The organism is Confluentibacter flavum, from assembly GCF_002843175.1.
GTDB lineage: Bacteria > Bacteroidota > Bacteroidia > Flavobacteriales > Flavobacteriaceae > Confluentibacter > Confluentibacter flavum.
Genome location: NZ_PJEO01000011.1, coordinates 173015 through 214399 on the forward strand (window position 1 = coordinate 173015; position 41385 = coordinate 214399).

A 41385-nucleotide genomic window follows, 5' to 3' on the forward strand; every position below is an offset into this window, starting at 1 on the left:
TGGAGGTAATGATAGAACACAGTATTTATTGTCAGGTTCATATTTTAGTCAAGAGGGTATAGCGATAGGATCTAAGTTTACAAGAACTTCTTTAAGGATAAATTTGGATAATAAAGCGACTGATTGGTTGAAAATAGGAACTAGTTTACAGTTAACCCATATTGATGAGAATGTAAATACAACAGGTTCAAATGTTATTGCATCAGCATTATGGCAAACACCAGATATAGCAGTTAAAAATCCTGATGGTAGTTATGCTGGAGAAGAAAGTAGTGAAGGATGGATTACAAAACGTGTAAACCCAGTTGCTATTTCTCTTGTTAATAAAAATAATCCTAAAAGAAATCAGTTGTTTGGTAATCTTTATGCTGATATGACATTGACAAAGAATTTGACATTTAGAAATGAGATCTCAGCAAATGTTTTTCTTCAAACAAATAATGAATATTATCCTAAATATAAATTTGGGTTAGCTGAGAGATTAGTGAATGAGTCAAAATATAGTTATAGTCAAAACTATTTTACTGCTTTTAGGAGTTTTCTTACTTATGCTAAAGTGTTTAAAAACAAATACAATGTTAACTTGCTGTTAGGACATGAGGCACAGTTGTCTCAGTTTGAAAATGTTAATGCAGCAAGAAGAGGTTTCATTTCAGACAATGTTACCAATATAGGTAGTGGTGATGCATCAACTGCTACAAATGGTGGACAAAAAGGAGCTGGTGCGCAGGAATCTTATTTTGGGCGTCTTAATTTTATTTTAAATGATAAATATTTGTTTACAGCTAATTTGCGTGCAGATGGCTCTTCAAAATTTATATCAGATAACCGTTGGGTAAATACGTATTCTGGAGCATTTGCATGGAAGATCAATAAAGAAGGTTTCTTAAAAGATGTAAAAGGGATTAATGAGCTTAAAATAAGAGTGGGTTATGGTGAAACTAATAATCAAAATGTTAGAGAAAATGCTTATTTATCAACGCTAACGGCGTCTCCAACATCTTTGGGTAATGCACTAGTTGTGACTAATTTAGGAAACCCTGATGTTCAATGGGAAAGTACAGAATATAGTAATGTTGGAATTGATGCAAATCTTTTTAATTGGAGACTTAATCTTTCAGTTGATGTCTATAATCGTTTGACGGACGGATTGTTAATGCAAATCCCATTACCACTTTATTCTGGAACAACTACCGGGTGGTCTCCAGGAGCAATTTTTGCTCCATATGTAAATATTGGATCTGTTAGAAATAGAGGGATAGATTTTCGTATAAATTCTAAAAATATAAATACTAAAGATTTTTCTTGGAGTTCTGATTTTACCTTATCTCATAATAAAAACAAGGTATTAAAATTAAATACAGATGGAGCTTCCTTGCCTGGAACTTATGGCAATGAAGTAGTTGCTCAAACGGTAGTTGGTGGATCTATAGGTGATTTTTATGGTTACAAAGTAGATGGAGGCGTATTTGCAACCGCAAGCGATTTTGAGACGCATGCATTGCCTGCTACTAATGATGGTGTTGCATTACCAATTACGCCAAATTCTGGAGGGGTATGGTATGGAGATCTTAAATTTAAAGATTTAAATGGGGATGGTATTATTACTGAAAAAGATAGAACGTATTTAGGTTCTCCAATTCCTGTTGTTCAACTAGGTTTTGGTAATAACTTTAGTTATAAAGGTATTGATTTGAATATTTTCTTTAGTTCTAATATTGGTAATAAAGTAATAAATGCAATGAGAATTAATGGAGAAAATCCTTTAACTAATTATGGATACTTAAAAACATTAAAAGATCATGCGGTACTTGCTTTAATTGATCCAAATGGTTCGGCTTCAGATGTTAACAATGTGTATGTTACCAATCCAAACACTACCATTGTAGGGCTTAAAAATAATAATAGTAATCAAAGCCACCGTTTCTCTGATAAATATGTTGAAGATGGCTCTTTTATCAGATGTAAAAATATTACTCTAGGTTATACCTTCCCTAAAGACATACTTGATAAATTCCATTTAGATAATTTACGTGTGTATGCGAATGTAACCAATGCTTTTCTTATTACTAAATACAAAGGATTGGATCCTGAAGTGGGTTCGTGGAATCCATTACGGGCTGGAATTGATGATGGCTTTTACCCGCAAGCACGAACATTTACTTTAGGACTTAACTTGGGACTTTAATTTTAAATAAATAAACTAACGTATTATGAAAAATATAAATTTTAAATTGATTTGTGTGTTGTTTGCTGTGTTTTTTGCAGTAAGCTGCTCGAAAGATTTTCTCGAGCGACCTTCTCTATCAGAGATAAGCACTGAAAATTTTTATCAGACAAAAGAAGAACTCAGGTTAGCTACGGCGGGACTTTATGCTGGTAAAGTATGGGGAGAATACCATAATCGAGCAATCATTGCTATTGGGGATGTATTAGGCGGGAACCTTGTTCTGCCATGGGGAGGGCAAGATCTGGTAGAGCTTAACACGTTTACGCTTTCAGGAACTAACGATCGTTTAGTATCCTGTTGGAAAGGGCTATATTTTGTGGTTGGGCATTGCAATGCTACAATTAATGGTATTGAAAATGCACCAGCAACAATTGCTGAGGCAGATAAAAATGCTGCCATAGCGGAGGCAAGATTCATTCGTGCTATGGCATACTATCATCTTGTTATGACATGGGGAGAAGTGCCTATATATGAAGATTATGCGGAGTTGATATCATCTCCTTTAGTAAACAAAAATATAGTAGCAGATGGTTACCGATTTATTACTGAAGATTTAATTTTTGCTGCCGAAAATCTTCCTGAAACTGATGAAAAAGGTAGAGTTACTAGTTGGTCTGCAAAAGGTCTGTTAAGCAAAGTATATTTAACGATGGCAGGATTAGGTCAATCAGGTGGAACCCGCAATCAGGAATATTTAGACTTGGCAAAAAATTATGCAAAAGATGTAATAGAAAACAGTGGCTCTGTATTACTTCCTAGTTATAAAGATCTTTTTAAAACGCAATTCAATGATAATCCAGAATCATTATTTGCACTGCAATGGACTAGTCCCAGTGGTGGTTGGGGGGAAGGTAATATGAACTTGACAATGTCGCCAAGCAATGATATTGTCCCTCAAAAAGAGCTTGCTTTTGGAGGTCCATCACCGAGTTATGATTTGTATTTAGCGTATACTGAGCAGGATTCCATAAGACGTAAAGCGACTATTATGCTCCCTGGAGACTATTATGAAGAGTTAAACGCTGCTGAAGGTGGATATACTTGTACTTTGCCAGCGATGAAGAAACATATTATTGGTAACGAAGTAGATAATAATTTTCCTGCAATGACGACTTTAAGTTCTATAGAGCATAATTCATTACTTAGATTGGCAGATGTTTATTTGATATATGCTGAAGCTATCTTGGGTAATAATGCCTCTACAACTAATGCTGAAGCCTTATTGTATTTTAATATGGTAAGAGAGCGTGCAGGGGTTGATCCTTTAACAGAGCTTAATACTGATATTATTCTAAAAGAAAGAAGACTTGAATTTGCTTGTGAAGGACAATATTGGTATGATTTAGTAAGACTTTCTTATTATAATCCTGTAAAAGCAATTGAAGTTCTTAATACTCAAATTAGTAATGATATAAGGGTAAGATTTGATTATGATGAAGATACTGAAATAGCTACACCTAATGATCCTATAGGAATTATTACTCCGGCATCTGTTGGTACTTTTACTTTGCAATTACCTTCATTAGAAATAATTGCTAATCCAAAATTGAATGAACCTGCAGTACCATACTATTAATACTAAATAATAAAGACATGAAAAATATACTAAATAAATACATTCCTTTTTTACTGGCTTTCAGTATAACGGTAATTATTACACTATTTACGTCTTGTGATAATAATGATGATGATGTTTCAGGTTCGGGTGGTGCTCCTGTTATTACACAGATACGAAATTATGAAGCTTCACCAAATGACACGCTTGTTGATAAGATAGTTCCTGGTCAATGGATAGTAGTCCATGGGAAGAATTTAAAAAAAGCCACTGAAATAAGTTTTAATGGTAGTTCTGCTCAGTTCGATGCTGGATTGTTTTCAGATAACACAGCGGTTTTACAAGTTCCTTGGTCTGTACCTCTTAATAATCTTGATCCAGATATTGTTAATACTATACAATATGTTACCATTAGCGGAACAACTACTTTTAAATTTAATGTAGTTGGGCCGCCAGCTACCATCTATGGCAATTCGATGACATCTGCTACTATGGCAGGCGATTCGATTTATATTTATGGTGCTAATTTATATTTGATAGAAAAACTGACCCTAGCAGGTACAGATGTGTCATCATTTACAACAGTAGATGATGGTAGTTCCATCGGATTTACACTTCCGGCTATTGATGCGCCAATGCCTTGGGCTGGAGAGCTTGTTCTTGCATCTGGTATCTATCAATTTGATGTTTTAATTGTTCCAGAAATTTTTGCTGTTTCTAATGCAAATCCTTCTGGGGGCGATTTAGTACGTGTGTATGGTAAAAATTTGAATGATGTTTCAAGTTTTAGTTTTGGCGGTGCTAATATTACAGATTTTACAGAAGAACCAGATGGTTATTATGTTGAGTTTATAGCTCCTGATAGATGGAGTTACTCTAGTGGACCAGTGACCATTGTTAATAGTTATGGAACGGCTTCTACTGTGTATGGTATAAATACTCAAAATGGCGATAAAGTAGGTCTTTTAGCAAATTTTGAGTGGGGTGATTATTTTGGTTATCATTGGTGGGGAGATATTTCTTTAGCTTTTGGCCCCGTAGCCGATTTTAATGGTTCGATGGGAACAAATAATTCTATGTATATATATTTTAATACGCCTATTTTAGCCGGTGGTGAAAGTAAGTACGCCCCATTGGGTAATTCTAATACGGGTAATAAATGGATACCTGTGGCCAATCTTTCAGATCCTGTTGAAAACTGGGGGCTTCAATTTGAAATAAGTGTGGCCAACCCATGGAATGGAGGTACGCTTTATATTAGAACTGAATTTGCAGGTGATACTTTTGTAGCGCGTTATGAGCCATGGAAAATTCCTGGTTCTAATAAGACCCTTGCTTATAAAACGGATGGTTGGCAAACCGTAACGATTCCTTTATCTCAATTCAAATCAAAAGATGTCACATTAGGGGATGGTAATCCAGTTGACAGTTTAAATAAATTACTAGGCGCTACTGGTGCGAGTAGTTATAATATGACCCTTAAAAATTTCGCCTCTTCATCAACAGCAACAGGTTTTTATGCTGCTATTGACAATATTAGAGTGGTGAAAATCAAAGAATAAATCTTTCATAATAAACTTTTTAATAGCTAAAAGTAACCTGCGGGATTCAATGAAAATTGAATTTTCCGCAGGTTTTTAATCCATAAAAATTTATTAATAAAAAATAAAAAAAATGAAGTCCAAACATTTCTACAAAATTTTACTTTTACTATGTGTTATCGTAACATCGGTATCCTGTTCAAGTAGCGGTGAGGCTGAAGATCCAATACTAACGGTTTCCGCGACCGAAGTATCCTTTGAGCCAGATGGCGGAACATCTGATGTATCACTTACAACAAACGGCACATGGACTGTTTCTAATCCAGCAACATCTTGGTTGCAAATAAACAATACGAGTGGTGGTACTGGAACAGCAACAATAACAATAACATCTGGAATGAATGGTTCTCAATTGACTCGTACCGCTACAATTACAGTTACGTCAAGCAATGGACAGGCAAGACGTATAACAGTTACGCAAACGGGCAATTTTTATCCATCATATAATTTAACGCCTAAAGCACCCGACGCAACAGGAATGAGCAGTACAGCGGTAGAACTGGCGGCAAAAATGCGTATGGGAATGGGTATAAATATTGGCAATACCATGGAATCCCCGGGCGAAGGCGACTGGCAGTATGGTAATAAAATTACCGAATCATATATAAAATTTTTGAAAGCAACAGGTTTCAGTGCAATACGACTTCCTGTTGCATGGAATTGGAGTCATATAATTGATCCTGACAAAGCGAAAATTGACCCAGAATGGCTTGACAGAGTGAAAGAAGTAGTTGGGTGGTGTGTGGATAATGATATGTATGTGATGGTGAATATTCACTGGGACGGCGGCTGGCTGGAAAATAATATTACCCACGATAAGAAAGAATCTGTTAATGCGAAACAAAAAGCACTTTGGGAACAGATAGCTACAACCTTGCGTGATTTTGATGAACACGTTCTATTTGCCAGCACGAATGAACCTTGGGCTTGGGATGCCGAGATTATGGCCATACTTAATGGTTATCACGAAACATTCATCAAGGCAGTTCGCTCTACCGGAGGCAGAAACAGTAACAGGGTGCTGGTTGTGCAGGGGCCTAGTGGTAGTAGTGAATACACTTCTAAGCTGATGACTACGCTTCCTTACGACCCGGTACCTGATCGTATGATGGTTGAGGTGCATTTCTACTCGCCTTATCCATTTATAATGAACCACGATGGAGATCATGGTCCGGGCACCAAAGTGGCTTACTACTGGGGGGCTGGGAATCATTCTACTATTGAGCCGGAGCGCAACGCCACCTTTGGAGAAGAGGATGCGGTCATTGCTGAACTCGGAATGATGAAAAAGTTTGTTGATAGGGGTATCCCTGTGATATTGGGTGAATATGGAGACTATAGACGGACTGCCGACCTCGGAAGGGGTGTTCCTAAGGATACGGAGATGCACAACAAGTCTGTGGAATACTGGCTAACGTTTACGACCAAAACTATGATAGCGAATGGTTTTTTACCATTCTGGTGGGAGGTAGGTCAAGTTTTTGATAGAAAAGATAATGTGGTAAAGGATCAGGCTATGTTAGATGCCATTATCGCAGGATATAATTAATAATAGAGTGTCCATTATAGCATAAGGTTATTTCCTTCCCTGAGATTTGGTCAAACATTCGCCCAGGGAAGGATTTACCTCTTTGTTACAGTAGTTTAAGAATAATTAATCAATTTAAATTAACCCTTAGCAAGTATCCGTTTTTGGGTAAAATATAAAGCATGTTTAGAAAAAAAATATTATTAAGCACAGTCTTTGTTATCTCTTTTTTGGGATATCAAAAAGATGTAGAAGCTCAGGCTAATGTGGATAAACCGAAAGAGATTAAAGAAAACCTTGAAAAAAAATTCGCAAATGTTTCGCCGAAACTTCTCACTAATAACGCGAATCCATTATTAGATTTTATGTTTACGGCCGACCCGACAGCGGTGGAATACAACGGAAGAATGTATGTGTATGCCACGAATGATCACCAACAGTATGAGCATGTAGGAAAGGATGGTAAAAATTCATACGAGAAAATCCGCACACTGGTCATGATGTCTTCAGATGATATGGTCAACTGGACGTATCATGGCTTCATAGATACAGCAAAGCTGGCGCCATGGAATCAGAATTCTTGGGCACCTTCCATTACATCCAGACTGGAAGCGGATGGTAAGACGCACTTCTATTTGTATTACTCCAATGGCGGTGGTGGCACAGCCATGCTTACTTCCACCTCTCCTGTTGGCCCGTGGACTGATCCATTGGGAAAGAACATAGTCGACCGTTCTGTTCCCGGAGTGGATTGCGATGCTCCATTCGATCCCGGAGTTGTGATTGACGACCAAGGTACAGGCTGGCTGGCTTTTGGAGGGGGAACGCCAAAAACAGATTATATGCCGGGTATTTCCCATATCGTCAAGTTAGGAACAGATATGATCAGTTTGGCTGGCAATGTTGCTAAGATTCCCGCTCCTTATTTTTTTGAGGCCAGCGAACTTAACTTTATGAATGGAACCTGGGTTTATACCTTTAATACAAGTTGGAAAGAACGTACTGAATGGCCTTATACCAATATTGCTAAACCAACCGTATGCAACATGTCTTATATGACCAGTAAAACACCTTTAAATCCAGATAGTTGGAAGTATCGCGACAATTACTTTAAGAATGCTGGCGAGGATAACGTGGGGCCTTGGACAAACAATCACACGCACCTAATCAAGTTCAAAGAGAAATATTATCTTACTTACCATGCCATGTATTTACAGGATTATTTTGGCACTAAGGGAGGTTTTCGTAATGTAGGTATCGAAGAAATGCAGGTGGATGAAGCCAATGTAAATATCTCCATGGGCAAAGCAACTTTCGAAGGTACGTCACAACTTAGCCCATTAAATCCATTTGTTCTTCAGCAAGCAGAAACCACTGGAGGCACTTCGGGGCAAGTCCAGTTTGAAGCTGTTGGGAATGTGGGCAATATGGTTGCCAAAGGAAAAGCAGACAAACAATGTCTGATGGTTCGAGGGGCCGATTTTAGCAACCAGACTCCTAAAAAATTCGAAGCCAGGGTAAAAGGAAAAGGTAACATTGATGTGTATGTAAATAACCTTAAAGGGACTCCTCTTGTTTCGCTTACATGTGATGGGAAGGAATGGACTTCGCTCTCAAAAAAAATAAAACAGAAAATAGATAAAGCTGTAGGGAATATCTATTTTGTATTTGATGGAGAAGATTTTTTGTTTGATGAATGGAAATTCATTTATTAATTCCGTAGAATATTAATTATAAACAAAATTAGTTATATCCAGCGGGTTATTTTAAAAACTGTAGAATAAGATTAATAGAACCTTTAACAACAAATTCTGATCTATTTGTCAAGGGACTCCATCGCTTAAAGCAGGCTTATACAAAATTGATGAAAGCTTTTAGTTATTGGTTGATTATTGAAATTATGGTCTGCGGGTTGAACTTTCCCGCAAATCTTACAACAAATATATTTAAAAGAACAAACAAAATGAACTTAAAACATTCCAATAAATTTTTTTTATTGCTTATTGCGATTGTAATGGTTACTGTGTCGTGCTCAAGCAATAATAGTGAAAGCGAAGCCCCAAAGCTATTGGTTTCTGAGACCGAAGTTTCTTTCGAGCCTGAAGGAGGCACATTAGAAATAGCAATTTCAACTAATGATACATGGAAAATTACCAACTCTGCCGCTTGGTTACAATTAAACCCAACAATGGGTAATGCAGGCGAAGGTGTAATTGCTTTAACGTTAGCTATAAATGAAACGGGCGTTACGCGCTCGGTTATACTTAATGTTACGTCTGATAATGGGCAAGCTAGACGTATTACAGTGTCCCAAGGAGCCCATTTATATCCATCTTATAATGTAGCACCATTGGCTCCTGATGCAACGGGAATGGGTAGTAACGCTGTTGTAATAGCTTCCAAAATGACATTGGGATGGAACATAGGCAATACGTTCGAGGCTCCAGGTGGTGAAACAGGATGGGGCAGCCCTGTCATTACCGAAGATTTTATAAAATTTGTAAAGCAACAAGGGTTTAATACCATTAGGATTCCCTGCGCATGGGATTGGCATCATGTAGCAGACCCTGCTACTGCTAGAATAGATCCAGATTGGCTTAACAGGGTGAAGGAAGTAGTGGGTTACTGTGTTGACAATGATGTGTATGCTTTATTAAATATCCATTGGGACGGCGGTTGGCTAGATGCTAACATTAACAAGAAAATGCAAGATTCAGTTAATGCCAAGCAGAAAGCTTATTGGGAACAAATAGCCACGGCAATGCGCGATTTCGATGACCATCTGCTATTTGCAGGTAGTAATGAGCCTCCTGCACATGATGCTGAGGAGATGGAAGTGTTGCTTTCCTACCACCAAACGTTTGTAGATGCAGTGCGGTCAACGGGTGGCAGGAACAGCTATCGGACACTTGTCGTACAGGGACCATCAACAGATATAGATAATACCTATAACCTCATGAATACGCTTCCTACGGATGAGATACCAGGCCGAATGATGGTCGAAGTACATTATTATACTCCTTTTCAGTTCTGTCTGATGGATGGCGATGCAAGTTGGGGTAGCATGTTCTATTACTGGGGAGAAGGTAACCACTCTATTATTGAACCTGGTCGCAAAGCCACATGGGGAGAGGAAGATGCTGTTGATGAGTACTTTGGAAAAATGAAGACGAAGTTTGTAGACAAAGGGTTTCCAGTGATCATGGGCGAGTATGGAGCCTACAGACGAGACAATAGCCAAAATGTTCCTCAAGATCTGGAAGCTCACAATAACTCAGTGGATCATTGGATAACATATGTTACCAGACAGGCATTAGCCAATGGTATGATACCATACTGGTGGGATACGGGCGGCGCTTTAGATAGAAGCAATAATACAGTTAAAGACCAGCGAACAATTGATGCCCTTATAACTGTAGTTGCTAATTAAAACATATTAACACGTTGGATACTAGAATTAAGACTAGTTACACAACGGGTTATTTTGATAAATTATAGAATTCAGTCCAGTTATCAATGGGAAAATTGCTTAATGCAGGGTATTATAGACGCTATGACTAAATAAAAATACGGTTTTGCAGAGGTATCATGCATTGGAACTATTCAGGATTGAATTTAAAAAACCTGTGACTTTTGGGAGTCACAGATTTACTTAAAAGCAGGGAATCTCAATGAAACCAAAGTTTTTAAACTTAATATTTATTAATCTAAAAAAATAAACAAAAAATGAGAATTAAACATTTATATAAAATTTTACTTTTACTATATGTTATTGTAACATCAGTATCCTGCTCAAGTAGCGGTGAGGGTGAAGATCCAACACTAACGGTTTCTGTAACCGAAGTTTCCTTTGAGCCAGATGGCGGAACATCTGATGTATCACTTACAACAAACGGCACATGGACTGTTTCAAATCCAGCAACATCTTGGTTGCAAATAAACAATACAAGTGGTGGTAGTGGAACAGCAACAATAACATTAACATCTGGAATGAATGGTTCTCAATTGACTCGTACCGCTACAATTACGGTTACGTCAAGCAATGGGCAGGCAAGACGTATAACAGTGACACAAACTGGTAATTTATATCCTTCATACAATTTATCGCCAAAAACTCCCGATGCCACAGGAATGAGTAGTAATGCCGTTGAACTGGCAGCAAAAATGCATATGGGAATAAATTTTGGCAATACCATGGTATCCCCAATCGAAGGTGAGTGGAACAGTAAAATTACCTTATCGTATGTGCAATTTTTAAAACAATTAGGTTTCAATGCTGTACGGCTTCCTGTTGGCTGGGTTTGGGGTCATTTAAGCGATCCAGATAAAATGAAGATTGACCCTGTGTGGCTTGAGCGTGTGAAGGAAGTGGTTGGATGGTGCGTGGACAATGATATGTATGTGATACTGAATGCTCACGCGGATCTTGGCTGGCTGGAAGATAATGTTAATGCAGCTGAGAAAGACTTGGTTAACGCTAAACAAAAGGCGCTTTGGGAGCAGATTGCTACAACCATGCGTGATTTTGATGAGCGCCTTATATTTGCCGGCACGAATGAGCCTAAGGTTGAAAATGCCGAGCAGATGGCCATACTTAATGGTTATCACGAAACATTCATCAAGGCAGTTCGCGCAACGGGAGGCAGGAACAGTTATCGGGTACTGGTTGTGCAGGGGCCTATCACTAACGGTGAATTAACTTATAATCTGATGAATACGCTTCCTCATGACCCGGTACCTAACCGTATGATGGTTGAGATACATAACTACACACCTGCTACATTTACGATAGTATTGGATGGAGATGTAAGTTGGGGCAACATGATCTACTACTGGGGGGCTGGGAACCATTCTACTATTGAGCCAGAGAGGAACGCCACCTATGGAGAAGAGGATGTGATCCTTGATGAATTCCAAAAGATGAAACAGAAGTTTGTTGATAAAGGTATCCCTGTAGTGCTGGGTGAATATGGAACCTGGAGGCGGACTCCCGACCTTGACAAGCCTGTTCCTTTGGATATGGAAATGCACAACAAGTCTGTGGATTATTGGTCAACTTATGTGACCAAACAGGCTAAAGCACACGGTCTTCTGCCATTCTGGTGGGAGATAGGTTTTATGTTAGACAGAGCTAACAATGTGGTAAAGGATCAGGCTATGTTAGATGCCATTATTGCAGGATATAATCAATAGTATAATGTCAAATTTATAGTATAAGGTTATTCAGATCTATTTGTCAAGGGACTCCATCGCTTAAAACAGGCTTATATAAAATGATAAAAGCTTTAAGTTATTGGTTGTTATTAAAAATAGGGTCTGGGGTATTCAACAAAAGTTGATTATCCTATAGGTTTTGAGATAATTATTATTTACCATAAAAACAAATAAAAATGAGAATTAAACAATTATGTAAAATCTTGACAGTACTTTTTACAATTGTAATGAGTATAATGTCCTGCTCAAGTAGCGGTGAGGGTGAAGATCCAACATTAACGGTTTCTGTAACCGAAGTTTCCTTTGAGCCAGATGGCGGAACATCTGATGTATCACTTACAACAAACGGCACATGGACTGTTTCAAATCCAGCAACATCTTGGTTGCAAATAAACAATACAAGTGGTGGCAGTGGAACAGCAACAATAACAATAACATCTGGAATGAATGGTTCTCAATTGAATCGTACCGCTACAATTACGGTTACGTCAAGCAATGGGCAGGCAAGACGTATAACAGTTACACAAACGGGCAATTTATATCCTTCATACAATTTAACGCCTAAAGCTCCAGACGAAACAGGAATGGGCAGCACAGCCGTACAATTGGCGGCAAAAATGCATATGGGAATAAATTTTGGCAATACCATGGAATCCCCAAACGAAGGCGACTGGCAGAATAGTAAACTTACCGAATCGTACATAAAATTTGTAAAACAAATAGGTTTCAATGCTGTACGGCTTCCTGTTGGCTGGGTTTATAGTCATTTAAGCGATCCTGAAAAAATGAAAATAGACCCTGCGTGGCTTGAGCGTGTGAAAGAAGTGGTTGGATGGTGCGTGGAAAATGATATGTATGTGGTACTGAATTGTCACGGGGATTGGGGCTGGCTGGAAGATAATGTCACTCCGGCAATGCAAGAGTCCGTTAATGCGAAGCAAAAGGCGATTTGGGAGCAGATTGCTACAACAATGCGTGATTTTGATGAGCGCCTTATATTTGCCGGCACGAATGAACCTAAGGCTGATAATGCCGAGCAGATGGCCATACTCGATAGCTACCACCAGACATTTGTTAAAGCAGTTCGCGCTACCGGAGGCAAAAACAGTTACAGGGTGTTAGTTGTGCAGGGGCCTAGGACTAACGGTGAATTAACTTATAATCTGATGAATACGCTTCCTGTAGATCCAGTACCTAATCGTTTGATGGTTGAGATACATAACTACACGCCTGCTACATTTACGATAGTATTGGATGGAGATGTAAGTTGGGGCAACATGGTTTACTACTGGGGGGCTGGGAATCATTCTACCATTGAGCCAGAGAGGAACGCCACCTATGGAGAAGAGGATGAGATCCTTGATGAATTCCAAAAGATGAAACAGAAGTTTGTTGATAAGGGTATCCCTGTTGTGCTGGGGGAATATGCATCCTTTAGGCGGACTGCCAGTAGCAAATTTGTACCTAAGGATCTGGATATGCACAACAAGTCTGTAGAGTACTGGGCAACTTATGTGACCAAACAGGCTAAAGCGCATGGTCTTCTGCCATTCTGGTGGGAGGTAGGTGCTACTCTAGACAGAGCTAATAATGTGGTAAAGGACCAGGCTTTGTTAGATGCTATTATAGCGGGATCTAATTAAATAGTATAATGTCCATGATAGCATAAGGTTATTTCCCGTGCCTGAGATTCGTCAAGCATTCGCCAGTCTCGGGGAAGGATTTACCTCTTTGTTACAATAGTTTAAGAATAATTAATCAATTTAAATGAACCCTTAACGAGTATCCGTTTTTTGGGTAAAATGAAGAAAGCATGTTTAGAAAAAAAGTATTGTTAAGTACAGTCGTTAGTATGGCTTTTTTGGGAGGTACAGAATTCGTATCAGCTCAGACCAATTCGGATAAACCGAAAGAGATTAAAGAAAATCTGGAAGAAAAATTCGCAAATGTTTCGCCGAAACTTATGTCCGATAATGCGAATCCATTATTAGATTTTATGTTTACGGCCGATCCGACAGCTGTGGAATACAATGGAAGAATGTATGTGTATGCCACGAATGACCATCAACAGTACGAGAAGGTAGGAAAGGATGGGAAAAATTCATACGAGCATATCCGTACACTGGTCATGATGTCTTCAGATGATATGGTAAACTGGACCTATCATGGCCTCATAAATACAGCAGAGGTGGCGCCATGGACTGGGGTGTCCTGGGCACCTTCCATTACATCCAGACTGGAAGCGGATGGTAAGACGCACTTCTATTTGTATTACTCCAATGGTGGTGGAGCCTCAGCCATGCTTACTTCTACCTCTCCCGTTGGTCCGTGGAAAGACCCATTAGGAAAGAACATAATTGACCATTCTGTCCCTGGTGTGGACGTCAATAATCCATTCGATCCCGGAGTTTTGATTGACGACCAAGGTACAGGCTGGCTGGTTTTTGGAGCCGGAAAACCTAAAACAATATATATGCCGGATAATGCCAGAATCGTCAAATTAGGAGCAGATATGATGAGTTTGGCCGGCAAAATTTCTAAGATACCCGCTCCTTATTTTAATGAAGCCAGCGATCTTAACTTTATCAATGGAACCTGGGTTTATAGCTATTGTACGAATTGGGATGAACGCACTGAATGGCCTTATACCAATATTGCTAAACCAACTGGATGCAACATATCTTATATGACCAGTAAAACACCTTTAGATCCAGATAGTTGGAAGTATCGCGATAATTACTTTAAGAATACTGGCGAAGTTAACGTGGGCCCTTTTACAAACAACCACACGCACTTCCTTAAGTTTAAAGGGAAATATTACCTTGCTTACCATGCCATGTATTTACAGGATTATTTTGGCACTACAGGTGGTTTTCGTAATGTGGGTATAGAAGAAATGCAGGTGGATGAAGGGAATGATGTGAATATCCCCATGGTCACAGCAACTTTTAAAGGGCCGTCACAACTTAACCCATTAAATCCATTCGTACTTCAGCAAGCAGAAACCACTGGAGGCACTTCGGGGAAAGTCCAGTTTGAAGCTGTTGGAAATGTGGGAAATATGGTTGCCAAAGGAAAAGCAGACAAACAATGTCTGATGGTTCGAGGGGCCGATTTTAGCAAAAAGATTCCTTCCAAATTCGAAGCCAAAGTGAAAGGAAAAGGTAAAATTGATGTTTATGTAAATAATCTTAAAGGTACCCCTCTTGTTTCGCTTACATGTGATGAGAAGGAATGGACTACGATCTCAAAGAAAATAAATCAGAAAAAGGGTAAAGGAGTAGAGAACATCTATTTTGTATTTAACGGAGAGGGTTTTTTGTTTGATGAATGGAAATTCATTTATTAATTCCGTTGAATATTAATTATTAATAAAAATACAGTTTAGCTGAGATATCATGCATTGGAACTATTAAGCAGGATTGAATTTTAAAACAGGGACCCTCACTGAAACTTAATATTTATTAATCTAAAAAAGTAAGTAAATAAAAATGAAGCTTAAATATTTATACAAAATTTTACTCTTACTATGTGTTATTGTAACATCAGTATCGTGTTCAAGTAGCGGTGAGGCGGGTGAAGATCCAACACTAATGGTTTCCACAACCGAAGTCTCCTTTGAGCCAGATGGCGGAACTTCTGATATATCACTTACAACAAACGGCACATGGACTGTTTCTAATCCAGCAACCTCTTGGTTGCAAATAAACAATACGAGTGGTGGTAGTGGAACAGCAACAATAACAATAACATCTGGAATGAATGGTTCTCAATTGACTCGTACTGCTACAATTACAGTGACGTCAAGCAATGGACAGGTAAGACGTATAACAGTTACACAAACGGGTAATTTATATCCTAGCTACAATTTAAATACCATCCCAGCTGATGCTTCTGGGATGAGCAGTAACGCTGTTGAACTGGCAGCCAAAATAAAACTGGGCTGGAACATTGGTAATACTTTAGAGGCTATAGGAGGTGAAAACGCCTGGGGTAATCCAAATATCACAAAAGAATATGTTGAAACTATAAAGAATTTGGGATTCAATGCCGTTCGTCTTCCATGTTCGTGGGATCAGTTTTCAAATCAGACAACTGCTAAAATAGATCAAGTGTGGATGGACCGTGTAAAAGAGGTGGTGCAGTACTGTGTTGATAATGATATGTATGTATTGCTAAACATCCATTGGGATGGCGGTTGGCTGGAAAAAAACTGTACTCCTGCAAAGAAAGAATCGGTAAATGCCAAACAGAAAGCCTTTTGGGAGCAAATAGCAACGGCAATGCGTGATTTTGATGAGCACCTGATGTTTGCCAGTGCCAATGAACCAGAAGTTCACGATGCTGTTGAGATGGAGGTACTTCATTCTTATCACCAAACCTTTGTCAATACTGTTCGGGCAACAGGAGGAAGGAACAGTTATAGAGTGCTCGTGATTCAGGGACCCGGTACGAATATTGAGAGGAGCGATGAGCTGATGGATATGCCTACAGATGAAATAGAGGGCCGTATGATGGCCGAGGTACATTATTACACGCCTTCCCAATTCTGCATTTTGTTTGAAGATGTGAGTTGGGGAAATATGGCCTACTACTGGGGGGAAGGTTATCATTCAGAAATAGAGCCCGAGCGTAATGCTACTTATGGGGAAGAAGATGCAGTAGACGCATCGATGGCCTTGGCAAAAACGAAATTCGTAGATAAAGGAGTCCCGGTAATCCTCGGTGAATATGGCGTGTACAGGCGTGATAATGCCCAATATGTCCCCCAGGATTTGGAAGCCCACAATAACTCCGTGGATCATTGGATCAGGTATGTGACAAAACAGGCAATTGCCAATGGATTGATCCCATTCTGGTGGGATACTGGCGGTGCAGTGGACAGAGCAAATTTTACGGTGAAAGATCAGCGAACGATTGATGCTATTATTGCTAGTGGAAATTAATTAAAGCATATAAAAATTCCATTGGATAATTGAAATTAAACTAGTTATATCCAACGGGTTATTTTACCAATTTAGAAACCCCATTTCTTAATTATAATTGTTTAACATTAAATTTAAAAAAAATGAAAAAAATCACATTATTATTTTTGGTTCTAACAGGGATGTTAGCCAATGCACAGCAAACTCTGTATTCCGAAAATTTTGAATCAAATGTTGGTATCCTTGGAGATGGTCAAATGCATACATTTAAACCATCTAAAAAGGCAGGAACATGGAGTGGCGGAGTAGATCTAGAAACTGCTGACAATGCCAAAATAAATTTGCGTCAAGGATGGGGTAACCAATTTCTATTGAAAATAGAATCCAAAGATGCTGCTGTTATCATACCTAATATCGATGTGGCTGGTTTTACAAATTTAAACCTGTCTTATAATTTTGTTGTTGAAGATGCAGGAGATGCAGTAAAACCAAAAATTGAAGCAAGTACTGATGGTGGTGCTTCTTGGGTAACTCTACCTACAGTTGCTAGTGGTGGAGGGTGGAATGCAGAAGCAAAATCGGTTGCTTTGCCTTCAGGAGATTATAAAACAATAAGCCTAAGAATAAATCCTAATACGGAGAGTTCTAATGCTGTAATGTTTGATAATTTTATAATTACAGGAAAGCAGCAGTAAGCCTGGCGACTGAATCGAACCAATCATGTGACAATTCAATTAAGGTTTATCCAAATCCTATTTGTTAACGAATTTAAAGGTGAAGCTGTAAATTCAGATCAACCATTTCGTGTTTCCATTTTTGATATACTTGGGAGAAAAGTAGAGACAATAAAATTTTAAGCCAATTGGGCAATGGGATCTTCATTGAAATCAGGATTGTATATAGTTCATTTTGAAGGAGTAAAATCAAATCACTCAAAATCATTTAAGATGGTTAAAGAATAAATAATTGAATTTTTTATATGGAGTCAGCGCAAAAATGCTGCTGGCTCCATTCCTAATAAGGTTTATTATGTAAATAGGGATTATCGATATGGAAATCTATCTTTTGGGAACAAAGCTTTTCATGATTATGGATACCGTAGCTGATTTTAACCACGACGAGACGATGTAAGAATTGGCACTAAAGCCATATCAAAATGAATGGGAAGCATATATGTCGCAATTTCAGGACAGCTCTGTCGAGGCAACAGCAAACCAAAAATGGCAACTGATGGAACGCATTTATAAAATGGACTAATAAACTAATGAAAAAGATATAAATAAAAAGTAAAATAATATTAGTATGAACAAAAAAAAATCAATGAAAGTTAGTCTATCTATAGCAATTTTCATGCTATTCTCATGTTTCTTGAAGGCTCAGGAAAATTTTCCGTTGCCTATTGGAGAAGGTAACGAACCCGTTACCTCTGGTAAGTTTGAGCCAACATGGCAATCTCTTAGTCAATACGAAGTTCCTGATTGGTTTCGCAATGCAAAATTTGGTATCTGGGCTCATTGGGGACCACAATGTCAGCCTGAGCGGGGCGATTGGTATGCACGTGGCATGTATGAAGAAGAGCATGATTACTATAAATGGCATGTTGACCATTATGGACACCCTTCAAAAGTAGGTTTTAAAGACGTAATACACGACTGGAAAGCAGAAAACTGGGATCCAGATAAACTTGTAGCTCTTTATAAACGTGCAGGGGCTCAATATTTCTTTGCTATGGCCAACCATCATGATAATCTAGACTTATGGGACAGTAAATACCAAGAATGGAATTCTGTTCGTGTTGGTCCTAAAAAGGATATTATAAACGGTTGGTCAAAAGCCGCTAAAAAACAGGGGCTTCCTTTTGGATTGAGTGTACATGCTGCCCATGCATCGATGTGGTACGAAACGGCACAGGGCACCGACAAATCTGGAGAATTTAAAGATATTCCATATGATGGAAAACTTACAAAAGCAGATGGAAAAGGCACTTGGTGGGAAGGATTGGATCCTCAGGAGTTGTATGCACAAAATCATGGATTAAGCAAAAAGGGATGGAATTGGGAATGGCAAGATAAAAGCTCATGGCCTTCCCAAGCGTACTGTGAAAAATTTTATAACCGTACTATGGATCTTATTAATTTGTACAACCCCGACCTGCTATATTTTGATGATACAGCACTCCCATTGTATCCGGTTAGCGATGCTGGTTTAAAAATAGCTGCTCATTATTACAATCATAACATGAAGACCCATGATAATAAATTAGAAGCTGTCTTATTCGGCAAAATACTTTCAGATAAACAAAAGGAATGTTTGGTGTGGGATGTAGAACGTGGAGCACCTGACAAACCACAAGAAAAAGCATGGCAAACCTGCACGTGTATCGGAGATTGGCATTATAATAGAAGGGTGTATGATGAAAACCGTTATAAATCGGCTGAGAGTGTCATTCGTGCTTTAGTAGATATTGTCAGTAAAAATGGAAATTTATTACTTAATATTCCTGTTCGTGGAGATGGTACTATTGATGACAAGGAAGTGGTTGTTCTTGAAGGTATTACCGCTTGGATGGATGTAAACAAAGAAAGTATCTTCGACACCCGCCCTTGGAAACTGTATGGTGAAGGACCTGCTGCCGACGCATCTAACCCTATTAATAGCCAGGGATTTAATGAGGGAAAAATAAAATACTCAGCAAAAGATATTCGATACAATCAGAAAGGAAATGTTTTGTATGCTACGGTGATGGGTAAACCAACAGAAAATATTTTATTGAAGTCACTCGCAAAAAAAGAAGAAACAGGAAAAATCAAAAAAATTGAACTTCTTGGCAGTAAAGAAAAAATTTCTTGGAAACAAGAAGTAGATTCATTGGTAATCATAAAACCAAAATCTATTCCGAATAATATTGCAGTTGTTTTTAAAATAGTTATGAAGTGATTGGTTTAAAATTGAATGTGACAGTTTCAATATAATAATGCAATTTTTCTAATATTAAATTTTCAATATGAAAAATAAAATAAAATGTATTGGGTTGTTTTTGTTTGTTTGCCAGACGGTTTTTGGACAATCATTCCTTGACAAGGCGAAGCGACCCATCGCATTTTTAAATAAAGATGTTGTTTTGTCTGAGTCATGGATAAAGGAACGGGAGACTGTCAATACAAAGTATATTTATCAGTTTGATACGGATAGGCTACTACACAATTTCAGGATAAATGCTGGAATTGAATCGAAAGCGAAACCGCTTGAAGGCTGGGAGTCGCCTAATGTGGGATTGCGCGGGCATTTTGTGGGTCATTATTTGTCGGCTTGTGCTTCTTTGATTGAAAAAACGGGCGATACTTTGCTTCAAAAACGTGTGAAATATATGGTTGATGTGCTTGAAGAGTGTCAGCAAAAACTTGGTGGCAAATACCTGAGCGCATTCCCCAAAAAAGATTTTACTACATTGGAAACACAATTTAGTGGAGTTTGGGCGCCATACTATACCTATCATAAAACTATGCAGGGAATGCTCGATGTTTATCAGCTTACCGGAAATAAAAAAGCCTATGCAATAGTTGTTAATATGGCAGCTTATGTAAAAGAGCGTATGGATAAACTTTCGCCAGAAACTATTGAAAAAATGCTATATACTCCTCAGGCAAATCCCGCAAATGAAGCGGGTGGGATGAATGATGTATTACAGAATTTATTTGAAATTTCCAAAGATTCAACTCATTACAGATTGGCTTGTCTTTTTGACCGTAAATGGTTCAGTCAGCCGTTGTATGAGGGGAAAGATATTTTGTCAGGCTTACATTCCAATACTCATTTACCTTTGATAATTGGGTTTGCCAAACGGTATGAAAATACCGGAGACAGCTATTATCGTGATGTTGTTTCCCACTTTTGGGATATGTTGGAACATCATCATTGTTATGTGAATGGGTCTAGTAGTGGTCCTAGACCTATTGCTACAACTCCAACTGCTCAAACTTCAGAACATTGGGGAAAACCAGATTGTTTAAGTACAACTCTTACTGACAAAACATCTGAATCATGCGTTTCACATAATACTCAAAAAATCACAAGTACTTTGTTTCGTTGGACTGCCCAACCCGAATATGCCGATGTATATATGAATACACTTTATAATTCCGTTTTTGCACTACAAAATGCCGAAACCGGATGGAATGTTTATTCTTTGCCATTGGGCTCTCCGAATAAGAAGAGCTTTGCCAGCCCCAGTGAGTTTTTTTGTTGTAACGGAACAACTATTGAAGCGTTTACGGACTTAAATGCTAATATTTATTTTCATAACAATGATAACCTTTGGGTAAATTTGTATGTTCCTTCCACTGTGAAATGGAAATCTAAAGGGATTAATTTGTCACAGTCGTCCGATTTTCCGGATGATTCTATTGTAAAATTTAACATAACGGCTAATAAAACTACGCCATTTGCATTGAAATTATTTATCCCATCTTGGGCAGACGAACAAACTCAGGTTTTGGTAAACGGTGAACCTATTACAACTAATGTAACTCCGATGTCTTATTTTATAATTGACAGAAAGTGGAAAAACGGTGATAAGATAGAAATACGTTTTAATTATCATTTTAATTTAAAAAAAATGCCTGATAATCCAAATGTAGTTGCACTGTTTTATGGACCGGTTTTATTAGCATTCCAAGTTAATGAAGAAACAATATTAAAAGGAAATGAGTCAGATATTTTGAAAAATATCTCTAAACAAGAGAATTCTATGTCATTTTCATTGAAAAATAATGGAAAAGAATATACGCTTCTACCTTTTTACAAAGTAACTAATGAGTCGTACGGAGTGTATGCGACTAAACTAAATGAGTATTAGGGAAGCTGGAAAGTAAAAAAAAAAGCTATGACTATTAAAATAACAGCTTTTAATCTCAATTTAATGTGTTATTTAACAAAGAACTTAATAATATGAAGAGACTACATGTTTTCGTTTTTACTGTTGTAGGCTTACTCGTTTTGAATACAGGAGCTTTTGCGCAAGATCGCAACTTCTATATTTTTATCTGTTTTGGACAATCCAACATGCAAGGTGCAGCTCCAATTGAGAGTCAGGATATGACAGTAAATAACCGATTCAAGGTGTTTCAGGCACTAGATTGCCCAGACCTAAATAAAAAGAAGGCTGAATGGAGTCCTGCCGTTCCACCTATCTGTCAATGTAATTCAGGACTATCGCCTGCAGATTATTTCGGAAGAACTTTGGTTGCCAATCTTCCGGATAATATTACAGTTGGGATTATTAACGTTTCTGTTGCCGGCTGTGACATTAGGCTGTTCGACAAAGATATTTACAAGGATTTCGATTCGACCTACAAGGACAAATGGTTTACCTCGCTGGTAGCGTCTTATAATGAGAATCCTTATCAATATCTTGTAGGTTTGGCCAAATTGGCTCAAAAAGATGGCGTCGTTAAAGGCATACTTTTGCACCAAGGGGAGACAAATGCGGGACAAGAACAATGGCCGTCGTATGTAAAGAAAATTTACGGTGATATGTTGACCGACCTTTCGTTAAATGCCGGTTCAGTTCCTCTTTTAGCAGGCGAGTTATTATCTGCTGATGGCAATTGTTGTTCAAAAATGAATCCCATTATAAGGAAATTGCCTGATATAGTTCCAACGGCACATATTATTTCCTCTGAAGGTTGTACTGGATTTGACAATGCCCATTTTGATTCCAATGGTTACAGGGAATTAGGTAGGCGATATGGTCTTGAAATGCTTACTCTATTAGGATACGAAGCCAAATAGCCAAAGAGTGAATAAGGATATTTGGAGACAATAGATTAGTATGGCAGATAAAAAATGCTTCGAAGAGCTGGATTTGTTGCGTTACTAACACCGCAAAATAAAAAATAAAAATTAGAAAACTATAATATTAAACCTAATTAAAATAAAAAATGAAATATAAGCTTACCTTGGTTTTGGCAATTGTCTTTAGCGTTATAAATGCACAAACAGCCCAAAAATATCACGAATGGGCATCCACACCACCTCTTGGGTGGAACAGTTGGGATTGTTTTGGAACAACCGTTACCGAACAGCAAATAAAAGAACAGGCAGATGCGATGGCAAAATACCTTTTACCAAGCGGATACAACTATCTCACAGTGGATATTCAATGGTATGAGCCTGAATCAAAAGGACATTATTACGACTCGAAGGCAATACTTACCATGGATGAATATGGCCGCTTAACGCCAGGTTTGAAAAAATTTCCTTCGGCTGCAGATGGAAAAGGGTTCAAACACCTTGCAGACTATGTACACTCCAAAGGACTGAAATTCGGAATTCATATTATGCGCGGAATTCCTCGTCAGGCTGTCGAAAAAAATACACCTGTACTCGGGACAAACGTAAAAGCTCAGGATATTGCCATTAAAAACTCTACCTGCGGTTGGAATCCTGATATGTACGGCGTTGATGCTAATAGCCCTGAAGGTCAGGCTTACTATAATTCCATTGTGCAGATGTATGCCGACTGGGGAGTGGATTTTATCAAGTGCGACGATATTTCACGCCCTTACGATGATGTGCAAAAGACCGAAATTGAAGCTCTTCGCAAAGCAATAGATAAAACCGGTCGACACATTCTGTTAAGTTTGTCGCCGGGAGCAACGCCGGTTAAAATGGGCGAGCATGTTATGAATCATGCTAATATGTGGCGTATCACCGATGATTTTTGGGATCGATGGGGATTGTTGAAAGGTATGTTTGAGCGAATGGATGTGTGGACACCTTTTCGTGGACCCGGACATTTCCCCGATGCCGATATGTTACCCATTGGTACTGTTGAATTCAACCGCCCAACCAATTTCACCAAAAACGAACACTATACGCTTATGAGCCTTTGGGCTATTGGTCGTTCACCACTTATTTTTGGTGGAGATATGACCAAACTAGACGATTTTACCAAGGAAGTACTCACCAATCCCGAAATGCTCAAAGTAAATCAACACAGCATAAATAACCGTCAGGTGTCGCGCGAAAAGAATCTGATTGTATGGACAGCCGATGTGCCTAATAGCAAAGACAAATATGTGGCCCTCTTCAATGCGCAAAGCAAGGGAGAGAATGTTGATTTCAACAATGCCGATTATGTCAGTCCAATAATTGCAGGCAAAGGAAGTTCACAAAAGATAGAAGTATCGGTAAAAGATGGTAAAAAACTTGTTCTCTTTGTGAAAGATGGCGGAAATACTAATGATTGGGATCATATCGTTTGGGTCGATCCAGTACTTCACGGCCCCAAAGGCGATTTAAAACTGACTGACCTCAAATGGCTGAGTGCAACTTCAGGCTGGGGAGATGCGAATGTCAATCGTACCTGTGATAATAATCCAATTATTATAAATAATGAAACACGAGAGGGAATTGGTGCTCATGCAGAGTCTGTGATCGTTTATGAATTGCCTGAAGGATATGATTCTTTTACAGCAACCGGCTACGTAACACAGGACATAGGCTCAGTGAATTTTGGAGTTTTGGTTGATAAAGGAACATTAAATTTGCCCGACAAGGCCAATGTAAAAGTAAACTTTGAGGACATTGGTATAAAAGGCAAAGTAAAAGTACGCGATTTGTGGAATCATAAAGATATGGGAACCTTTAAAGGGAGCTTCGAGCGTGAATTGCCACAACATGGTGCAGGACTGTATCGGATAACTCCTTTGCGTTAAGATAATAGTTTTCTACAAGGAGATGTAAAGGCTAAATAAATCATCAAAAAATAACACCATAGATAGACATAATTAAGAATAACTTATCGATAAATGAATCCCCATATTCATAATACAATTAGAAATATATACACAACAAAATGAACAGCTTTAATTCACACATGAAAAATTATTTTGCAAAACAAATAGTATTCGCATTTATACTATTTATAAGCTTTTTTTCAGGCAATGCGCAAAACGGGATGGAAAGAAAGCAATTGTTTGATTCTGATTGGAAATTCTTTTTGGGCGATGCCCCTGAAGCCAAAGCAGATGATTTCAATGATTCAAGCTGGCGCAAACTTGATTTACCGCATGATTGGAGCATAGAAGGACAAATTGATCCTCAAAACCCTACAGGTAAAGGTGGCGGTTATTTTCCGGCAGGAATTGGCTGGTACCGAAAAACTTTTCAAGCATCCAGTGAGTGGCAAGACAAAATCGTTTCCATTTATTTTGAAGGTGTTTATATGAACTCCGAAGTATTTATCAATGGAAAATCATTGGGTATTCGTCCATACGGTTATTCGTCTTTCTTCTATGACCTGACACCACATCTTCATTTCGATAAAGAAAACGTCATAGCGGTTCGAGTTGATAATTCACAACAGATGAACAGTCGATGGTATAGTGGTTCGGGTATTTATCGCCATGTTTGGGTGACGGTTACAAATCCGGTACATGTGGCACATTGGGGCGTTGGTATATCAACTCCAGTTGTTTCCAACAAAAAGGCAACAGTCGTAAAGCATGGAAGGGACGTGCTCTGGTAGTAGTAAAAAGCAATTATGAGGCGGGTGAAATTAAATTATCGGTAACATCGCCCACTTTAGAAGAATCTGCAATAAATATCAAAATGGTTAAATAATAATAATGAACAATCAAATGAATAGATTTTTTTTACATATAGTTATTCTTGCACATTTATCAACAGGTGTTGGCGTTGCTCAGGTAATCCACTTAAAGTCTCCAAACGGGAAGATTGATATGGCTTTAGAAAGTGGAGCGAAAATCTCATGGTCTGTCAATCATGAAAACACAGAAGTTATTGTTCCTTCGTCCATCTCATTGACACTCGATAATGGATTAGTTTTAGGAAACAATGCAAAGATTATTAGTGTTAAAAAGTCAAAAGTCAACACCTCTTTTGTCACACCCATTTATAAAAAGCAAACAGTGATAGATGAGTACAATCAGCTCATTATAAGCTTTAAGGGTGATTTTGGTTTGATTTTAAGAGCCTATAACGATGGCGTAGCTTATCGTTTTTTTACAACGAAGAAGAGGCAAATCATTATCGAATCTGAGGAAGCTAATTTTAATTTCAGCAAAGACCATAAAGCCTTTGTTCCATATGTGCGCGATCTAAGGGAAAATGATATGTATACATCTGCTTTTGAATGCAACTATGTTGAGATTCCTCTTTCCAAATTTGTAAAAGATTCACTGGCTATTTCGCCACTCCTTATCGATTTGGGAAATGGGAAAAAGGCTGCTATCATAGAAGCTGAACTAGAGAATTATCCTGGAATGTTCTTAACTCGAAATGAGGAAACGCAACAAGGTTTGAAAGGGGAATTTGCTCATTACCCAAAGGAAGAACGTCTAGGAGGCTTTAATCATATGAACTATATCGTGGTAAAGCGGGAATCTTATATTGCTCAAACACAGGGTTCCCGAAATTTCCCATGGAGAGCAATAATAATAAGTGAGAACGATAAAGACCTATTGAATAATGATATGGTTCAAAAACTTTCTACACCTTCACAAATCACTGATATAAGCTGGATAAAACCAGGTAAAGTAGCGTGGGATTGGTGGAACGACTGGAATATATCGAAGGTTGATTTTAAGGCAGGAATTAATACGGAAACCTATAAATATTACATCGATTTTGCTTCCAAAAACAACATTGAGTATGTCGTGCTGGATGAAGGCTGGAGTGAAGAGACCAATATGCTGAAAGTGTCACCCTGTATGGATATCGAAGAACTCATCAACTATGGAAAGCAAAAAAATGTTGGTATTATTCTCTGGGCCTCATGGTATGCCATAAATCAGGTTTTGGATGATGCTTTTTCCAAATATTCAAAAATGGGAGTGAAGGGCTTTAAGATAGATTTTATAGATCGTGATGATCAAAAAATGGTAAAATCGATTCATGATATTGCTAAAAAGGCAGCTTCTTATAAGCTCTTTATTGATTACCATGGTGTGTATAAACCCACCGGTATTCAACGAACCTACCCGAATATTGTTAATTTTGAAGGGGTTAAAGGTTTGGAGAACGTTAAGTGGACACCAAATGAAGATATGCCATATTATGCGACCAGCATCCCCTTCATCAGAATGCTTGCCGGACCTATGGATTATACACCTGGAGCCATGCGTAATACAACAAGAGCAGATTTTCGTCCGAGCAATTCCATGCCGATGAGTCAGGGAACAAGGTGTCATCAATTAGGTATGTATATTATTTATGAAGCACCATTGCAAATGATGGCTGATAGTCCTACAGCCTATATGAAAGAGCAGGAAAGCACAACCTTTATTTCTCAGATTCCAACCACTTTTGATGAAACAATCGCCCTCGATGGAAAAGTTGGCGAATATGCTGCTCTGGCCAGACGAAAGGATGATAGGTGGTTTGTAGGTGGTTTGACCAATTGGTCGGCAAGAGAAATTTCGATAGACCTATCTTTCCTGAGCGAGGGAACCTACTCCGCCGAAATTTTTAAAGATGGCATTAATGCAAATAAAGATGCTACAGACTATAAACGCGAAATAGTTAATATTACAAGTAACGATAAACTAATTGTAAATATGGCTAATGGTGGTGGTTTTGCAATAATAATTAGTCCTGAAAAACAATTATAAATAGTGGGATTCTTAATCTTAAAGCAATTTTAAAAACAAATACTAATTTCTATTATGAAAAAAAATATCTATTGCATCAATTTCAATTCTCAATTAATCTTTTATCCTATGAAAAAAAAAATTAAGTTCATTTTCACCTTCCTTTTTTTGTTTGTTCAGGCCGTTGCTTTGGCGCAAGCCCAAAATCCAATCATTTTTGCTGATGTGCCTGATATATCGATAATTAGGGTTGGTAAAAATTATTATATGAGCAGTACAACGATGCACATGAACCCCGGCTTGCCGATCATGAAATCTACAGATCTTGTCAATTGGAAACTGATCAACTACGCGCATGAAAGTTTGGCAGATATGCCGGAGCTAAATTTAACAGAAGGAAAAAACGCCTATAGTAAAGGTACCTGGGCAAGTAGTTTGCGCTACCACAACGGCACGTACTATGTAGCCGTTTTTGCACAAACCACCAATGAAACCTATATTTTTACAACGAAAGATATAGAAAAAGGAGATTGGAAGCGAATTTCTTTTAAGCCCGCACTTCATGACCTTTCCTTGTTTTTTGATGATGATGGCAAGAATTATGTAATTCATAACGCCGGCACACTAAAAATTATGGAATTAAATGAGGATCTGACAGGAATTAAACAAAGCGTTCCGGAAAGGATTCTCATCGAGAACGCCAACGCCCCATGTGGACTAAATGTGGGTCTTAATGCTGAAGGATCTCAATTATTTAAAGTAAAAGGGAAATATTATTTATTTAATATTTGCGCGGCACGCGGTGAAATGCGAACTGTAATTATACACAGGGCAGATAATATCAACGGTCCTTGGGAAGGAAAAGTTGGCTTACAGGATAGAGGAATTGCTCAAGGAGGATTGATAGACACTCCTGATGGACGTTGGTTCTCTTATCTTTTTCGCGATTATGCTGCTGTTGGCCGTGTTCCTTATCTCGTTCCTGTCAAGTGGGAAGACGGTTGGCCTGTATTAGGAGAAAACGGCAGAGTTCCGGAAACATTAGACCTGCCAGCCAGTAAAGGTTTGATTCCGAATTTGGTTGCTTCTGATGAATTCAAGCGAAAAAAAGGACAAGCAGCACTTCCTTTAGCATGGCAATGGAATCATAATCCGGATAACAAACTTTGGTCAATAGAAGAAAGAAAAGGATTCCTGCGCCTCAAAACAGGAAGAATCGACACTGATTTTCTTCAGGCCAGAAACACACTTACACAACGCACTATTGGTCCAACCAGCTCAGCTTCTGTTGCTCTGGATGTTTCCAAAATGAAAGACGGCGATTTTGCCGGATTCTCAGTTCTCCAAAAAAAGTATGGATTAGTGGGGGTTAAAATTGACGCGGGTCAAAAGTCGATAGTAATGATCACTACTGATAATGATAAGCCTGTCGAAGTAAAGCGAATTCCATTGGATCAAGACCAAATTTACTTCAGAATCGATTGCGATTTTACCGGCATGAACGATGAAGCTAATAACCTTTGGGCTCTTAATGGGAAAGATGAAGCTAGTTTCTTTTACAGTCTTGATGGAAAAGTTTGGCAACCGATAGGTCGACCTTTGAAAATGACCTACGACATCCCACATTTTATGGGGTATCGTTTTGGCTTGTTTAATTATGCAACAAAAAATACTGGCGGATATGTAGATTTTGATTGGTTCAGAATTAAATATTAATAACTAAATAAAAAAATGAAACATACCTATAAACTTATAGCGACACTTGTAGCTATCTTAAATTGTTCCATTGGTGAAGCACAAAATCCTATTGTGCAAACCAATTATACAGCAGATCCGGCACCAATGGTACATAACGGCACAGTGTATTTGTATACAAGCCATGATGAAGACGATGCCAATGCCGATGGCAAGGGTTTTAAAATGCTCAATTGGTCACTTTATACATCAACCGATATGGTCAATTGGAAAGACCATGGAATAGTTGCTTCTCTCAAAGATTTTAGTTGGGCAAAGCAAGATAATGGTGCTTGGGCAGTTCAGTGTATTGAACGAGATGGTAAATTTTATTTGTATTGTCCCACGCATGGCGGAGGCATAGGAGTTTTGGTTTCAGATAGTCCTTATGGTCCATTTAAAGACCCTATTGGCAAGAGACTTATCGATTCCGATCATATTTGGAGCGATATCGATCCTACCCCATTTATTGATAAGGATGGTCAGGCGTATTTGTTTTGGGGAAATCCCGGCTTGTATTACGTAAAACTGAATGAGGATATGACATCCTATTCGGGTGAAGTTAAACAGATACCGAATACTATAGAATCTTTTGGTAAGCGCGAAGGAGAAAAAAATGACAGACCTACCACTTATGAGGAAGGACCATGGCTGTATAAACGCAATAGCCTCTATTATTTATTTTTTGCAGCAGGGCCCATACCGGAACATATTGGTTATTCAACCAGTAAAAGTATAACAGGACCTTGGAACTATCAAGGTGTCGTCATGCCTGTACAAGGAGGTTCTTTTACCAATCATCCCGGCATCATTGATTTTAAGGGAAAGAGCTATTTTTTCTATCACAATGCAGCATTGTCAGGAGGAGGTGGTTTTACTCGTTCAGTTTGTGTAGAAGAAGCCAGGTTTAATAAAGATGGTTCAATCGTGCAAATGAATATGACAGAAGGTATTAAAAAGAGTTTAAATCCATTAAATCCTTATATCAAAACTGAAGCAGAAACCATTGCTTGGTCTGAAGGAGTGAAGTCAATGAACGATGATGTGGTTGGCAATTTTATTATGGCAAAATACAATGACGCTTTTATCAAAGTAAAAGAGGTGGATTTCCGTAAAAAAGGCGCTTCGAAATTCACGACAAGAATTGGCACAACGCACAACGGAAATGTTTCAATGGAGATACGATTGGACGCTAAAGACGGAGAGTTAATAGGAACCGTAAATGTACCAATGACGGAAGGCAATGACCAATGGGCATTACAAACAATTGATGTTAAAAAAGTTTCAGGAATTCACGATTTATATTTTGTTTTTAAAGGAACAGCCGAGACCAACATAGTGGATTTTGATTATTGGAAATTCTTAAAATAACCCGTAGTGCATTTAGAAAAAAGATGGTCAAACTGCTAAACATTGAAAACACAGCGGGCAATGATGTTACAGGATATGCTGAAATAGAGGTAATTACAGAACAAGAAAGAATTAAGCCAGTTGTTTCTTAATATTTAAATTTAAAGCAACTGATTTTTCAGAAAAATAAATGCATAAAATAAATGATACAAAAAAAAAGATTTTTAAAAAGTTGGAAAATAGGTTTTAGAGGAAATTTTTTAATGGTTTTGCTCTTTTCCCTATGGGGTAGTTATTTACAAGCCCAAACAGCAATGATCAATGTTCAATCTCGAAATTTGACAAGTTTAAATGGTGACTGGCAGGTGATTATAGATCCATTAGGCGCAGGTGACTGGAAAGAGGTCTGGAAGGAAAAAAAGCCTGAAAAAAAGACGGACTTTATTGAGCATTCTTTTGATGGAGGCCCTATGTTAAAAGTACCTGGCGACTTTAACTCGCAACTATGTGAACTCACTTATTTTGAAGGCAATGTTTGGTATAAAAAAGTATTCAATTATAAGTCTGACGCAGAAAAAAGGTTATTTCTCCATTTTGGGGCAGTAAATTATTTGGCAAACGTATACCTTAATGGTGAAAAAATTGGAAGCCATGAAGGAGGATTTACGCCTTTTCAATTCGAAATTACTGATAAAGTAAAAAATGGAGATAATGTTCTAGTTGTTAAAGTAGATAACAGACGTTTAAATAATGGCGTACCTAGTGCGGGATATGACTGGTTTAACTATGGCGGGATTACCCGTGATGTTAATTTAATTGAAACCAACAATACTTTTATAGAAGATTATTCCATTCAACTAAAAAAAGGCAACTTAAATAACGTATTGGGATGGGTAAAATTAGATGGAACAAAAGCAAAACAAAAGGTAACAATTAAAATACCAGAGCTTAATAAAGTCTATAAAACAAAAGCAAACGATGACGGTTATGCCAGTGTTGAGTTTGCTTCGAATTTCAGTCTTTGGTCTCCACAAAATCCTAAGCGATATAAAGTCATCATTGAAAGTGAAACTGATGTGGTTGTAGATAGTATTGGGTTTAGGAGTATAGAAGTGCAAGGAACTAAAGTAGTACTGAATAAAAAAGACATTTTTTTGAAAGCAGTAAATATTCACGAAGAGAATCCACTTAAAGGCACTAGGGCACATTCAAAAGAAGATGCCTTGCTACTATTGAATACTGCCAAAGAATTGGGATGCAATTTGGTTCGTTTGGCCCATTATCCTCACAATGAAAATATAGTCAAGGAAGCTGAAAAAATGGGATTGATGGTATGGAGTGAACTTCCCATTTATCAATTCATGCAGTTCTCCGATAGTGTTGTCCCACAAAAAATGGAGACCATGCTCAAAGAGATGGTTAGCCGGGACAAAAACCGCAGTAGCGTTATTGTCTGGAGTCTGTCAAACGAAACATATCCGGGTACACCAAACCGAAATGAAGCGCTTGTTGAACTAACTCAAAAATGCAAGACATTGGATTCAACCCGATTGATTACCAATGTTATAAATTCGCAATCTTATACGAATAATTCATTCATCGTTAGGGATGAACTTTACAAGTATTCCGATTTGGTTGCCCTTAACGAATATATAGGATGGTACCTCCCATGGGAAGGAAAACCTGCTGATGTGACATGGGATATCTCTTTTCCTAACAAGCCAGTGTTTATTTCTGAATTTGGAGGCGAGGCTGTATATGGAAATAATACAAAACCAACAGATGAAGCTGCCAACTGGACAGAAACATATCAGGAGCAAATTTATAAGGATCAAATAGAAATGTTCAATACAATTCCCAATTTAAGCGGCGTGTGTCCTTGGCTATTATTCGATTACAGGTCATTGGGAAGGATGAATCAGCTATATCAAAATGGGTATAATAGAAAAGGGCTGTTATCTGAAAAAGTAGAAAAGAAGAAAGCTTGGTATATTATGCATGATTATTTTAAAACAAAATAATATACGGCATTAAATAATTCATTTAGTAAGATATATTTTAGTACATGACAAAAATTGAAGCGTGTCACATTGAGCATTATCGAAAATGAAAATACATTTTTATTTGAAGATAAAAGCGTAGTTTACGAAAGACTCAAACTGACATCTCAATATATTTTGATTTTTGTCATGTACTAATAAGATAAATCCAAATATCAAAGAATAATGAGTCTTCAAAATTTTAAATCATTAATACTGGTATGTATCTGTCAAATAGCAATAGTTGCTAATACGTTCGGTCAAAGTCAGGTTATTGATCTTTGGAACGGAAAGGTTCCTGGGGCAATTACCAATACCGATTACCAACAAATTGTTGATTCTGCAGATAATTGGACAAAGATGCGATTTGTTACCAACCCTACACTTGATATGTACCCCGCTCCTAAAGAAATGGCAACAGGTACGGCGGTCATTATATGTCCGGGCGGTGGTTATTGGGGGCTTGCTATTGATCATGAAGGAGCACAGGTAGCCAAATGGTTGAATAGTTTAGGCATTACCGCTTTTGTGTTGAAATACCGATTGCCCAATGATGCTCTTATGGTCGATAAATCTGTTGGTCCTATACAGGATGGACAGGAAGCGATTCGTATTGTACGCCGTAACGCAAAGGAATGGGGAATTGATTCTACAAAAGTTGGAATCATGGGATTTTCAGCAGGAGGACATCTTGCATCCACACTATCAACCCATTTTAATGAAAAAGTATATGAAGTAGCTGGTTCTATCAGTGCTCGCCCCGATTTTTCGCTATTGATTTATCCAGTAATTTCTATGGAAGAAAGCATCACGCATAAAGGTTCTCAAGTGAATTTATTGGGAGATAATCCATCTTTAGAGCGAAAAAAGCATTTTTCAAATGAGTTACAGGTAAATGAAGAAACACCACCGGCATTTTTGGTTCATTCCATAGATGATGGTGCGGTACCAGTGCAAAATAGCATTGGGTATGCATTAGCCTTGGAAAAATACAAGGTTCCCTGCGAACTTCATATTTATCAATCTGGTGGTCATGGATACGGCCTTGGAAGAACGGAAAACACAGAATCTTCATGGCCAGATGCTTGTAAAAAATGGCTTAAAGCAAGAGGTTTTCTATAATGAAGTAATGAATTTAGATAAGGAAAAACAAAATGGAATGATGGCAAAAGATTCCTCTCGAAGAGATTTTATTAAACTCATGTCGGTAGCTGGGGTTGCTGTAACAGGATTATCCACGGCGTGTTCGAATATAAAGTCAATAGTTCAAAAACCAGAAAAGGAAAATTTGTGTTTTTTATTCCAGGGTGATTCAATCACAGATGGTAATAGGGGACGAAATGAAGATCCTAACCATATTTTAGGACATGGATATTGTTTTGCAGTTTCCAGTAGGATTGGAGCCGATTTTCCGCAGTATGGTTTTCAATTCATAAACAGAGGGATTAGTGGCAATTCGGTAAGGGATCTTGAAAAAAGATGGCAAACGGAGACATTGGATTTGAAACCGGATGTATTAAGCTTGTTGGTTGGTATCAATGATGTGAACGCAATAATTGAGGGAAAAGAAGAGGCCACAGATGCAAAAACCTTCGATGCGACTTACCGTAAGTTACTCACTTTATGTAAGGAGCAAAACCCAGATATGTTGATCGTACTGGGATTGCCCTTCTTTTTTGCTTCTGGATGGCGTAAAGATCAATATGAAAAGTGGCATCCAATAATCCATGAAAGAGCAGAGATTGTAAGACAGATTGCTGCCGATTTTAATGCTGTCGTGATTGATTACCCACAAGTTTTTGAGAAAGCACAACGAACCCCTATTGATTATTGGATTTGGGATGGCGTGCACCCAACAGCATTTGGACATGAATTGATGGCGTGTGAATGGATCAAACAAGTTAGTAAACGGTTGAATTTTTTAAAGTTGTATACCGATTAAGATATATAAAGCTTAAAAAATTGAGATCGATTTTAATATGAAAAAATTAAAAAACAAATAATACAATGAAAGAAAAAAGGTTTCCCATGGTAATTGCCATTTTATTTTTATCAATCAATGCAGTATTTGCGCAGCAACACGATTGGGAGAATGAACAGGTAATTGGTATTAATAAAGAGTTGGCCCATAGTGATTACATTCCATACGCTACCATTGATCAGGCTATTGCTGATTATGCCAACGAGTCGCCCTATTATCAATGTTTAAATGGAACGTGGAAGTTTCACTGGGTAAAATCTCCAGATTTACGTCCTGTTGATTTTTATAAGCCCAACTTTAATGTTAACTATTGGGATACTATAGAAGTGCCATCAAACTGGCAAATAAAAGGGTACGGCATACCCATTTACACCAATATAACGTATCCTTTTGTTAAAAATCCACCTTACGTAATGACCCCTGCTTATGTTGGTTGGACCAATAGTGAATTGCCAAATCCAGTAGGATCATATCGCCGCGATTTTGTTATTCCTGAGAATTGGGACGAGCATGAAATTTATTTGCATTTTGCTGGTGTACAATCGGCCATGTATGTGTGGGTAAATGGCAAAAAAGTAGGTTACAGCCAGGGAAGTATGACCCCTGCTGAATTTAATATCACACCATATCTTCAAAAAGGAGATAATACACTAGCCGTTGAAGTTTACCAATGGAGTGACGGCAGCTATCTTGAAGATCAGGATTTTTGGCGTTTGAGCGGGATATTTCGAGATGTGTATTTGTATGCCACTCCAAAATTCCACGTCAGTGACTTTTTTGTCACTTCGGAATTGAGTGACGATTTCACTTCAGCAAATCTCAAAACAACCCTTTCTTTTGAAAATAAAGGATACAAAGGTGCTGTAACGGTTGAAGGTTATTTATTAAAGGACGGTCAATCATACCAAGGCGAGAAGCCAATTTTTGTCAAACAACTGACCGCTTCTACTGTAGGCAAAAAAACATCAGAATTGGCCATCGATACAAAAGTTGATTATCCAGATTTATGGTCGGCTGAGGCACCTAATTTGTACCAGACCGTGTTCGTTTTGAAAAATATAACGGGTAAAACGCTCGAAGTGATAGCGTCCCATTTCGGTTTCCGAAAAATTGAAATCAAGGATTCACAGCTTTATGTAAACGGTAAAAGCGTACTATTAAAAGGAGTCAACCGTCATGATTTTGATCCCTTAAATGGACGCTATATCACCTACGAAAGTATGTTGCAGGATGTGAAATTATTCAAACAATTTAATATCAATACCGTTCGGACTGCCCATTATCCAAACCACCCCGATTTTTATAAATTGTGTGACCGTTATGGAATTTATATGGTTAGTGAGGCTAACCTTGAAACTCATGGTTTTGGATATGATGTGGGATCTTTGGGACATGAAATTCCATGGCAAAAGGCACATGTTGATAGGGTCGTATCAATGGTTGAAGCCTTTAAAAACCATCCTTCCGTCATTATATGGTCGCTTGGCAATGAAGCAGGAAAAGGAGTTAATTTTTTCGCTTGTCGTAAAGCTGCATTGGAATTGGATGCAACCAGACCTATCCACTATCAAGGTTATAATGAGGCAGCCGATGTTGAATCAATCATGTACCCTAGTGTGGAATCGCTAGATGATATCGGAGCAAAAGAGGATCCCAAACCATTCTTTGTATGTGAATATGCGCACGCCATGGGAAATGCTGTGGGTAACCTACAGGAATATTGGAATGTGATTGAAAGACACAAACGTTTGATTGGTGGCTGTATTTGGGATTGGGTAGATCAAGGAATAAAAAAAGAAGTTCCTGGAAAACCCGGGGAATACTTTTTTGCTTATGGTGGTGATTATGGTGATCGGCCTACCGATTGGAATTTTTGTATTAATGGACTAACAACACCAGACCGAGCCATTACACCTAAAATGGAAGAGGTAAAAAAAGTGTATCAATACATTGCCATAACTCCTGGAGATATTCCTAACGGTAAAGTCAACATTAAAAATAAGTACCAATTTATCAATCTTAATCAATTTGATTTGTCTTGGGAATTGAACAGTGATGGTCAAGTAATAGAAGCAGGGAATATGAATGCACTTAATCTGGAGCCTGGGAAATCAGCTGAGATCAATATACCGTTAATCAAGCCCCAATTGAAAGCGGGAAGCGAGTATTTCTTGAAAGTCATTTTCAAATTACACAACGATGAAAAATGGGCTCAGCGCGGACATGTAGTTGCTTGGGAGCAAATGGAAGCGCCGTTTGATGTGCCTGCTATTGAACCGATTCATCCAGAAACTTTATCCTCATTGACCTATCGTGAAGAAGGCGATTGGATACTGGTTTCAGGAAAAGCATTCAACATGAAATTTAATAAACGAGTGGGTACTATTACCGATTTGGATTATTTTGGAACACCTGTGTTGAAAACCAAACCAGAAGCGATTTATGGTATTCAACCCGAAACGAAAATGCTTTATAAAGATTCTGTGACAATTGCTCAAGTTGCTGGACCCATGCTGAATATTTTCCGCGCACCCGTTGATAACGATTACATGTTTGGGGGAGGATACGGTCCTAAATGGCGCGAAGCATCTTTGTATGATATGCGCCCAAAAGTGGAAAGCATTTCCGTTGGTAAAAAAGGTGATGTTTTGGTTATTGAAGCTGATATCGATTCCAAATCGTCTAAAGGCTACACCGTTCATCAGCATACAACATGGAAAATTTATGGCAACGGTTTTGTTGATGTGACTACCGAATTTGCCCCAGACAAGTTGGATTATCCATTGGCCAAACTTGGATTTTTATTGCAAATGCCAGAAGGTTTTGAAAACGTGACTTTTTACGGAGCTGGGCCTCACGAAAATTACCGTGATCGTTTGCAATCGGCAGCTGTTGGTCGTTATCAAACCACAGTTGATGATATGTTCGAACCTTATTTACGAACCCAAGATTGTGGTAATCGCTCTAATGTGCGTTGGTTTACCATTAGCAACCATAATGGAGTTGGCATGATGGTGACGGCTAGTAATTTAATGGATTTCAGTGCTTTGCATTATACACCGCTTGACCTAGAGAAAGCAAATCATCCGTATGAATTGACTCCTCGGAAGGAAACCATACTGACTATCGATATGCAGCATTGCGGATTGGGTGGTGGAAGTTGTGGTCCAGGTCCTTTAGACAGATATTTGTTAAAAACAGAGAAAGCAACCTTTAGTTTCTCTATTCGTCCATACGTTGGAAACATGGGAGACATGGGAGAAGTAGCCAAAACGAAACTTGATAATTAAAATAAGCATAATGAAGAACAGTAATAATCAGACAAAAGTTTTCAAAGCACTATTCATCATGGTCATGATGATTGCTGGATGGAATGTACAATCACAAAACGCTACTAGATTTTTTCCAGAAAATGACCTCATAACCACAGGTATCTATTATTACCCTGAACATTGGAACGAAAACCAATGGGAACGCGATATTAAGAATATAGCAGATATGGGATATGAGTTTGTTCATCTCGCTGAGTTTGCGTGGTATAAAATGGAACCCGTTGAAGGAACATTTGATTTCACTTGGTTGGATAAAGTCGTGAATCTTTGCGTGAAAAATAACCTGAAAATAGTCATGTGTACGCCTTCAGCAACAACACCAACATGGATGCGCGTAAACTATCCTGAAACCTTTATCATGGATGGACATTATATTCGTGCAGAGAATGGCACTCGAGGGTTAGGATCTACCGTTAATTCTAAATACCGCATGTTTGTCGGGAGGATTGTTGCCGAAATAGCAAAACGTTATGGACAGAACAAGAACGTGGTAGGATGGCAAATTGACAATGAGCCTCCAGCACTTGCTGATTATAGTCCAGATTCCCAAGAAGCATTCAGAAAATGGTTGAAAAATAAGTATAAAACTGTAGAAACATTAAATGCCGTTTGGGGTACAGCTTTTTGGAGCCAATGGTTTAATAGTTTTGATGAGATTGTAATACCGAATACCAATTTAGTGGGGTGGTGGGGCAACAATCCCCATGCGTTACTTGATTTTAAACGTTATTCAGCAGATTGTCAGGCAGATTTTCTTGATTTACAAGCAGGGATTTTAAGGGAACATATTTTAGATAATCAATATATAACTACAAATTATACGGCCATATGTACCAGTGCTGACCCACGAAGAACCAACAAACTTGATTTTGCTTCCTATACCGCCTATCCTAATAGAGGAAGCAACAATATAGGAGAAAATGGCTTTCGTTTGGGGGATGGCAAGTTAATTCTCTTTGCTTCTGAATATTATAAATCGGTTGGTGGTGTTTCGGGAGTTATGGAAATTCAACCAGGACCGGTTAATTGGGGAAGTTATAATCCTTTATTACTACCAGGTACGGTACGCATGTGGTTGTACCACACCTTTGCGGCAGGCGGTAAACTAGCATGCTCGTATAGGTTTCGCCAAATCAATTATAGTTCGGAGCAATATCATGCTGGTATCATGAAACCAGATGGGGTAACACCTTCTCCTGGAGGTGAAGAATATATGCAATTTATGGAGGATGTTAAATCGCTTCGTAAACAATATAAACCTAATAAAAAGATGCCTGAAAAATTGGTAGCACGATCAACAGCTATTCTTTGGAATCTTGAGAATTACTGGGTAATTGATAGGCAAAAATTAACTCATCAATGGGATACATGGGGCTATCCTGTGAAATTTTTAGAGTTGACAAAGTCTTTAGGAGCGCCTTCAGAAGTGATTTCGGAGAAAGCAGATTTCTCAAAATATAAATTTTTGATTGTACCCGCTTATGATTTGGCAGATTCAGTTTTGGTTAAAAGATGGAAAGATTATGTAGCTAATGGAGGCCATTTGATTTTAACGTGTCGTACCGCAACACGAAACCGTGACGGACATATCTGGGAAGGTGAATGGGCAGCACCATTATCTAATCTTATTGGCGCACATGTTGAGTCAACCGATATGCTTTCATCTTATAAAAATGGAGACATTTTAATGAATTCTACCCATTACAATTGGAATAACTGGGCCGATTTGCTTGCGCCTGAAAAAGGAACAGTAGTTCTTGCAACTTACAATAATCAATTTTATAAAGGAAAAGCCGCTGTTGTAAGACATAAAATTGGCAAAGGCTCTGTAACATATATTGGTGTAGATACGGATGATTCAAAATTGGAGAAAGATATTTTAAGTGATATTTATAAAACCGCCGGAGCTACTACGGAAGACTATCCAGAAGGGGTTTACGTTTACTGGCGTGATGGATTTAACTTCGCTGTAAATTATTCATCTGAAGCATACAACATGATCATTCCAGAAACCGCAAAAATACTTGTGGGTGTAAAAACATTAAAGCCTGCAGGAGTTGTAGTTTGGACTGAATAATAATAACCAATCCAATTTTATAAATATCACAACAACTATAACATTTGTTTTCTTTCCAATAATACCAAGATATGTTGTAGTTGCTGAATTCTTGGTGAAGGAAAAGTAAAAATTTAAACTACTTCCCAATCAAAAAATTCTAATATAATAATTCAATAAAAATGAAAATCAATAAACTAACGTGAGTTCGATGTAATTATAAAGTTAAATACAGTTGCTTTGTATCGACGAAGTTGTTTTTTAAAGAAGGTTTTCTATCTTTAAAATTATAGGCAATAAGTGAGGCAAAAATATTATTGAAGTAGTTGGTTACGCTTCTATGTCTAGAATGTTCAACTTGGCAAATGTTCTTGAGTTGGTCAAAAATAGTTTCGATAATGGCCCTTTTTCTTAAATGATAAGCATCTTGCACAGGGGTCAATAGTTTTGTTTTCATGTTCTTTTTAAGCTTGGTTACCAGATGCACTCCATTATAGAACAACTCAGTAAATAGATCTTTGGAGATGTAGCCTTTGTCACCAAAGAGCTTCCCAAACAGCTTTTTAACAAAGGCTTTGAAGCGTAAAGGTTTTCTATCATCCACATTGCCTTTAGTTATCATAAAATCAATGATACCGCCTTGGTCATTGGTGATTATGTGCAATTTGAAACCATAGAACCAACCCAGGGAACATTGTCCCCTTTGTGCCAAATCCTTGAATACCCTATGTTGGTTAATTCTTCGCTTGTCACAAACCCTTAGGGGCGTAGAATCTATAAAACTAATCCCCGTACAATTTGCCAATCCACAAACTTTGAGGTAAATAGCCAGGGGCATAAAGCTTTGCCCTTTGAGTTCCACCATACGATTATAGGATACCAGGTTTGGAAAATAACTGGTTAGATGTTTTGAGACATAGCCTATATAAAAATCCTTGAAGGTTTTATACCCGGATAAATGGAAAAGCACTTGAATGGTCATTACTTCAGAGAGGCCCATTTTTGAAGCTCTGGTGCGCTTTTTTCCATTGGCCAGTAGGCTTTTTTGCCAAAAAGGGACAAATTCAAGACAAAAATCATCAATAGAACAGAAAATTTCAGTAATTTTAGAATCGGAAATCATAGCGAAATATTTAGTTATATAATTGAAATTCAGAACTTTAATTTACTAAATTTTTCGCTTTTTTATTATAAATAAATCAACTTTTTTACGTCGAACTCACGTTA

27 protein-coding genes (1 of these 27 running past the window's edge) are annotated in these 41385 nt (G+C 38.0%); 26 read left to right on the top strand and 1 reads right to left on the bottom strand.

Translation table 11 applies throughout. The features are described 5' to 3' along the window. The 26 genes from CSW08_RS02375 to CSW08_RS02495 form a co-directional block, all read left to right on the top strand. Positions 1-2188: the 3' portion of a SusC/RagA family TonB-linked outer membrane protein gene (locus CSW08_RS02375; protein WP_106658305.1), read on the top strand. It extends 995 nt beyond the left edge of the window; 2188 of the gene's 3183 nt are visible here — the last part of the coding sequence; its start codon lies beyond the left edge, outside the window; it ends in the stop codon at positions 2186-2188. A gap of 25 nt (positions 2189-2213) precedes the next feature. After that, positions 2214-3806 carry a RagB/SusD family nutrient uptake outer membrane protein gene (locus CSW08_RS02380; protein ID WP_106658306.1) on the top strand — a complete coding sequence of 531 codons (1593 nt, stop codon included), beginning with the start codon at positions 2214-2216 and terminating at the stop codon, positions 3804-3806. Between the two features lie 17 nt (positions 3807-3823). Beyond that, positions 3824-5347 (top strand): glycan-binding surface protein, encoded by a 1524-nt coding sequence (locus tag CSW08_RS02385; RefSeq protein ID WP_106658307.1) that lies wholly within the window; start codon positions 3824-3826, stop codon positions 5345-5347. Positions 5348-5459: 112 nt separating this feature from the next. After that, positions 5460-6935, top strand: coding sequence for a cellulase family glycosylhydrolase (locus CSW08_RS02390; RefSeq protein ID WP_106658308.1), 1476 nt, complete (start codon positions 5460-5462; stop codon positions 6933-6935). A gap of 161 nt (positions 6936-7096) precedes the next feature. Continuing rightward, complete coding sequence (locus tag CSW08_RS02395; protein WP_106658309.1) at positions 7097-8629, top strand: glycoside hydrolase family 43 protein; 1533 nt, start codon at positions 7097-7099, stop codon at positions 8627-8629. A 248-nt stretch (positions 8630-8877) separates the two neighbouring features. Then, the gene (locus CSW08_RS02400; RefSeq protein WP_106658333.1) at positions 8878-10344 is read left to right on the top strand and encodes a cellulase family glycosylhydrolase; all 1467 of its coding nucleotides are present in this window, start codon (positions 8878-8880) and stop codon (positions 10342-10344) included. 296 nt (positions 10345-10640) lie between these two features. Further along, positions 10641-12107, top strand: a complete 1467-nt coding sequence (locus CSW08_RS02405; RefSeq protein ID WP_106658310.1) for a cellulase family glycosylhydrolase — start codon at positions 10641-10643, stop codon at positions 12105-12107. Between the two features lie 257 nt (positions 12108-12364). After that, positions 12365-13771 (top strand): cellulase family glycosylhydrolase, encoded by a 1407-nt coding sequence (locus CSW08_RS02410; protein ID WP_238987184.1) that lies wholly within the window; start codon positions 12365-12367, stop codon positions 13769-13771. 170 nt (positions 13772-13941) lie between these two features. Continuing rightward, a complete protein-coding gene (locus tag CSW08_RS02415; protein WP_106658312.1) occupies positions 13942-15477 on the top strand; it encodes a glycoside hydrolase family 43 protein in 1536 nt (511 codons plus the stop codon). Between the two features lie 142 nt (positions 15478-15619). Continuing rightward, positions 15620-17074, top strand: a complete 1455-nt coding sequence (locus CSW08_RS02420) for a cellulase family glycosylhydrolase (RefSeq protein ID WP_106658313.1) — start codon at positions 15620-15622, stop codon at positions 17072-17074. Between the two features lie 122 nt (positions 17075-17196). After that, the gene (locus CSW08_RS02425; RefSeq protein ID WP_106658314.1) at positions 17197-17748 is read left to right on the top strand and encodes a hypothetical protein; all 552 of its coding nucleotides are present in this window, start codon (positions 17197-17199) and stop codon (positions 17746-17748) included. A 439-nt stretch (positions 17749-18187) separates the two neighbouring features. Further along, positions 18188-18310 (top strand): L-rhamnose mutarotase, encoded by a 123-nt coding sequence (locus CSW08_RS18485; protein ID WP_203226837.1) that lies wholly within the window; start codon positions 18188-18190, stop codon positions 18308-18310. A gap of 45 nt (positions 18311-18355) precedes the next feature. Beyond that, positions 18356-19990 (top strand): alpha-L-fucosidase, encoded by a 1635-nt coding sequence (locus CSW08_RS02435; RefSeq protein WP_203226838.1) that lies wholly within the window; start codon positions 18356-18358, stop codon positions 19988-19990. A 67-nt stretch (positions 19991-20057) separates the two neighbouring features. Beyond that, positions 20058-21908 (top strand): beta-L-arabinofuranosidase domain-containing protein, encoded by a 1851-nt coding sequence (locus tag CSW08_RS02440; protein ID WP_106658316.1) that lies wholly within the window; start codon positions 20058-20060, stop codon positions 21906-21908. Between the two features lie 92 nt (positions 21909-22000). Continuing rightward, complete coding sequence (locus CSW08_RS02445) at positions 22001-22843, top strand: sialate O-acetylesterase (RefSeq protein WP_106658317.1); 843 nt, start codon at positions 22001-22003, stop codon at positions 22841-22843. A gap of 149 nt (positions 22844-22992) precedes the next feature. Further along, positions 22993-24771, top strand: a complete 1779-nt coding sequence (locus CSW08_RS02450; RefSeq protein WP_106658318.1) for an NPCBM/NEW2 domain-containing protein — start codon at positions 22993-22995, stop codon at positions 24769-24771. Between the two features lie 161 nt (positions 24772-24932). Further along, complete coding sequence (locus tag CSW08_RS02455; protein ID WP_238987185.1) at positions 24933-25583, top strand: sugar-binding domain-containing protein; 651 nt, start codon at positions 24933-24935, stop codon at positions 25581-25583. Then, the gene (locus CSW08_RS18490) at positions 25502-25678 is read left to right on the top strand and encodes a hypothetical protein (protein WP_157831413.1); all 177 of its coding nucleotides are present in this window, start codon (positions 25502-25504) and stop codon (positions 25676-25678) included. The genes CSW08_RS02455 and CSW08_RS18490 overlap by 82 nt, the downstream gene beginning before the upstream one ends. 17 nt (positions 25679-25695) lie before the next feature. After that, a complete protein-coding gene (locus tag CSW08_RS02460) occupies positions 25696-27687 on the top strand; it encodes a glycoside hydrolase family 97 protein (RefSeq protein WP_106658334.1) in 1992 nt (663 codons plus the stop codon). Positions 27688-27795: 108 nt separating this feature from the next. After that, positions 27796-29382 (top strand): glycoside hydrolase family 43 protein, encoded by a 1587-nt coding sequence (locus tag CSW08_RS02465; protein WP_106658335.1) that lies wholly within the window; start codon positions 27796-27798, stop codon positions 29380-29382. Between the two features lie 15 nt (positions 29383-29397). After that, positions 29398-30771, top strand: coding sequence for a glycoside hydrolase family 43 protein (locus tag CSW08_RS02470; protein ID WP_106658320.1), 1374 nt, complete (start codon positions 29398-29400; stop codon positions 30769-30771). Between the two features lie 182 nt (positions 30772-30953). After that, positions 30954-32771, top strand: coding sequence for a glycoside hydrolase family 2 protein (locus tag CSW08_RS02475; RefSeq protein ID WP_238987186.1), 1818 nt, complete (start codon positions 30954-30956; stop codon positions 32769-32771). A gap of 204 nt (positions 32772-32975) precedes the next feature. Then, positions 32976-33911, top strand: coding sequence for an alpha/beta hydrolase (locus CSW08_RS02480; protein ID WP_106658321.1), 936 nt, complete (start codon positions 32976-32978; stop codon positions 33909-33911). Continuing rightward, complete coding sequence (locus CSW08_RS02485; RefSeq protein WP_203226839.1) at positions 33823-34731, top strand: SGNH/GDSL hydrolase family protein; 909 nt, start codon at positions 33823-33825, stop codon at positions 34729-34731. Before CSW08_RS02480 ends, CSW08_RS02485 begins: the two co-directional genes overlap by 89 nt. A 65-nt stretch (positions 34732-34796) precedes the next feature. Then, positions 34797-38060 carry a glycoside hydrolase family 2 TIM barrel-domain containing protein gene (locus CSW08_RS02490; RefSeq protein WP_106658322.1) on the top strand — a complete coding sequence of 1088 codons (3264 nt, stop codon included), beginning with the start codon at positions 34797-34799 and terminating at the stop codon, positions 38058-38060. Between the two features lie 10 nt (positions 38061-38070). After that, the gene (locus CSW08_RS02495; protein WP_106658323.1) at positions 38071-40179 is read left to right on the top strand and encodes a beta-galactosidase; all 2109 of its coding nucleotides are present in this window, start codon (positions 38071-38073) and stop codon (positions 40177-40179) included. 196 nt (positions 40180-40375) lie between these two features. On the opposite strand, the gene CSW08_RS02500 is transcribed toward CSW08_RS02495, so the two are convergent. After that, positions 40376-41281: an IS982 family transposase gene (locus CSW08_RS02500; RefSeq protein WP_106657880.1), complete on the bottom strand. Its 906-nt coding sequence runs from the start codon at positions 41279-41281 to the stop codon at positions 40376-40378. Positions 41282-41385: the final 104 nt, after the last annotated feature.

Bases quoted from the DNA above. Each gene is read 5' to 3' on its own strand.
- CSW08_RS02410 (WP_238987184.1), top strand. From the start codon at position 12,365: ATGTCCTGCTCAAGTAGCGGTGAGGGTGAAGATCCAACATTAACGGTT.
- CSW08_RS02390 (WP_106658308.1), top strand. From the start codon at position 5,460: ATGAAGTCCAAACATTTCTACAAAATTTTACTTTTACTATGTGTTATC.
- CSW08_RS02460 (WP_106658334.1), top strand. From the start codon at position 25,696: ATGAATAGATTTTTTTTACATATAGTTATTCTTGCACATTTATCAACA.
- CSW08_RS02385 (WP_106658307.1), top strand. From the start codon at position 3,824: ATGAAAAATATACTAAATAAATACATTCCTTTTTTACTGGCTTTCAGT.
- CSW08_RS02450 (WP_106658318.1), top strand. From the start codon at position 22,993: ATGAAATATAAGCTTACCTTGGTTTTGGCAATTGTCTTTAGCGTTATA.
- CSW08_RS02380 (WP_106658306.1), top strand. From the start codon at position 2,214: ATGAAAAATATAAATTTTAAATTGATTTGTGTGTTGTTTGCTGTGTTT.
- CSW08_RS02435 (WP_203226838.1), top strand. From the start codon at position 18,356: ATGAACAAAAAAAAATCAATGAAAGTTAGTCTATCTATAGCAATTTTC.
- CSW08_RS02470 (WP_106658320.1), top strand. From the start codon at position 29,398: ATGAAACATACCTATAAACTTATAGCGACACTTGTAGCTATCTTAAAT.
- CSW08_RS02495 (WP_106658323.1), top strand. From the start codon at position 38,071: ATGAAGAACAGTAATAATCAGACAAAAGTTTTCAAAGCACTATTCATC.
- CSW08_RS02395 (WP_106658309.1), top strand. From the start codon at position 7,097: ATGTTTAGAAAAAAAATATTATTAAGCACAGTCTTTGTTATCTCTTTT.
- CSW08_RS02405 (WP_106658310.1), top strand. From the start codon at position 10,641: ATGAGAATTAAACATTTATATAAAATTTTACTTTTACTATATGTTATT.
- CSW08_RS02465 (WP_106658335.1), top strand. From the start codon at position 27,796: ATGAAAAAAAAAATTAAGTTCATTTTCACCTTCCTTTTTTTGTTTGTT.
- CSW08_RS02500 (WP_106657880.1), bottom strand. From the start codon at position 41,281: ATGATTTCCGATTCTAAAATTACTGAAATTTTCTGTTCTATTGATGAT.
- CSW08_RS02490 (WP_106658322.1), top strand. From the start codon at position 34,797: ATGAAAGAAAAAAGGTTTCCCATGGTAATTGCCATTTTATTTTTATCA.
- CSW08_RS02415 (WP_106658312.1), top strand. From the start codon at position 13,942: ATGTTTAGAAAAAAAGTATTGTTAAGTACAGTCGTTAGTATGGCTTTT.
- CSW08_RS02475 (WP_238987186.1), top strand. From the start codon at position 30,954: ATGATACAAAAAAAAAGATTTTTAAAAAGTTGGAAAATAGGTTTTAGA.
- CSW08_RS02440 (WP_106658316.1), top strand. From the start codon at position 20,058: ATGAAAAATAAAATAAAATGTATTGGGTTGTTTTTGTTTGTTTGCCAG.
- CSW08_RS02400 (WP_106658333.1), top strand. From the start codon at position 8,878: ATGAACTTAAAACATTCCAATAAATTTTTTTTATTGCTTATTGCGATT.
- CSW08_RS02420 (WP_106658313.1), top strand. From the start codon at position 15,620: ATGAAGCTTAAATATTTATACAAAATTTTACTCTTACTATGTGTTATT.
- CSW08_RS02455 (WP_238987185.1), top strand. From the start codon at position 24,933: ATGAAAAATTATTTTGCAAAACAAATAGTATTCGCATTTATACTATTT.
- CSW08_RS02445 (WP_106658317.1), top strand. From the start codon at position 22,001: ATGAAGAGACTACATGTTTTCGTTTTTACTGTTGTAGGCTTACTCGTT.
- CSW08_RS02485 (WP_203226839.1), top strand. From the start codon at position 33,823: ATGGATACGGCCTTGGAAGAACGGAAAACACAGAATCTTCATGGCCAG.
- CSW08_RS02425 (WP_106658314.1), top strand. From the start codon at position 17,197: ATGAAAAAAATCACATTATTATTTTTGGTTCTAACAGGGATGTTAGCC.
- CSW08_RS02480 (WP_106658321.1), top strand. From the start codon at position 32,976: ATGAGTCTTCAAAATTTTAAATCATTAATACTGGTATGTATCTGTCAA.